At 69.6% G+C, this 56,647-nt stretch carries 51 protein-coding genes and 3 pseudogenes (1 of these 54 cut by a window edge); 24 read left to right on the top strand and 30 right to left on the bottom strand.

Features of this window, described 5'->3' with window-relative positions:
* Together oxyR and rnk are read left to right on the top strand one after the other, a co-directional pair.
* Positions 1-622, top strand: partial view of a DNA-binding transcriptional regulator OxyR gene (gene oxyR, locus FXO19_RS15125; protein ID WP_149195950.1) — the 3' portion only. Its footprint begins 332 nt before the window's first position; the window shows 622 of its 954 coding nt (coding positions 333-954); the start codon falls outside the window, past its left edge; the stop codon is at positions 620-622.
* A 102-nt stretch (positions 623-724) separates the two neighbouring features.
* Positions 725-1,168 (top strand): nucleoside diphosphate kinase regulator, encoded by a 444-nt coding sequence (gene rnk / locus FXO19_RS15120; RefSeq protein ID WP_149195949.1) that lies wholly within the window; start codon positions 725-727, stop codon positions 1,166-1,168.
* A gap of 82 nt (positions 1,169-1,250) precedes the next feature.
* Here rnk and FXO19_RS15115 read toward each other — a convergent pair whose 3' ends face one another.
* Both FXO19_RS15115 and FXO19_RS15110 read right to left on the bottom strand, forming a co-directional pair.
* The gene (locus tag FXO19_RS15115) at positions 1,251-2,171 is read right to left on the bottom strand and encodes a DMT family transporter (RefSeq protein ID WP_149195948.1); all 921 of its coding nucleotides are present in this window, start codon (positions 2,169-2,171) and stop codon (positions 1,251-1,253) included.
* Positions 2,172-3,170: 999 nt separating this feature from the next.
* Entirely contained in the window at positions 3,171-5,345 is a 2,175-nt protein-coding gene (locus FXO19_RS15110) for a GGDEF domain-containing protein (protein WP_187775808.1), read from the bottom strand.
* Positions 5,346-5,595: 250 nt separating this feature from the next.
* Here FXO19_RS15110 and FXO19_RS15105 point away from each other — a divergent pair, with 250 nt between their 5' ends.
* From FXO19_RS15105 to FXO19_RS19640, 5 genes are all read left to right on the top strand, one after another.
* Entirely contained in the window at positions 5,596-7,374 is a 1,779-nt protein-coding gene (locus FXO19_RS15105; RefSeq protein WP_149195946.1) for a glutamine--tRNA ligase/YqeY domain fusion protein, read from the top strand.
* Positions 7,375-7,394: 20 nt separating this feature from the next.
* Positions 7,395-7,769 (top strand): hypothetical protein, encoded by a 375-nt coding sequence (locus FXO19_RS15100; protein ID WP_149196026.1) that lies wholly within the window; start codon positions 7,395-7,397, stop codon positions 7,767-7,769.
* The gene (locus FXO19_RS15095) at positions 7,769-8,362 is read left to right on the top strand and encodes a nucleoside deaminase (protein WP_149195945.1); all 594 of its coding nucleotides are present in this window, start codon (positions 7,769-7,771) and stop codon (positions 8,360-8,362) included. Before FXO19_RS15100 ends, FXO19_RS15095 begins: the two co-directional genes overlap by 1 nt.
* Before the next feature lie 85 nt (positions 8,363-8,447).
* On the top strand, positions 8,448-9,506 hold the full coding sequence (rlmM, locus tag FXO19_RS15090) for a 23S rRNA (cytidine(2498)-2'-O)-methyltransferase RlmM (protein WP_149195944.1): 1,059 nt from the start codon (positions 8,448-8,450) through the stop codon (positions 9,504-9,506).
* A gap of 112 nt (positions 9,507-9,618) precedes the next feature.
* Positions 9,619-10,143 (top strand): EF-hand domain-containing protein, encoded by a 525-nt coding sequence (locus tag FXO19_RS19640; RefSeq protein ID WP_255516454.1) that lies wholly within the window; start codon positions 9,619-9,621, stop codon positions 10,141-10,143.
* Between the two features lie 433 nt (positions 10,144-10,576).
* Here FXO19_RS19640 and FXO19_RS15080 read toward each other — a convergent pair whose 3' ends face one another.
* Both FXO19_RS15080 and ubiH read right to left on the bottom strand, forming a co-directional pair.
* Positions 10,577-11,755 carry a UbiH/UbiF family hydroxylase gene (locus FXO19_RS15080; RefSeq protein WP_149195943.1) on the bottom strand — a complete coding sequence of 393 codons (1,179 nt, stop codon included), beginning with the start codon at positions 11,753-11,755 and terminating at the stop codon, positions 10,577-10,579.
* A complete protein-coding gene (gene ubiH / locus FXO19_RS15075) occupies positions 11,752-12,960 on the bottom strand; it encodes a 2-octaprenyl-6-methoxyphenyl hydroxylase (RefSeq protein ID WP_149195942.1) in 1,209 nt (402 codons plus the stop codon). The genes FXO19_RS15080 and ubiH overlap by 4 nt, the downstream gene beginning before the upstream one ends.
* Before the next feature lie 126 nt (positions 12,961-13,086).
* Here ubiH and FXO19_RS15070 point away from each other — a divergent pair, with 126 nt between their 5' ends.
* The 10 genes and pseudogenes from FXO19_RS15070 to FXO19_RS15025 form a co-directional block, all read left to right on the top strand.
* Positions 13,087-13,674, top strand: coding sequence for a hypothetical protein (locus FXO19_RS15070; RefSeq protein WP_149195941.1), 588 nt, complete (start codon positions 13,087-13,089; stop codon positions 13,672-13,674).
* A gap of 25 nt (positions 13,675-13,699) precedes the next feature.
* Positions 13,700-14,254 (top strand): cob(I)yrinic acid a,c-diamide adenosyltransferase, encoded by a 555-nt coding sequence (locus FXO19_RS15065; RefSeq protein ID WP_149195940.1) that lies wholly within the window; start codon positions 13,700-13,702, stop codon positions 14,252-14,254.
* A gap of 2 nt (positions 14,255-14,256) precedes the next feature.
* A complete protein-coding gene (locus tag FXO19_RS15060; protein WP_149196024.1) occupies positions 14,257-15,189 on the top strand; it encodes a histone deacetylase family protein in 933 nt (310 codons plus the stop codon).
* Positions 15,190-15,557: 368 nt separating this feature from the next.
* Positions 15,558-17,954, top strand: coding sequence for an LPS assembly protein LptD (lptD, locus tag FXO19_RS15055; protein WP_149195939.1), 2,397 nt, complete (start codon positions 15,558-15,560; stop codon positions 17,952-17,954).
* On the top strand, positions 17,951-19,264 hold the full coding sequence (locus tag FXO19_RS15050) for a peptidylprolyl isomerase (RefSeq protein ID WP_149195938.1): 1,314 nt from the start codon (positions 17,951-17,953) through the stop codon (positions 19,262-19,264). The genes lptD and FXO19_RS15050 overlap by 4 nt, the downstream gene beginning before the upstream one ends.
* 242 nt (positions 19,265-19,506) lie before the next feature.
* On the top strand, positions 19,507-20,526 hold the full coding sequence (gene pdxA / locus FXO19_RS15045; RefSeq protein WP_149195937.1) for a 4-hydroxythreonine-4-phosphate dehydrogenase PdxA: 1,020 nt from the start codon (positions 19,507-19,509) through the stop codon (positions 20,524-20,526).
* Positions 20,523-20,861, top strand: a complete 339-nt coding sequence (locus FXO19_RS15040) for a tRNA-binding protein (RefSeq protein ID WP_149195936.1) — start codon at positions 20,523-20,525, stop codon at positions 20,859-20,861. The genes pdxA and FXO19_RS15040 overlap by 4 nt, the downstream gene beginning before the upstream one ends.
* Entirely contained in the window at positions 20,858-21,664 is an 807-nt protein-coding gene (rsmA, locus tag FXO19_RS15035) for a 16S rRNA (adenine(1518)-N(6)/adenine(1519)-N(6))-dimethyltransferase RsmA (RefSeq protein WP_255516453.1), read from the top strand. The genes FXO19_RS15040 and rsmA overlap by 4 nt, the downstream gene beginning before the upstream one ends.
* A gap of 35 nt (positions 21,665-21,699) precedes the next feature.
* Positions 21,700-22,083 (top strand): Co2+/Mg2+ efflux protein ApaG, encoded by a 384-nt coding sequence (apaG, locus tag FXO19_RS15030; protein WP_149195934.1) that lies wholly within the window; start codon positions 21,700-21,702, stop codon positions 22,081-22,083.
* A 25-nt stretch (positions 22,084-22,108) separates the two neighbouring features.
* Positions 22,109-22,924, top strand: a pseudogene (locus FXO19_RS15025) (symmetrical bis(5'-nucleosyl)-tetraphosphatase); the annotation flags it as partial.
* A gap of 37 nt (positions 22,925-22,961) precedes the next feature.
* Here the strand turns inward: FXO19_RS15025 and FXO19_RS15020 are convergent.
* The 5 genes from FXO19_RS15020 to FXO19_RS15000 all read right to left on the bottom strand — a co-directional run bounded on the left by FXO19_RS15020 (position 22,962) and on the right by FXO19_RS15000 (position 26,526).
* Positions 22,962-23,480 carry a dihydrofolate reductase gene (locus tag FXO19_RS15020; protein WP_187775807.1) on the bottom strand — a complete coding sequence of 173 codons (519 nt, stop codon included), beginning with the start codon at positions 23,478-23,480 and terminating at the stop codon, positions 22,962-22,964.
* A 94-nt stretch (positions 23,481-23,574) separates the two neighbouring features.
* Positions 23,575-24,369 (bottom strand): thymidylate synthase, encoded by a 795-nt coding sequence (locus FXO19_RS15015; RefSeq protein WP_149195932.1) that lies wholly within the window; start codon positions 24,367-24,369, stop codon positions 23,575-23,577.
* Positions 24,369-25,292 carry a prolipoprotein diacylglyceryl transferase gene (gene lgt / locus FXO19_RS15010; RefSeq protein WP_149195931.1) on the bottom strand — a complete coding sequence of 308 codons (924 nt, stop codon included), beginning with the start codon at positions 25,290-25,292 and terminating at the stop codon, positions 24,369-24,371. The genes FXO19_RS15015 and lgt overlap by 1 nt, the downstream gene beginning before the upstream one ends.
* A gap of 31 nt (positions 25,293-25,323) precedes the next feature.
* Entirely contained in the window at positions 25,324-26,103 is a 780-nt protein-coding gene (locus FXO19_RS15005; RefSeq protein ID WP_425481486.1) for a TerC family protein, read from the bottom strand.
* A 42-nt stretch (positions 26,104-26,145) separates the two neighbouring features.
* Positions 26,146-26,526, bottom strand: coding sequence for a diacylglycerol kinase (locus tag FXO19_RS15000; RefSeq protein ID WP_149195930.1), 381 nt, complete (start codon positions 26,524-26,526; stop codon positions 26,146-26,148).
* 265 nt (positions 26,527-26,791) lie between these two features.
* Between FXO19_RS15000 and FXO19_RS14995 the strand changes: the two genes are divergently transcribed.
* Positions 26,792-27,523: an SGNH/GDSL hydrolase family protein gene (locus FXO19_RS14995; RefSeq protein ID WP_149195929.1), complete on the top strand. Its 732-nt coding sequence runs from the start codon at positions 26,792-26,794 to the stop codon at positions 27,521-27,523.
* A gap of 141 nt (positions 27,524-27,664) precedes the next feature.
* Complete coding sequence (locus FXO19_RS14990; protein WP_149195928.1) at positions 27,665-28,054, top strand: hypothetical protein; 390 nt, start codon at positions 27,665-27,667, stop codon at positions 28,052-28,054.
* Positions 28,055-28,228: 174 nt separating this feature from the next.
* Here the strand turns inward: FXO19_RS14990 and FXO19_RS14985 are convergent, their stop codons facing one another.
* The 13 genes from FXO19_RS14985 to nudE all read right to left on the bottom strand — a co-directional run bounded on the left by FXO19_RS14985 (position 28,229) and on the right by nudE (position 40,180).
* Positions 28,229-28,882 carry a C40 family peptidase gene (locus tag FXO19_RS14985; RefSeq protein ID WP_149195927.1) on the bottom strand — a complete coding sequence of 218 codons (654 nt, stop codon included), beginning with the start codon at positions 28,880-28,882 and terminating at the stop codon, positions 28,229-28,231.
* A 159-nt stretch (positions 28,883-29,041) separates the two neighbouring features.
* The gene (locus FXO19_RS14980) at positions 29,042-29,419 is read right to left on the bottom strand and encodes a VOC family protein (RefSeq protein WP_149195926.1); all 378 of its coding nucleotides are present in this window, start codon (positions 29,417-29,419) and stop codon (positions 29,042-29,044) included.
* A gap of 52 nt (positions 29,420-29,471) precedes the next feature.
* Positions 29,472-30,119 carry an RNA polymerase sigma factor gene (locus tag FXO19_RS14975; RefSeq protein WP_187775806.1) on the bottom strand — a complete coding sequence of 216 codons (648 nt, stop codon included), beginning with the start codon at positions 30,117-30,119 and terminating at the stop codon, positions 29,472-29,474.
* Positions 30,120-30,167: 48 nt separating this feature from the next.
* Positions 30,168-31,178 carry an isoaspartyl peptidase/L-asparaginase family protein gene (locus FXO19_RS14970; protein WP_149195924.1) on the bottom strand — a complete coding sequence of 337 codons (1,011 nt, stop codon included), beginning with the start codon at positions 31,176-31,178 and terminating at the stop codon, positions 30,168-30,170.
* A gap of 111 nt (positions 31,179-31,289) precedes the next feature.
* The gene (locus tag FXO19_RS14965; protein ID WP_149195923.1) at positions 31,290-32,525 is read right to left on the bottom strand and encodes an ABC transporter permease; all 1,236 of its coding nucleotides are present in this window, start codon (positions 32,523-32,525) and stop codon (positions 31,290-31,292) included.
* Positions 32,526-32,684: 159 nt separating this feature from the next.
* On the bottom strand, positions 32,685-33,377 hold the full coding sequence (locus FXO19_RS14960) for an ABC transporter ATP-binding protein (RefSeq protein WP_149195922.1): 693 nt from the start codon (positions 33,375-33,377) through the stop codon (positions 32,685-32,687).
* The gene (locus tag FXO19_RS14955; RefSeq protein ID WP_149195921.1) at positions 33,374-34,894 is read right to left on the bottom strand and encodes an efflux RND transporter periplasmic adaptor subunit; all 1,521 of its coding nucleotides are present in this window, start codon (positions 34,892-34,894) and stop codon (positions 33,374-33,376) included. The genes FXO19_RS14960 and FXO19_RS14955 overlap by 4 nt, the downstream gene beginning before the upstream one ends.
* A 119-nt stretch (positions 34,895-35,013) precedes the next feature.
* Positions 35,014-36,285: a sensor histidine kinase gene (locus tag FXO19_RS14950; protein ID WP_149195920.1), complete on the bottom strand. Its 1,272-nt coding sequence runs from the start codon at positions 36,283-36,285 to the stop codon at positions 35,014-35,016.
* A gap of 28 nt (positions 36,286-36,313) precedes the next feature.
* Positions 36,314-37,027, bottom strand: coding sequence for a response regulator transcription factor (locus tag FXO19_RS14945; protein ID WP_149195919.1), 714 nt, complete (start codon positions 37,025-37,027; stop codon positions 36,314-36,316).
* A 273-nt stretch (positions 37,028-37,300) separates the two neighbouring features.
* Positions 37,301-37,603 (bottom strand): Mpo1-like protein, encoded by a 303-nt coding sequence (locus tag FXO19_RS14940; protein WP_149195918.1) that lies wholly within the window; start codon positions 37,601-37,603, stop codon positions 37,301-37,303.
* Between the two features lie 197 nt (positions 37,604-37,800).
* Entirely contained in the window at positions 37,801-38,643 is an 843-nt protein-coding gene (gene mazG, locus FXO19_RS14935) for a nucleoside triphosphate pyrophosphohydrolase (protein WP_149195917.1), read from the bottom strand.
* A 201-nt stretch (positions 38,644-38,844) separates the two neighbouring features.
* The gene (cysQ, locus tag FXO19_RS14930; protein WP_149195916.1) at positions 38,845-39,639 is read right to left on the bottom strand and encodes a 3'(2'),5'-bisphosphate nucleotidase CysQ; all 795 of its coding nucleotides are present in this window, start codon (positions 39,637-39,639) and stop codon (positions 38,845-38,847) included.
* Positions 39,626-40,180: an ADP compounds hydrolase NudE gene (gene nudE, locus FXO19_RS14925; protein ID WP_149195915.1), complete on the bottom strand. Its 555-nt coding sequence runs from the start codon at positions 40,178-40,180 to the stop codon at positions 39,626-39,628. The genes cysQ and nudE overlap by 14 nt, the downstream gene beginning before the upstream one ends.
* A 38-nt stretch (positions 40,181-40,218) precedes the next feature.
* Here nudE and bioA point away from each other — a divergent pair, with 38 nt between their 5' ends.
* Together bioA and FXO19_RS14915 are read left to right on the top strand one after the other, a co-directional pair.
* Positions 40,219-41,616: an adenosylmethionine--8-amino-7-oxononanoate transaminase gene (bioA, locus tag FXO19_RS14920; protein WP_149195914.1), complete on the top strand. Its 1,398-nt coding sequence runs from the start codon at positions 40,219-40,221 to the stop codon at positions 41,614-41,616.
* A gap of 376 nt (positions 41,617-41,992) precedes the next feature.
* On the top strand, positions 41,993-42,730 hold the full coding sequence (locus FXO19_RS14915; protein WP_149195913.1) for a 16S rRNA (uracil(1498)-N(3))-methyltransferase: 738 nt from the start codon (positions 41,993-41,995) through the stop codon (positions 42,728-42,730).
* A 239-nt stretch (positions 42,731-42,969) separates the two neighbouring features.
* Here FXO19_RS14915 and FXO19_RS14910 read toward each other — a convergent pair whose 3' ends face one another.
* The 3 genes and pseudogenes from FXO19_RS14910 to FXO19_RS19865 all read right to left on the bottom strand — a co-directional run.
* A complete protein-coding gene (locus FXO19_RS14910; RefSeq protein WP_149195912.1) occupies positions 42,970-43,440 on the bottom strand; it encodes a chemotaxis protein CheW in 471 nt (156 codons plus the stop codon).
* Positions 43,437-44,987: a chemotaxis protein CheB gene (locus FXO19_RS14905; RefSeq protein WP_149195911.1), complete on the bottom strand. Its 1,551-nt coding sequence runs from the start codon at positions 44,985-44,987 to the stop codon at positions 43,437-43,439. Before FXO19_RS14905 ends, FXO19_RS14910 begins: the two co-directional genes overlap by 4 nt.
* Positions 44,980-47,274 (bottom strand): annotated as a pseudogene (locus FXO19_RS19865) (response regulator); the annotation flags it as partial. The gene FXO19_RS14905 and the pseudogene FXO19_RS19865, both read right to left, overlap by 8 nt.
* 56 nt (positions 47,275-47,330) lie before the next feature.
* Between FXO19_RS19865 and FXO19_RS19860 the strand changes: the two are divergent.
* On the top strand, positions 47,331-48,047 hold the full coding sequence (locus FXO19_RS19860; protein ID WP_425481487.1) for a pentapeptide repeat-containing protein: 717 nt from the start codon (positions 47,331-47,333) through the stop codon (positions 48,045-48,047).
* A 742-nt stretch (positions 48,048-48,789) separates the two neighbouring features.
* On the opposite strand, the pseudogene FXO19_RS19855 reads toward FXO19_RS19860, so the two are convergent.
* From FXO19_RS19855 to pilG, 5 genes and pseudogenes are all read right to left on the bottom strand, one after another.
* Positions 48,790-50,967: pseudogene (locus tag FXO19_RS19855) on the bottom strand (Hpt domain-containing protein); the annotation flags it as partial.
* Between the two features lie 91 nt (positions 50,968-51,058).
* Positions 51,059-53,080, bottom strand: a complete 2,022-nt coding sequence (locus FXO19_RS14895; protein WP_149195909.1) for a methyl-accepting chemotaxis protein — start codon at positions 53,078-53,080, stop codon at positions 51,059-51,061.
* A gap of 31 nt (positions 53,081-53,111) precedes the next feature.
* The gene (locus FXO19_RS14890; RefSeq protein WP_149195908.1) at positions 53,112-53,669 is read right to left on the bottom strand and encodes a chemotaxis protein CheW; all 558 of its coding nucleotides are present in this window, start codon (positions 53,667-53,669) and stop codon (positions 53,112-53,114) included.
* Complete coding sequence (locus FXO19_RS14885) at positions 53,666-54,037, bottom strand: response regulator (RefSeq protein WP_149195907.1); 372 nt, start codon at positions 54,035-54,037, stop codon at positions 53,666-53,668. Before FXO19_RS14885 ends, FXO19_RS14890 begins: the two co-directional genes overlap by 4 nt.
* A 21-nt stretch (positions 54,038-54,058) precedes the next feature.
* On the bottom strand, positions 54,059-54,457 hold the full coding sequence (pilG, locus tag FXO19_RS14880; protein ID WP_425481485.1) for a twitching motility response regulator PilG: 399 nt from the start codon (positions 54,455-54,457) through the stop codon (positions 54,059-54,061).
* 188 nt (positions 54,458-54,645) lie between these two features.
* Between pilG and gshB the strand changes: the two genes are divergently transcribed.
* Both gshB and FXO19_RS14870 read left to right on the top strand, forming a co-directional pair.
* A complete protein-coding gene (gene gshB / locus FXO19_RS14875) occupies positions 54,646-55,602 on the top strand; it encodes a glutathione synthase (protein WP_149195905.1) in 957 nt (318 codons plus the stop codon).
* A gap of 108 nt (positions 55,603-55,710) precedes the next feature.
* Complete coding sequence (locus FXO19_RS14870; protein WP_149195904.1) at positions 55,711-56,589, top strand: energy transducer TonB; 879 nt, start codon at positions 55,711-55,713, stop codon at positions 56,587-56,589.
* The last annotated feature ends 58 nt before the right edge of the window (positions 56,590-56,647 follow it).

Raw genomic sequence — 56,647 nt, 5'->3', positions numbered from 1 at the left:
GCGCCTGCGCGAGCGCTTCCCGCAGCTGGAGCTGCTGCTGGTGGAGGAAAAGAGCGACGTGCTGCTGACGCGCCTGCGCGAAGGCCGGCTCGACGCCGGATTGCTGGCGCTGCCGGTGCATGACGAGCAACTGCATGCCGAGTTCCTGTTCGAGGAGCCGTTCCTGCTGGCGGTGCCCGGGCGCCACCCGCTGGCGCAACGCGATTCGTTGGCGTTGCGCGAGCTGTCGGCGCAGCGCCTGCTGCTGCTCGAGGACGGCCACTGCCTGCGCGAGCAGGCGCTCGAGGTCTGCCACCTGGGCGGCGCCGGCGAGCGCAGCGAGTTCCGCGCCACCAGCCTGGAGACGCTGCGGCAGATGGTCGCCGCCGATGTCGGCGTGACCCTGCTGCCGATGCTGGCGGTGAAACCGCCAGTCGCGCGATCGGACAACATCCATCTGCTCGACTTCCACGATTCGCGCCCGAGCCGCCGCATCGCCATGGTCTGGCGGCGCAGCTCGGCGATGGAGAGCTTTCTGTTGCGACTGGCAGAGGTGTTCCGGCAACTGCCGCCGGACCTGTTCGAGTTCGAACCGCGGCCGCGCGGCCCGCAGCCGGCCGAGCCGGGGCCCGCGACCACTTGAACCACGCCGCGACCGGGGCTACGGTGACGGCACTACGGCGGGCGGCGCGCGATGCGTCGCCCGCTTGCGTTTCGCCAACCGTTCACCTCACAGGAACAGACCATGATCGACGACCGGCACAGCGGACTTCCGCCTTCCATCACCCCGCCTTCCATCATCGTGTCCGAACCCGACGCCGAGCGCCTGGAATCGCTGCTCGAGTCGGACGAGTGGCGCGCCCAGCCGGCGGCACGCGCGCTGCAGGACGAACTCCTGCGCGCCGAGGTGCGCCCGCCGGGAAACATGCCCGCCGAAGTGGTCGGCATGCACTCGTCGGTGGAATGCGAGGACGAGCGCAGCGGCGACAGGCATCGTCTGACGCTGGTCTACCCGAAGGAGGCCGATGTCGCCTCCGGACGCATATCGGTGCTGGCACCGGTCGGCAGCGCTCTGCTCGGCCTCTCCGTCGGCCAGCACATCGACTGGCGCACACCGGACGGCCGCCAGTTGCGCCTGCGGGTACTGGCCGTCCAGCCCCCCGCAACCGGTGCCGACACGAAGCGGTGAACCTGCCCGCGCTCGCGATCGCAGGCGCGCGCTGGCACACGGATCGTCGCCCGGCGCGACCGCCGGGCTGCGCGGCGCCGTGTCAGCCCGACTGCAACGGCAACCGCGAGCGGCCCCTGAGCCCGGCCAGGAAAATCCCGGCCAGGGTGAATCCCAACCCGAGCCACTCACGCGAGCTGGTGAGCCGGTCGAGCAGCGCGACATCGAGCAGGAACGCGATCACCGGCTGCAGCAGCAACAGCAGTCCGACCACCGCCACCCGCAGGTGCGGCATCGCCCGGGAGATCAGCATCCAGCTCAGGCAGTGCCCGAGCCCGGCCAGCAGCAACAGCCAGCCGAGCGAGCGCGCGTTCGGAATCACGAATGACACGCCCTCGGCGGCCCCGGCCAGTCCCAACAGCAGCGCGCTGCCGAGCGATGCCAGCGCCAGCACCTGCGCGATCGGCGCGATGCCGCCGGTGGTCCGGTGCGCCTCGTGCTGGGTGCGCTTGAGGCCGAGGTTGTAGCCGGCGTAGCACAGCCCGGTGGCGAGTCCCAGCCAGACGCCCCAGCGGTACTCCGGCGGCAGGCTGTCCCATTCCCCACCCAGCAGCAGCCACAGGCCGAAGAACGCCAGCACGATCCCGGCGAGGAAACGCGGCCCGATCCGCTCGCGGTACAGCACCACGCCGGCCAGTGTCATGAAGAACACCTGCGCATTGGCCAGCAGCGTTGCCAGGCCGGGACCGACCAACAGGATGCTGCGGTGCCACAGCCACAGATCGCCGGCGAATGCCGCCGCCGGCACCAGCGTCCACAGCCACACGCGCCCCGGCAATGGCCGCCAGTCGCGTCGCGCGGCCACCAGCAACAGCAGCAGCAGGCCGCCGAACAGCATGCGGTAGAAGGCGGACACCGTCGGCGGCGTCTCCGCGAAACGCACCATCAGCGCATTGGTGCCGATCAGCGCGGCGCCGGTCAGCATCCACAACAAGGCGCCGCGCTCGCCTCTTGCCTGCTGCATGTCGTGCCCGCCACCGGTAGGACCGCGAACTTTAGCAGGCCGCACCAGGCAGGCCGTTCCGCTGCTGTAAGACAATTGTCATCGCCGGGCCATGGACGGGAGGCCGCCTATCACAGTGCGGACAAGATGTATCGTTCCTACTCGGCTAGCTGACTGCACATGAGGGACCGCTCCTTGCCGGAGAGATCCCTCCAGCCTGCCAGCTCACCTCTGCGTCCCCAGGCGACGCGGGTATTGCACTCACTTGGTTGGCCCGTGCACCCTAACGATTCGTTCAAGTCGATGCCGTTCGCGGAGCGGCTTAATTCAGGCGATGGATGATGGAAGTTTCCCTCCGTGACTGTTTAGCCGTGACGGCGGCTCACACGTGGCCCGGCCCGTCGATGTTGCAAACCTGCCACATCAAACAAGGAGAGTGCGCTATGAGCTTGGTTCGGAAGATTCTTATTTCTACTGCTGTGGCAATGGCTATTACGGGCATTTTTACCGCGGCAGCAATGGCCCAAGGAAACTGTTCCGCTTGCTGGTCTCGATATGTGGATTGTCAGGCAACGGGCGGTTCTGACTGCTATATGAAATATGAGATGTGTCTTTATGCCAATGGCTGCCCAGTACCCTGATGAGCCCAGCAAAAAAAGGAAGGGGCAATACGCCCCTTCCGTTTTGATCACCTGTATCTGTTAAATCAATCATCACCCAACATTCATTCAATCCAATGCCGCTTCGCGATGCGACTTGTGATCGAGCGTTCGGGCGGCGACCTCTGTAGCTTTCGCATTCCGCCGCTCGTCCCTTCGCCACATATCGACGATACGGTGTAAATGAAGAGCAGGAGTCCGTCAGGCTCTCACCGCTGCGTCAAGATGGATCGCCAGCCTGCAGTTGCCGTGAAGGACTTCACGCTGCACCGGCATCACGAACAACGCTCGTGCACGCCTTTCCGCCCCGGAACTCACGACCCGAAGCGCTCAACCCGGCGCCCACCACTCCCTCCACCAATCAACTGAACACCGCCGGCGCCACGTGCACGCAGTTGCGCCCGCTGCGCTTGGCGGCATAAAGCGCCTTGTCGGCACGGTCGATGGTTGCCGCCGGCGTGCGTTCACGGTCGCGGCGCGTCGCGACACCGACGCTGACCGTCAGCCGCAGCGCCTGCCCCTCCCACTCCACCGCGAGCCGCTCGACCGCCGCACGCAGCGCTTCGCCCACCTGCCGCGCCGCCGCGCCGCCGCGACCCGGCAGGATCGCGATGAACTCCTCGCCGCCGTAGCGACCGAACAGGTCGCCCTCGCCCAAGGCCCCGCGCAGGGCCACGGCGGCCGCGCGCAGGCAGTGGTCGCCACAGGCATGGCCGAAGCGGTCGTTGACCGACTTGAACCGGTCGAGGTCGACGAACAGCACCGATAGCGGCTGCCCATCGCGTTCGGCCTCGATGAACGAGCGCGCCAGCCACTGGTCGATCGAACGCCGGTTGAGGCTGCCCGTCAGGGCGTCGAGCTCGGCCGAGCGGCGCAGGTTGACCGCCGCGATCGCCTGTTCGATCTGCATCTGGGCCAGTCGCGCGAATTCCGTCGCCAGCGCCATTTCGTCGCTGGTGAAGCCGTCGGCGCCACGGCGTCGCAGCAGCACCGCACCCCAGCCGGGAGCGCGGACCTGCAGCGGGATCATCGCCTCGATCGCCACCTTTCCCGGGGCCGTCACCGGTTGCTGCAGCGCGATGCCGTTGGCGGCCTGGCGCCTGAGCGTGAGCAGGCGGTGATCGAGCTCGAGCCACAATTCGTCCTTGCGGGCATGCGGGTGCGTCACCAGCAGTTCGCGCCCGTAGAAGCCTTGCGCCACCGCCACCATCGACTCCACCGGCAACAGCGGCAGCAGATGATCGAACAGCAGCCGAAACGCGGTCCACTCGATATCGCCCGGCGCCAGCTGCCGCAACTTGGCCTGCAGCGAATTGACCAGATCGGTGCGCGCAGCCTCCCGCTGCATCCGCCGCTCGGTGTCCGCACGAGCCAGCCGATCGTAGTCGCGCTGGTCGCGGTATTCGCTGATCCTGCCAACCAGGCCCACCGCGAACATGATCATCAGCACGACCAGTGCGCACTGGAAGCCGTAGCGCGTCGCCGCCAGCGCGGGCACGACCCCGAAGTCGGCGAGATGCTGCAACAGCGCCAGCAGCAGCGTCGCCAGCACCACGATCCCGAGCGGCACGGCCATCGCCAACCGCCGCCGGCCGGCGCCGACCAGCAGCGCCAGGTTACCCAGGCCGACGGCGGCCCAGCCCAGCGCCACCAGCGGCTGCAACACCGGATCGAACAGGCGCAGATCGAGCAGGGACAGCCCGGCGGCCGCCACCAGGACCAGCACAGCGATATTCATGGACCGCGCCGTGGCGGTGCCGGACTCGTGGCCGCCGACATAGTGCTGCACCAGCTTGATCCACGACGCCAGGAACAGGAACGACAGCGTCCACAGCCCCTGTGCCTGCCAGCCGGCGAGCAGGCGCAATCCGGGCATGCCGTAGAGATGGCCGTTGATCCCCGCCAGCATCAGCAGCGCCAGGATCGTGCAGGTCGACAGCGACAGGAAGGTCCGGTCGCGAGCGGCGGCATACAGCGCCAGCGACAGCAGCGACAACGTGAACAGTGCGGCATAGACGGCCGCGGCGATGGCTGCGGCGCGCCGCTCGACCCGCATGGCGGCATCCCTGCGCAGCACTCGCGGTTGCAACACGGTCGCGATGGCGCCTTCGATGTACAGGTCCAGCTCCACGCTGCCCTGCCAGTCCCGGGGCACCGGAACCAGGTAACCGCCCGGCAATGCCCCTTCTTCGCCGTCGCCCGCGGAGAAGAACCCGGACTGTGGACTGCGCCAGCCGCGGCCCTGCAGCCACAGCGTCGAGACCGGCGCCCGCGGAATCCAGACCGTCCAGCTCTGGTCTTCCGGCCGTAGCGGCGGCAGTTCGAAGCGAAGGCGCGCGGCGCTTTGCTGCAGGCGCCCGCCCGGATGTCGCAGGGCTCCGTCGGCGTCGACACCGGCTGCGCCCGCCGCGACGGTCGTCAGCGGGACCGAGACCGCGCGGTGGTCACCGGCATCGCTGCCGCCGATGATCGCGGCCGCGAGCAGGCACAACAGCACGGCGAGCCCGGCCGCGAAGACGGCGTCGTGGCGGCGCACCTGGCGGGCAGGCCGGCTCAGCACACCGCCCCCCAGGCCCAAGAGGCGGGTGGCGCGAATCGTTCGATAGCCTGCATGCCTCCCCCTTCCCTCGATCGGTTGCAAATTGCATGCCATAAAAACGATAACACCGTCACAATTTGTCCGGACGCACCGCCAAGCAGCGGCTGGGCTCGCCGCCCCGGCTCCCGCCGCCGGCTCACGGCCCGGCGGCAGGCCCTACACTGTCGTTTTTGGCCCTCCGCAGCACATGAGCACCCCTTCCACGTCCACGCCTCCGCCCCTTTCCGCCCCCGGCCACGGCGACGCGCCGCCGGCGGGCGCCAAGCAGGACTTCATCCGCCAGATCGTTCGCGACGACCTCGCCGCCGGGAAGCACCGCGCGGTCCGCACCCGTTTTCCGCCCGAGCCCAATGGTTATCTGCATATCGGCCATGCCAAGGCGATCTGTCTGGACTTCGGCCTTGCCGAGGAGTTCGGCGGCACCTGCAACCTGCGCTTCGACGACACCAATCCGGCCAAGGAGGATCCGGCGTTCGTACGCGCGATCCAGGACGACGTGCGCTGGCTCGGCTTCGAATGGGCCAGCCTGCGCCATGCCTCGGACTACTTCGAGGTGTACTACCTCGCCGCCGAGAAGCTGATCCGCCAGGGCGACGCGTTCGTGTGCGATCTCAACGCCGAGCAGGTGCGCGAGTACCGCGGTTCGCTCACCGAGCCCGGTCGCGCCTCGCCGTTCCGCGATCGCACGGTGGAAGAGAACCTCGACCTGTTCCGGCGCATGCGCGCCGGCGAATTCGCCGATGGCGCCCGTACCCTGCGCGCGAAGATCGACATGGCCAGCGGCAACATCAACCTGCGCGACCCGGCGTTGTACCGGATCAAGCGTGCGACGCACCAGAACACCGGCGACGCCTGGCCGATCTACCCGATGTACGACTTCGCCCATGCGCTCGGCGATGCGGTCGAGGGCATCACCCATTCGCTGTGCACGCTCGAGTTCGAGGACCATCGGCCGCTGTACGACTGGTGCGTGGACCGGGTCGACCTCGCCCGCTCGCCCGACCTGCTGGCGCCGCTGCTGGCCAGGGGACTGGCAAACGAGGCCGGCAAGCCGCGCCAGATCGAGTTCTCGCGCCTGAACATCAACTACACCGTGATGAGCAAGCGCAAGCTGGCGGCGCTGGTGGCCGATGGCCTGGTCGACGGCTGGGACGATCCGCGCATGTACACCCTGCAGGGCCTGCGCCGGCGCGGCTACACCCCGGGGGCGCTGCGCTTGTTCGTCGACCGGCTCGGCATCAGCAAGCAGAACTCGGTGATCGATTTCTCGGTGCTGGAAGGCGCCTTGCGCGACCACCTGGACGCGCACGCACCGCGGCGGATGGCGGCGATCAACCCGCTGAAGCTGGTGTTGACCAACCTGCCGGATGGCCACGCCGAAACCCTGCGCTTCGCCAACCACCCGAAAGACGAATCGCTCGGAACCCGTGAGGTGCCTTTCTCGAACGTGCTCTGGATCGAGCGCGACGATTTCGCGGAGGTCCCGCCGAAGGGCTGGAAGCGGCTGGTACCGGGTGGCGAGGTGCGGCTGCGCGGCGCCGGCATCGTGCGCTGCGACGAGGTGGTGAAGGATGCCGGGGGTGAGATCGTCGAGCTGCGCGGCACGCTCGATCCGGAGTCGCGCCCGGGCATGGAAGGCGCCAACCGAAAGATCAAGGGCACGGTCCACTGGGTCAGCGCCGCGCACGCGGTCGCGGCCGAGATCCGGCTCTACGACCGCCTGTTCTCGGTACCCGACCCCGATGACGAGCGCGACGGCCTGGGCTATCGCGATCACCTGAATCCGGAGTCGCGCCGCAGCGTCCGCGGTTACCTGGAGCCGGCCGCAGCGCACGCGGAGGCCGAACAGGGATTCCAGTTCGAGCGGCTCGGTTATTTCGTCGCCGACCGGCACGACCACGCCGCGGACGCACCGGTGTTCAACCGCAGTGTGACGCTGCGCGACACCTGGGCCACACGAACCTGACAACGGAGGGCAGCATGCGCATGCAACCGATCCCCATCCTGTGCACCTGGCTGCTGGCGCTGGCGCTCGCCGCCTGCGCAGCGCCACCGGCGACCGGCCAGACCGCATCCGTCCCCGTGCCGGAAACGGCGGGTAGCGCCGGCGGCGATCCGCTGCAGCTCGACCGCAGTTGCCGCACCGACAGCGACTGTGCGGTCAAGAACGTCGGCAACTGCTGCGGCTACTTCCCCGCCTGCGTCAACCGCGAGGCGCAGCCGGATCCCGAGGCGGTGCGCGCGCGCTGCACCGAGACCGGCATGGCCTCGACCTGCGGCTTCCGCGAGATCTCCGCCTGCAGCTGCGTGCAGGACCGCTGCGAGGCGGTGCGGCAGTCCTTGCAGGCACCGCTCGAGTGATGCTGCATGCGCAGCTGCAGCTGCAGCTGCAGCTGCAGCTCAGCCTGCCGGCGTGGGTACATGAGATGGTGGATCCGGACGCCCCGGCGCCCGGCGACGCCGACAAGGTGGCATTGGCCGTCGAGTTGTCGCGGCGCAATGTGGAGGCCGGCAGCGGTGGACCGTTCGGCGCCGCGGTGTTCGGCCCGGACGACCGCATCGTCGCGGTCGGCGTCAATCGGGTGCTGCCGCAGCACTGCTCGGTGGCGCACGCCGAGACCATGGCCTGCATGCTGGCGCAGCAGCGGCTGCAGCGCGCGCGCCTGAACCGCGACGACCGCGACCGGCCGGTCGGGCCCTACACCCTGGCGACCTCCGCGCAGCCGTGCTGCCAGTGCTACGGCGCCACCGTCTGGGCCGGCGTCGACCGGCTGCTGATCGGCGCCCGCGCCGAGGACGTGATGGCGCTGACCGAGTTCGACGAGGGCCCGCTGCCGGCCGACTGGGTCGGGGAACTGGAGCGCCGCGGCATCGCCGTCGTGCGCGACCTGCATCGGGACGCCGCCTGCGAAGTGCTGCGGGTCTACAGCGACATCAACGGAGAGCGGTACTGATGAAGGGAACGCACAAAGAAAAACGGGGAACGAACAAGAGCGGGCACACTCCTCGTTTCTCGTTCCTCTTCACTCATTTCTCGCCATGACAGGCCTGCTGTGCTATTGCCGCGCCGGCTTCGAACCGGAACTGGCGGCCGAACTCACCGAGCGCGCGGCGCTGGCGGGCATCGCCGGCTACGCCCGCGCCGGCCGCGACGACGGCTACGTGCTGCTCCATGGCGATGTGTTCCACGCCGACGACGCCGACGCGCTGTCGCAGGCGCTGCCATGGCGGCAGTTGGTGTTCGCGCGGCAAAAGACGGTGCTGATCGCCGAACTGGAGGGGCTCGATCCACGCGACCGCATCACCCCCCTGCTGGCCGCGCTGGAAGGCCGCGGCCGCTACGGCGAGTTGTGGATGGAGCACCCGGACTCGGATGCCGGCAAGCCGCTGTCCGGGCTGGCGCGCAGCTTCGGCAACGCGCTGCGCCCGGTCCTGCGGCAGCGCGGCTTTCTCACCATGCAGCCCGATCCGCGGCTGTCGCGGCTGCACGTGTGCTTCGTCGCCGGCGATCGTGCCCTGCTCGGCCGCAGCCGGGTCGAGGACAGCGCCCCCTGGCCGCTCGGCATCCCGCGGCTGAAACTGCTCTCAGGCGCGCCCTCGCGGTCGGCGCTGAAGCTGGAGGAAGCACTGCTGGCGCTGCTGAGCGAACGCGAACGCGATGCCTGGCTCAAGCCGGGCATGCAGGCGGCCGACCTGGGGGCGGCGCCCGGCGGCTGGACCTGGGTGCTGACCCGGCACCACATGCGCGTGGCCGCGATCGACAACGGCCCGCTGCAGCCGCAGCTGCTCGACACCGGCCTGGTCGAGCACCTGCAGGCCGACGGCTTTCGCTGGTCGCCCGAGCGCACGCTCGACTGGATGGTTTGCGACATGGTCGAGCAGCCGCGCCGCGTCGCCGAACGCATGGCCACCTGGTTCCGCGAGGAGTGGTGCCGTCATGCAGTGTTCAACCTGAAACTGCCGATGAAGAAGCGCTGGCAGGAAGCGCGCGACTGCCTGGATCTGTTCGCGGATCAGGCGGGGCGGCCGCTGACGATTCGTGCACGGCAGCTGTACCACGACCGTGAGGAGATCACCGTATTCGCGGCAGCGGCCTGAACGCGGCAGAATTTCAAATCCCGTTCATGGCGAGCGGGATACGGTTCCGGTCGAACGCCGATGAAACGTTCTTCATCCGGCTTTCACACCGTAGCATCGGAGGAGAACTCCCATGTCGTATCGGAACCAAGCCCTCACGATCGCCCTGCTCGCCATCGCCCCGCTGGCGGCGCCTGCGCAGGATGCGATGACGCCCCCGACCACCGCCGACCCTGCCACCCAGACGACGCCGGAACCTCCGGTCGACCCGGTCACAGACACCACCCCGCAGACGCCGGTCGATCCCGCACAGCCGCAGCCGGTCCCGGTCGATCCGAACGCGCAGCCGGCACCGACGCCGGCCACGCCCACCACACCCACCACGCCGACCAGTCCGACCGCGCCACCGGCGTCGACCGACACCGGGACCGCGGTGATCATGCAGAACGGCCAGGAAGTGCGGGTCAACTCGCAACTGCCGAACTCGGTGGTCGGCCAGTACCGGATCGATTTCGCCGCCCTCGACAGCAACAGCGACGGCCATCTCAGCCGCAGCGAAGCGCGCGCCAACGCAAGCCTCAGCGCCGAGTTCGACGCCACCGACAGCAACCGCGACGGTCGCCTGAGCCAGGAGGAACTGTCTGGCTGGACCCGCTAGGGCGCATCGACATCCACCCTCTTCGCCTACCTCTGTAGGAGGGGCTTCAGCCTGAGGTTTCCCCTGTTTTCCTGCAATCGATTCAACGGCTTGGCTGCTTCCCCCTTTTGAAAAAGGGGGGTTGGGGGATTTGCTCGGTGCCCGACCCAGCAACAGCAACAGCAAATCCCCCTCAATCCCCCTTTTTCAAAGGGGGAAGATAGGCTGCGAGAAATGTGGGGAAACCTCATGCTGAAGCCCCGACCTGGCGAAGATCGCGGCGAGGAAACAGGAAGTGCGCGGTACCGGTCGGAAGCTGTGTGTGTGTCTTTTTCGCGCTCCGCTGGTTTTCTCGGGGTCGGGGCTGAAGCCCCTCCTACAAGAACAACGGGTGTGGAACGGGTAGGCGGCGATACAGCCCAGGATCCGTGGACAACCTCGGCGCAGCTCCTTGTCAGCCGCCGGCGGCGCGGCGCCACAGCGCGGCGACCAGCGGCGGCATCCGCCCGGCCGCGCCGAGCAGCGGCCCGCGCAGCAGTGTCGGCAGCAGCGCGTCGTTCGAGAACACCCGGTTGATGCCGTCGAAGCTCCATGCGGCGACCGAATTCTCACTGTGGCGCCGACGTGCCCAACGTTGCAGCTGCTGCGGCGCGGTCCAGTCGCTGTCGCGACGCTGCGCCCGGGCCACCGTATCGCGCAACGCCGTCACGTCGCGCAGGCCGAGGTTCACGCCTTGGCCCGCCAGCGGGTGCACCACGTGCGCCGCATCGCCCAGCACCAGCACGCGACCCTCGACCTCGCGCTCGCTCAGCTGACGCCGCAGCGGGAACGCCACCCGCTTCGACAGCGGCCGCACCGCGCCCAGGCGCGCATCGAAGGCGTTGGTGACGGCCGCGCCGAAGGCGTCATCGTCGAGCGCAAGCAGGGACGTTGCCTCGGCGGCGGGCAGCGTCCAGACGATTGAACTGCTGCCGTCCGCGCACGGCAGGAACGCCAGCGGTCCGCCGGGCAGGAAGCGCTGCCATGCAGTGTCCTCGTGCGTGTGTTCGGTGGCGACATAGGCGACCAGCCCGCGCTGGCCGTAGTCGTGCGTGGTGACGCCGATCCCGGCGAGTTGGCGCAGCGTGGATTCGGCGCCGTCGGCGGCGATCGCCAGCCGGGCGGCGATACGGCCTCCGTCGTCCAGGCGCAGGATCACGCCGTCATCGTCCTGCTCCAGCGCCTGCACCCGCGTCGGACAGCGCACGTGCACGTCCGCCTGCGGCAACGCCGCCCACAGCCGGTCGACCAACAGACCGTGCTCGACGATCCAGCCGAGCACCTCGCGCCCCAGGGCATCGGCATCGAACACCAGCTCGTCGCCACCGCCGGCATCGCGCACGCGCATGCGGCGGTACGGCTGCGCGCGGCTCTCGCGGACACCACGCCAGACATCGAGCGCGTCCAGCAACGCCGCATTGTCGGGCGCGAATGCGTACACCCGCAGGTCGGGGCGATCCGCGGACCACGCCGGCGGCGCGGCCGCCTCGACCAGTTCGACCGTCAGCTCCAGCCGCGCCAGCGCCAGCGCACAGGCGGCGCCGACCACGCCGCCGCCGACCACGACCACATCGCTGCGCCGGCGCCGGCTCATGCGCAGGCGTTCCGGCACAACGCGGGCACGTCGCCGCGATAACCCATCGCACCGCCGGCCAGCAGCGACTGCAGCGACGGCAACCGGTCCGCCGCCAGCAGGCCGAGGCTGCGCAGCGGCCGCAGCAACGGCGCGTCATTGGCGGTGATCCGTGCCAGTCCGTCGGAAAAGGCCAACGTGCGTTCGCGGTCCTCGTGTCGACGCGCAACGTATGCCTGCAGCAGGGCTTCCGCACCAGGATCTTCTGGCTGCTGTGCGATCAACTCGGCCAGGACCAGCGCATCGCGCAGCCCGAGGTTGAAGCCCTGCGCGCCGACCGGATGCAACGTCTGCGCGGCGTTGCCGACCAGCACCGCACGCGCGGCGGTGGTGCCGCGTGCCACCACCTGCTGCACGGGATACGCACTGCGCGCGCCGGCGGCGAGCAGGCGGCCGACGCGCCAGCCGAAGGCGCGCTGGATCCGGTCGAGGAAGCCGGCCTCGTCCAGCGCGAGGGCGGTTTCCGCTTCGGCGCGCGCAACGCCATGGACGACGCCGTAATGGCGATCGCCCCGCGGCAGCAGCGCGGTCGGCCCATGCGCGGTGAAGCGCTCGTAGGCGGTACCGTCGGGGGCGCGCGTGGCGCGTACCCGCGCCACCAACAGTGTCTGTGCGTAGTCGTGCACATCCGCATCGATGCCGAGCGCACCGCGCACCGCGCTGTGGGTGCCGTCGGCGGCGACCAACAGGCGGGCGTGGACGATGCGCTCGCCGCCGCCGTCGGCCAGCCGCACGGCGCGTACTTCGCCGGCCGCCTCGCAGCCGAGGAAGCGCGCCGGACGATAACGGCTCAGCCGCGGCAGCTCGTCCAGCCGCTCCGCCAGCGCCGCGCCGAAATCGCGCGCCACCACCACCCGGCCGAACATGTCCCGTCCGTAATCGCGCGCATCGAGCAGCACGCGGCCGAAGTCGCCGGCGCGGCTGACGTGGATGCGCCGGATCTCCCCGGCCGGTGCGAGAAGTTTCCGCAGCACGCCGAGCGCAGTGAGCGCATTGACCGTGGCGTCGGCGAAGCTGAGATTGCGCTCGTCGAAGACCGCGGGCAGCGCGCCCGGCGGCGTCGCCTCGACCAGGCCGACGTCCACGCCGGTCCGCTCCAGCGCGATCGCCAGGCTGGCGCCGACCAGGCCGCCGCCGATGATCAGGACGTCATGTTGTGCAGACATGCGAACATGATAAGCGGTGCGCGGCGCGGCACCGCCCAGTGCCTCCGTTGTCGCCCGTTTCACCGGGCCGGCACGCTGCACCCGCGCTTCCGCTAAAATGCCGGCCTGCTCTCCCGGAAGCCACCGATGACCGCCCACTCCCGCCGCGCCCTGATCCTGGTCCTGCTCGCTGTCCTGCTGGCGGCCACCCGCGTGCATCATTTCGCCGCGGTGCCGGATGCGTCCTGGACCGTGTTCTTCCTCGGCGGCTTTTATCTGCGCGACTGGACCCGCTGGGCTTTTCCGGCGCTGATGGCGCTGGCCGTGCTGGTCGACTTCCTGGTGATCACGGCGCAAGGCCTGAGTTTCTGGCAGCACTACTGCATCTCGCCGGCGTACTGGTGCCTGATCCCCGCCCATCTCGTCCTCTGGGGCGGTGGCGCCTGGCTGCAGCGGCGGTATCGCGGTGTCGAGCTGCGCTCGCTCGCGCTTGCGGCCGCCAGCCTGATGGTCTCGGTCGCCGCCTGCCATCTGATTGCACAGGGCAGCTTCTACTGGATCAGCGCCAGCGTGGCCGATGCCTCCCTGGCCGGCTGGTGGAAGAACTACAGCGACTGGCTGCCCGCCTATCTCGGCGTCTCCGGCCTGTACGTGGGCCTGGCGGCGGCTTTCCATGCCGCGGTGGCGCAGACCGCGCGTCTTGGCGCGGCCTCGACGGACACCACGCGACGCTGACGGCACGTCATTCCCGGATCCATCGATGGGCCATCGTCTTTCCAAGATCTACACCCGCACCGGCGACGACGGCACGACCGGCCTGGGCGACGGCAGCCGCGTCCCGAAGGACTCGGCGCGGGTGGCGGCCTACGGCACCGTCGACGAAGCCAACTCGGCCATCGGGCTGGTGCTGGCGTGCCCACTGCCCGACGAGGTGAACACGCTGCTGACCACGGTCCAGCACCAGCTGTTCGATCTCGGCGGGGAGCTGTGCATCCCCGGCCATGCCGCGATCGAGGATGCCGACGTCGACCGGCTGGAGCAGCAGCTCGACCATCACAACGCGGCACTGCCCGCACTCAAGGATTTCATCCTTCCCGGCGGCGGCGAGGCGGCCGCGCGCTGCCATCTGGCCCGGACCATCGTGCGTCGTGCCGAGCGCGAGGCGGTGACGCTTTCGCGCCTCGACGCGGTGCGGCCGCAGGCGATCCGCTATCTCAACCGCCTGTCGGACCTGCTGTTCGTGCTGGCACGGGTGCTGGCACGCGCCGACGGCCATGGCGAGGTGCTATGGCACCACGAACGCCGCAGGCGGTGAAGCTGCGCCTCTACACCCATGCCGCCTGCCTGGCCCATGACACCGGACCGGGCCACCCGGAACGCCCGCAGCGCCTGGGCGCGGTGATCGAGGCGCTGCGCGACGGCCTGCCCGACCTCGATTGGCATGAGGCCCCGCGCGCCACCCGCGGCCAGCTGCTGCGGGTGCACGCGGCGGGGCTGCTGGCCGCGGTGCTGGAGTCCGGCGCGGATGCGCCCATCCCGCTCGACCCCGACACGGTGCTTTCGCCGGCTTCACCGGAAGCCGCCCTGCGCGCCGCCGGCGCCGGCATCGCGGCAGTGGATGCGGTGATGAACGGCCAGGCCGCGACAGTCTTCTGCGCGGTGCGCCCACCCGGCCACCACGCCACCGGCGGCGAGGCGATGGGTTTCTGCCTGTTCAACAATATCGCTGTCGCCGCGGCGCATGCGCTCGACAGGCACGGCCTGGCGCGGGTGACGATCATCGACTTCGACGTCCACCACGGCAACGGCACCCAGGCGATCTTCGAGCAAGAATCGCGCGTCATGTATCTCAGCTCGCACCAGTCCCCGCTCTATCCGGGCACCGGCGCCCGGCAGGAACGCGGCATCGGCAACATCGTCAACGCACCGCTGCCGCCGGGCGCCGGCAGCCGCACGTTTCGCGACGCCTGGCGCGAGCGGTTGCTGCCGGAGCTGGATGCGTTCGCGCCGCAGCTGCTGTTCGTGTCGGCCGGATTCGACGCGCACTGGCGCGATCCGCTGGCGCAGATGCAGCTCGACGCGGCGGACTTCGGCTGGCTCACCGGTGAGCTGAACGTGCTCGCCGCGCGCCATGCGGGCGGCCGCATCGTCTCGATGCTGGAGGGCGGCTACGACCTGCAGGCGCTGCGCGAAGGCAGCCTGGCGCACGTTCGCGCACTGGGCTGCGCCGCCGGTGACAGGACCGATTAGGCCCGGCCTTCTTCCGGCTCGGGACCAGCCACGACCGCTCTCCCGCCTCGGCATTCGTCGACAGGGAACTGGATGCCTCCATATCGGCGCGGGCCCGTGGAAGGTCCGCCGCCATCATGCGATCGTGCCGCGACTCCCGTCGCTCCCACAGTACCGGCCTACCCAACTGTGGGAGCGGCGGAAGTCGCGACTGGCAACGGCCGACCACATACTGCTGGCGCGAGCGTTTCGCTCCATTCAGCATCTGTTCGGCCGCTCGGGTCGCGGCTGATGCGCATGCTCCGGAAGGATTCCGAGGTTGGCGCTCGCATTGCCGCTTCGCAAGGGATGCGGCATGCTGGCGACCGTTTGACCGACCGGACTCTTGCGTGCGCCCAGCCCTCCGCCTGCTGCCCTTGCCGCTGTGCATCGCGCTCTCGCTGAACGCCCTGGCCGACGAACGCCCCGAAGACTGGCGCCTGTGCCCCCTGGAGGACGCGGTGCCGGAGTTTCCGGACGCGCCGCCGCCGGTGGGCACGCCGGAAGACCGCGAAAACCAGCCCACCGAGATCGGCGGCGATGCGCTGACCGGCATCTATGGCGAGCAGAGCCACCTGCAGGGCAACGCCACCCTGAAGCGTGGCGATCAGTTTCTCGCCACCGACAATCTCACCTACGACGCCGAGACCGGCAGATACGTCGCCGACGGCAGCGTGCGCTACCAGGATTCGGGCATGCGCATCGTCGCCGACCGCCTGACCGGCGACCAGGACGCCGATTCGCACAGCATCGAGAACGTGCGCTACCAGCTGATCGAACGCCGCGGCAACGGCGGCGCCGATCGCGCCGAGATGACTGGCGACCAGGGCGCACTGTACGGCTCGACCTACTCTACCTGCCCGCCCGGGCAGCGCTGGTGGGAACTGCACGCCGGGCGCATCGACGTCGACATGGAGGAAGGCTTCGGCACCGCCCGCGGCGCCACCCTGCGCCTGGGCAAGATACCGGTGCTGTACATGCCCTGGTTCAAGTTCCCGATCGACGACCGCCGCAAGACCGGCCTGCTGTATCCGGCGCTCGGCTACTCCGGCCGCAACGGGTTCGACTACCGGCAGCCGATCTACCTCAATCTGGCGCCGCACTACGACATGACCCTGCAGCCGCGGATCATGACCCGGCGCGGCGTGCTGCTCGGCACCGAGTTCCGCTACCTGAACGCGACCGGCCGCGGGACATTCGATCTCGAGTACCTGCCCTCCGACAACCTGACCCAGGATGAACGGCAGGAGGAGATCGATCAGCAGATCCCGGAAGAGAACCGCCGCAAGGACGACCGCGGCATGTTCCGCTACGTCGGCCGCCAGAACATCAGCCGCACCTGGCAGGCACGCGCCAACCTCAACTGGATCAGCGACCCGCGCTACATCGAGGACCAGAGCAGCAGTCTGACCAGCGGTTCGTCGAGCACGATCAACAGCAGTGCGGGCATCTACGGCCGCGGCCGCTACTGGGATGGCGGGCTGGAAGCCGACTATCGCTTGCTCTCGGACTACACACTCAACAAGACCAGGCTCCCCTATTACCGCCTGCCGAGCCTGTTCCTCAGCTGGGAGCAGCCGTTCCGGCCATGGCTGGTCGCCGGCGTCGATACCGACCTGACTCGTTTCGACCATGCCTCCAGCGCGAGGCAGGCAAACGGCAACCCCGTCAGGCCCGGCGGCAGCCGCTTCGATCTCAAGCCGTACGTCTCCTTCCCGCTCGAGGGCGCCGCCTGGTATGTCCGCCCGACCCTGGCCTGGCGTTATACCGGCTACCGGCTCGACGATGCCCTGGCAGAAAACATCAACGCCAGCGATCCGGATACCTCGCCCTCACGCAGCCTACCGATCACCAGCGTCGACGCCGGCCTGTTCTTCGACCGCGACACGCTGTTTCGCGGCGACCAGTACCTGCACACTTTGGAGCCGCGGCTGTTCTATCTCAACGCGCCCTATCGCGACCAGTCCAACCTGCCGGTGTTCGATACCCGCGACCTGACCTTCAGCTGGGGCCAGCTGTTCCGCGACAACCGCTTCTCCGGCGCCGACCGTCAGACCGACGCCAACCAGTTGACGGTGGCGCTGACCACGCGCCTGATCCGCGAGTCAGACGGCCTGGAGAAGCTGTCGGCCAGCGTCGGGCAGATCCGCTACTTCGACGATTCGCGGGTGGTGCTCAACAGCAACCGCGAACCGATCGAAGCCGGCGAATCGTCCTGGGTGGCGGAAAGCAGCTACGCCATCAACGACCGCTGGAATCTCAGCGCCGCGTATCAATGGGATCCGAAAGTCCGCCGCGACGACCTGGTCAGCCTGCGCACGCGCTACCTGATCGGCGACGACGGCATCGCCAACTTCAGCTACCGCTACCGCCGCGCGCAGCTCGAGCAGGTCGACTTCTCGTTCCTGTACCCGATCAATCCTACCTGGAGCCTGGTCGGCCGCTATTACTACTCGCTGCGCGACAGCAAGGTGCTCGAGGGCATCGCCGGCGTGCAGTGGGACAGCTGCTGCCTGGCCGTGCGCCTGGTCGGCCGCCACTACGTGCGCAACCGCATCGGCGAGACCAACAACGCCATTCAGCTGGAAGTCGAACTCAAGGGGCTAGGGTCCGCCGGACCGGACACGGAAGGCCGTTTGCGCCGTGCTATTCTCGGCTATTACCGAGACGACCTCTATCTCGTCCCGCCATCCGATCTCGGCAATGGCGATGCGGACGACGACAACCCGATCGATCCCCTGCCATGAAGAATCTCCTCCTTTCCCTCCTGGTCGCCGCCGCATTGCTCGGCGCCACCGCACACGCGCAGCAAGTCCAGCCACTGGAACGCATCGCCGCAGTGGTCGACGAGGACGTGATCCTGCAAAGCGAGCTCGACCGCGCGGTGGCCAACATCCTGGCCCAGTACGGCGACCGCAGCGACCAGTTGCCACCGCGCGACGTGCTCGAGCGTCAGGTGCTCGAACGCCTGGTCCTGGTGAAGCTGCAGACCGAGCGCGCGGCCGCCACCGGCGTTCGCGTCGGCGATGCCGAAGTGGACGCCGCGGTGTCCAACATCGCCCAGCAGAACAACTTCACGCCGGACCAGCTGCGCGAACAGCTGGCGCGCGATGGCATGTCCTACACCGATTTCCGCAATTCACTGCGCGATGAACTGCTGATCCAGCGCCTGCGCCAGCGCTTCGCGCAGAGCACCATTTCCGTCAGCGACGCGGAAGTCGACGCCGCCCTGCAGTCGCAGGCCGCCGGTGGCTCCCAGTACCAGCTCGCGCACATCCTGGTGGCGCTGCCCGACGGCGCCACCCCGGACCAGATCGCGACCGCTGAACAGAAGATCGAGGGCATCAAGGGCCTGCTCGACCGCGAGGAGATGGCGTTCTCCGCGGCCGCGGTGCGCTATTCCGACAGCCCGAACGCGCTGGAAGGCGGCGATCTCGGCTGGCGCAGCCTGGACGAGATCCCGGCCGCGTTCGCGGGCGCCATCCGCACCCTGCAGCCGGGAGAGGTCATCGGACCGATCCGCGGCCCCAGTGGCTTCCAGCTGCTGCAGCTGGTCGCCACGCGCGACGCCGGCCAGGCCGATGCCTCCAGCGTCACCCAGTACCAGGGCCGGCACATCCTGATCCGCACCGACGACGACACCAGCGACGAGGAGGCCCGTGCCAGGGCCGAAACGCTGCGCGCACGCGCCGCTGGCGGTGGCGATTTCGCCGCGCTGGCCAGCGAGAACTCCGAGGATGCCGCTTCGCGCGAACGCGGCGGCGATCTCGGCTGGTTCACCGCCGACCAGTTCGGCCCGGAGTTCGGCGGCCGGGTCGCGGCACTCGAGGACGGCGGCATTTCCGAGCCGTTCAAGACCCAGGCCGGTTGGCACGTGGTACAGCGCATCGGCTCGCGCCAGGCCAGCGTCGACGACGAGAACCGTCGCACGCAGATCCGCGAGAGCATCGGCCAGCGCAAGCTCGAGGACGAGTGGAACCGCTTCCTGCGGCAGATGCGCGGCGAGGCCTTCATCGACATCCGCAGCGCCGCGGCCGCGGCCGCGGAAGACGGCTGAACCACGGCCGCAAGGCGGCCACGCCGGGCAGTCACCGGCGCATCGGGGACGGAGCGAACGCCCGATGCACGCGGACATCCTGTCCGATAGCGACGCCGCAACCGGACGTCTGCTCCGGCACTTCGGTACCGCCCGGCGTGACCGCCGGATGCCGATATCGTCGGCTCCGGGAGCCACGACGCCACGATTCGCCACGGCCACAGGCCGACCGCCACCGAGGCGCGACATGACCCATCCCGTATATGGCCACGGACGCTAGACCCCGACTCGCACTGGTGCCCGGAGAACCGGCCGGCGTGGGACCGGAACTGGCGATCGCGGCGCTGCGCCACGCAAGCGACGCGGAACTCGTGGTGTTCGGCGACGGCGCCGCGCTCGCCAGGGCGGCACAGACGCTCGGGACCAGCGTGCGCTTCCACGCCGCGGATGCGGACCGGGATCGCCTGGGCGCCGACGGCGTGCGCCTGGTCGAGGTGCCGAACGCGGTCGCGCCGACGTTCGGCACGCCTGACCCGCGCAACGCCCGCAGCGTGGTGATCGCCCTGCGGATGGCAGCCGAAGCCTGCATCGCCGGCGAGTACGAGGGCATCGTCACCGGCCCGGTGCACAAGGCCACGATCAACGCCGGCGGCATCGCCTACACCGGCACCACCGAGCTGCTGGCCGCGCACGCCGGGCGCGAGGTGGTGATGATGCTCGCCAACGACATCGTCCGCGTCGCCCTGGCCACCACCCACCTGCCGCTGCGCGCGGTCGCCGACGCGCTGACGGCGGATCGGCTCGAACGGACGCTGCGGATCCTGCACGCCGGGCTGCGCGGCGATTTCGGCATCGACAATCCAACGATCGCGGTGCTCGGCCTCAATCCGCACGCCGGCGAGGACGGCCATCTCGGCCATGAAGAGATCGAAACGATCGCGCCGGTGCTGGCCAAGCTGCGCGCCGACGGCATGCGCCTGACCGGCCCGCTGCCGGCCGACACCGCCTTCCTGCCGCGCAAGCTGGCCGCGGTCGACGCGGTGCTGGCGATGTACCACGACCAGGGCCTGCCGGTGCTCAAGTACAGCGGCTTCGAACAGGCGGTGAACCTGACCCTGGGCCTGCCCTACCCGCGGGTGGCGGTCGACCATGGCACCGCGCTCGACCTGGCCGGCAAGGGCACCGCCGATCCATCCAGCCTCATCGCCGCGGTCGACACCTGCGTGCGCATCGCGCGCATCCGCCGAACGCACCTCCACCGAAAGGGGGAATCGGACGCATGAACACGATCAGCTGGGACGACTTCATGAAGGTTGAGCTGCGCGTCGGCCGGGTGCTGTCGGCCGAGCCGTTCCCGCAAGCGCGCAAGCCGGCCTACGTGCTGCGGGTCGACTTCGGCCCGGAAATCGGCGTGCGCAAGTCCAGCGCGCAAGTCACCGCTCTGTATCGCCCCGAGGAGTTGGTCGGGCGGCTGGTGGTGGGCGTGGTGAACTTCCCCGCCAAGCAGATCGGGCCGCTGATGTCCGAATGCCTGGTCACCGGCTTCCACGACGCCGACGGCCACGTCGCGTTGTGCGTGCCGGACCGGGAAGTGCCCCTCGGAACGCGGCTGCTGTGAGCACGCGCGAGAATGCCACGACGTTCGGCCGCGCCAAGAAGGCGCTCGGGCAGCACTTCCTGCACGAGCGCGGCTACATCGACCGCATCGTGCAGGCGGTCGATCCTCGACCGGGCGAGCGCCTGGTCGAGATCGGTCCCGGGCAGGGCGCGCTGACGCTGCCGCTGCTGCGCCGGCACGGCGCACTGACGGTGATCGAGTTCGACCGCGACCTGATCGCGCCGCTCGCCGCCGCCGCCGAAGGCGTGGGCGAACTGGCGATCGTCCACCGCGACGTGCTCGCGGTCGACCTCACCGCGCTCGCGGCCGACGGCGGCCCGCTGCGGCTGGTCGGCAACCTGCCCTACAACATCTCCTCGCCGATCCTGTTCCACGCGCTGGACCACGCCACGGCGATTCGCGACATGCACTTCATGCTGCAGAAGGAGGTGGTCGATCGCATGGGCGCGGCCCCCGGCAGCAAGGTCTACGGCCGCCTCAGCGTGATGCTGCAGGCGCGCTGCGAGGTGATCCCGCTGTTCGACGTCCCGCCCGGCGCGTTCCGGCCGCCGCCGAAGGTGGATTCGGCGGTGGTGCGGCTGCTGCCGCGCCCGCCGCAGGCGCTCGGCATCGACGACCCGGCCCGGTTCGCCGCCGTCGTCCGCGCCGCCTTCGGCCAGCGCCGCAAGACCTTGCGCAACGCCCTGTCGGGCGTCTGCGACGCCGCCGCCATCGCCGCTGCCGGGGTCGACCCCACGTCCCGCGCCGAGCAGCTGGCGGTGGCCGATTTCGTCCGCCTGGCGAACATTTCCGGCCCGCAGTAGTCGAACCCTTCACCCGCGGCCATTACACTGGCGAGATGGACGAGACTGCCGACTACACCCTGGAAATCCAGATCGCGACGCGCTTCCTCGACGACGAGTCCGAACCCGAGCGCGATCGCTACGTATTCGCCTACACCATCCGCATCCGCAATCTCGGCCGCCTGCCGGCCCAGCTGCTGCGGCGCCACTGGATCATCACCGACGGCAACGGCAAGGTCGACGAGGTGCGCGGCGACGGCGTGGTCGGGCAGCAGCCGCGGATCGAGCCCGGCGAGCAGTTCGAGTACACCTCCGGCGCGGTGCTCGAGACCGCGGTCGGCAGCATGCAGGGCAACTACGACATGATCGGCGACGACGGCACCTTCTTCGATGCACCGATCCCGCCATTCACCCTGTCCGTGCCGCGTACGCTGCATTGAGGCCGACGCGCATGGCGGGCAGCGAATGAGCGTCTGGGCGATCGGCGACCTGCAGGGTTGCTACGCACCGACCCAGCGCCTGCTGGAACGGATCCGCTTCGACCCGGCCGCCGATACGTTGTGGTTCTGCGGCGACCTGGTCAACCGTGGCGGCGAGTCGCTGGAGACGCTGCGGCTGGTGCACACGTTGCGCGCGCACAGCCACGTGGTGCTGGGCAACCACGATCTTTCCCTGCTGGCGATCGCCGAACGCGACGAGGCGCAGCAGCGCCGGGTCAACACCGACCTGCAGCGGGTGCTGTTCGCCGACGACCGCGACACGCTGCTGGACTGGCTGCGCGGCTGTCCGCTGCTGCATGCGGACCGCGACCTCGGCTGGATGATGGTGCACGCCGGCCTGGCGCCGAAGTGGACCACGCAGATGGCCGAGGGCCACGCGCGCGAGGTCGAGCGCAGGTTGCGCGGCGACGGCTACCGCAAGCTGCTCAAGAACATGTATGGCGACCGGCCGGACTGGAACCCGGGGCTGAAGGGCATCGAGCGCGAACGCGCGATCGTCAACATCTTCACGCGCATGCGCTACTGCACGCCGCGGGGGCGGATCGCGATCGAGGAGAAGGGCGCGCCGGGCACCCAGGCCGCCGGCCTGTATCCCTGGTATGAAGTCCCGGGCCGGGCCGAGCGCGACCTAAAGATCGCCTGCGGCCACTGGTCGACCCTGGGGCTGTTCATCGGCCACGGCGTGCACGCGCTCGACACCGGCGCGGTGTGGGGCGGCAAGCTGACCGCACTGCAGCTCGACAGCGAAGAGCTGCGTGTCGTGCAGGTGCCGGGGCAAGAGACGAAGTAACCCGCAAGCGGGAAGAAGCGTTGATTGCCTACCCCGGCCCCGCCTGCCCGTCGCGTCTGACGTAGTCCACGAAGGTGAACGCATGCGCGTGGCGGGCGTCGGCCGGCCTGGACTCACGCGCCTCGACGCGCCACTGCGCGGCATCGAAGGCCGGAAAGAACGCATCCGCGTCCTCCACCCGCGTATCGACGTGGGTCAGGGACATGCGCGTCGCCAGCGGCAGCGCCAATGCATAGATCTCGCCGCCGCCGATCACGCATAACGTACCCGCGGGGTCCGCCTGCGCGCGGACCACGGCTTCGGCCAGCGAGCCGATCGCCTCCATGCCGGCAAACGGCGCGCGCGCACGGCGTGTCATTACCAGATTGCGCCGGCCCGGCAGCGCGCGGCCGAGCGATTCCGCCGTCCGCCGCCCCATCAGCACCGGCTTGCCCAGCGTCAGCGCCTTGAAGCGCTTCAGGTCGTCCGGCAGACGCCAGGGCAAGGCGTTGCCGCGGCCGATGGCACGGTCACGGTCGAGTGCGGCGATCAGGGCGATCTCGGTCATGGTCGTGACATCGGCATCATGGGCGGCAGGCACGGCGAACGCGCATCTTTTGCGAGCCTAGTCCGTGGCCACAAGCTGGGCCAGGCGACACCGCTCAGACCGCCACCGGCGCCTTGATCGCCGGATGCGGGTCGTAGCCCTCGACGGCGACGTCGTCGTAGGTGAAGGCGAACAGGTCGTCGACCTCCGGATTCAGCCGCAGCGTCGGCAGCGGCCGCGGCATGCGCGTCAACTGCTCGCGCGCCTGCTCGAAATGGTTCGAATACAGGTGCGCATCGCCGAGCGTGTGCACGAAATCGCCGACGCCCAGGCCGGCCACCTGAGCCACCATGTGGGTGAGCAGCGCGTAGCTGGCGATGTTGAACGGCACGCCGAGGAAGATGTCGCCGCTGCGCTGGTACAGCTGGCAGCTGAGCTTGCCGTCGACCACGTAGAACTGGAACAGCACGTGGCACGGCATCAGCGCCATCCGCGGCAGGTCGGCCACGTTCCAGGCGCTGACCAGCAGCCGGCGCGAATCGGGATTGCGGCGGATCTCGTCGACCACCCAGCGAATCTGGTCGATCTCGCCGCCGTCGGCGCCAGCCCAGCGCCGCCACTGCTTGCCGTAGACCGGCCCCAGCTCGCCTTCGGCGTCGGCCCACTCGTCCCAGATCGAGACCTTGTTGTCCTTGAGGTAGGCGATGTTGGTCTCGCCCTTCAGGAACCACAGCAGCTCGTGCACGATCGAGCGCAGGTGCAGCTTCTTGGTGGTGACCAGGGGGAAGCCTTCGGCGAGATCGAAGCGCATCTGCCAGCCGAACACGCTGCGGGTACCGGTGCCGGTGCGGTCGGACTTGTCGGCGCCGTGTTCGAGCACGTGCCGCAGCAGTTCCAGGTACTGGCGCATCAGGAGGTCTCCGGTGTTGCGGCTTTCCCGGGTGCCTGCGGCTGCAACACCGGCGCGCCGCGCGACTTCCACAGCCAGAACGCGCCCACCAGGATCAGCGGCAGGCTCAGCACCTGGCCCATGGTCAGCCAGCCGAAGGCCAGATAGCCCAGGTGCGCATCCGGCTCGCGCACGAACTCGACCAGGAAACGGAACACGCCATAGCCCAGAGCGAACAGCCCCGAGATCGCATAGCGCGCACGCGGCCGCCGCGACGCCCACCACAGGATGCAGAACAGCACCAGGCCCTCGAGGAACGCCTGGTACAGCTGCGAGGGATGCCGCGCGAACGTGTCCAAAGCCCCGGACTCGTGCAGCCTGCGCAGGGCGTCAGGGCCCAGCTCCCGATATTGCGGAGGCAGACTGCCGGGAAACACCACGCCCCAGTCGCCGCCGGTCGGCTTGCCCCAGAGTTCGCCACCGATGTAGTTGCCCAGACGGCCGAAACCGAGACCCGGCGGCACGATCGGCGCGGCGAAATCCATCAGGTCGAAGAAGTGCAGGCGGTGCTTGCGCGCCCATAGCCAGCACGCGATCAACACGCCCAGCAGGCCGCCGTGGAAGCTCATGCCGCCGTCGGTCACCCGCAACAGCAGCAGCGGATCGGCCAGGAAATCGCCGAATGCGTAGAACAGCACGTAGCCGATGCGGCCGCCCAGGATCACGCCGAGCATGCCGTAGAACATCAGGTCACCGAACGCGTTCTCGTCGACGCCCGGCAGCCGGCCCGCGCGGATCCGGCTGCGGCCGAGCAACCAGGCAACGACGAACGCGACCACGTACATGATCCCGTACCAGTGCACCTGCGGATGGAAGGCGCGGCCGAACAACTCGACAGCGGGCAGCGAAATCGCAACCGGATCGATCTGGTGCAGATGCGTCATCGGGTATCGACTCCTCGGAACGGCTGGGGGGTCATCGCGGCATCGGCCGCCGCGGCTCATCCACCGGCGGCGGCGTGATGCCCGCCCGGCGCATGGTATTGCGCTTGGCCCACAGGTTGAGGATCTCGACCAGCGCCGAGAAGCCCATCGCGCCATAGATGTAGCCGCGCGGGATGTGCGCCTCGAATCCCTCGGCGATCAGGTAGGCGCCAATCAGCACGATGAAGGCCAGCGCCAACATCTTCACCGTCGGGTTGGCGTCGATGAACCGGCCCAGCGGCTGCGCCGCCAGCAGCATCACCGCGACCGCGATCAGGATCGCGGCCACCATCACCGGCACGTATTCGGCGGCCATGCCGACCGCGGCGATCACCGAGTCGAGCGAGAACACGATGTCGATCACCGCGATCTGCGCGATCACCGCGCCGAACGACACCGCCGCCTTGCCGGCGACATGGCCGGCCTCGTCCTCGCCGCCCCCGACCTGCTCGCGGATCTCCAGCACGCCCTTCACCACCAGGAACAAACCGCCGAGGATCAGCACCAGGTCGCGCACGGAAATACCGTGGCCGAACAGTGCGAACAGGTCGTCGGTCAACCGCGCCAGCCAGGCCAGCGTCAGCAACAGGCCGATGCGGGTGATGCAGGCCACCGCGATCCCGAACTTGCGGGCGAACTCGCGCTGCGCCATCGGCAGCTTGCCGACCGCAATCGAGATGAACACCAGGTTGTCAATGCCGAGCACAATCTCGATCGTGCTCAGCGTCAGCAGCAGGATCCAGACCTGCGGGTCAGTCAACAGCGCCATCATGCGTTACGTTTCCTCGTGTTCTTTGCGGTGGCACGCGCAGCGTTACAGCCAGCGCGGCATCAGGATCAGCGCCCAGGTCGCGCCTGCGTTGAGCAGCCCGACGAACACCGCCGCCGAGCCCATGTCCTTGGCACGCCCGGCCAGCTCGTGGTGCTCGGGGCCATAGCGTTCGATGACCGCCTCGATCGCCGAGTTCAACAACTCGATGGCCAGGACCAGCAGGCAGCTGCCGAGCAACAGCGCGCGCTCGACGCCGTTGCCGCCCAGCCACAGCGCCAGTGGCGCGAGCACCGCCAGCAGGTAGACCTCGAGCCGGAACGACGACTCGTGCAGCCACGCCGCGCGCAGGCCCTGCAACGACCACAGCGTGGCCTTGAGGATCCGCTCCGGCCGGCGCGGCAGGTGCCCGAATTCGTCGGCCACGGGACGGCCGTCAAACTGCGCGCCGGGCGAAACGGCCGGCGTAAGCGGGAAGGACGAGGGTCTGGCGGGCGACGGCGCGGCGGCCGAAAGGGGACTGCTCGGGAATCGGCTGCATGGGACTCGGGCGGTTCTGGCCAGGCCGGAATGGAGACATTCTGCCATAACGCTCGCCACTGCCGATGACAGTTGCCCGGCAACGGACCCGGGTTTGCAAAGCCCGCGGCCGGCTGCTTCACTGGCGCTTCGAGCCGCTTCCGGAGCCGACATGCCACCGCGCCCAACGCCGTTCCTGTCCGCCATCCTGGCAGCACTGCTGCTCACCACCGGATGCGCCGCCAGCGGAACGCCGGCCACCGTGGCCGCCGCCGGGGCGACGGACAGCGGCGTGCCGGCGCTCGATCCGGTGTCCGCGCCGGAATGGGCCGGAGACATGGCGCGCTTCGCCGCCGAGGACGCGGCCAGCCCGCCGCCGGCGCACCCGGTGGTCTTCACCGGCAGTTCCTCGGTGCGGTTATGGACGACCCTGGCCGAGGACTTTCCGGACCAACCCGTACTCAACCGTGGCTTCGGCGGCTCGCACGTTCGCGACGCGGTGCACTACGCCGACGAAGTGGCGATCCGCTACCGCCCTGGCCGGATCCTGATCTACGCCGGCGACAACGACACCATGGACGGGCGCAGCCCGCAGCAGGTGCTGGCGGATTTCCAGGCCTTCGTCGCCCGCGTCCACCACGACCTGCCCGGCACGCCGATCGCCTTCATCGCCATCAAGCCCAGCCCGTCGCGGGCCCACCTGCTGCAGGTGCAGCGCGCGTCCAACGCACTGGTGCGGGACTGGGCGGCGCGGACACCGGATGTCGACTACATCGACGTGTTCACACCGATGCTCGGCGCCGACGGCCAACCGCGCCCGGAACTGTTCACCGAGGACGCGCTGCACATGAACGCACAAGGCTACGCGCTGTGGCGCGACATCATCGCGCCGTACCTGCGCTGACATGCCGCCGGTACCGGCCGCCATCCGGCGCGCCGTCCTGCGGCCTCACGCGTTCCTGAGCCGGGAGCTGCGAGCATCGCGCCCATGCCCAGGATCGTTGCCAATCTCGGACTCGTCCTTGCCCTTGCCCTGGGAGTTGCCATGAACGACGCATTCGCACGACCGGCCCTGCAATCGCTGCAGCCGGACGACGACGACTACGCGCCCCTGCTCGCACTCGCCGGCAGCCCGCTGGTCGCCGAATTCGGTCCGCACGCACGGATCGAGGTGGAGCGGCTGGACCGGCTCGGCAACTGGGTGTTCCTGCTGGGCCGGATGCGTGCCGCCGAAGGCGGTCCGCTGCCGCTGGACGGCACGCGCTACGCCGAACGTGCCGTGCAGGGCGGGATGTCGGACACCTATGCCGCCCTGCTCAAGCGTCGGCCCGAGGGCGACTGGGAGGTGGTCGACCACACCATCGGCCCAGGCGACGTGGCCTGGCTCGCCTGGCCGCCGAAGCATGGCGCGCCCGCGGCGCTGTTCGGCTTCTGAGGCAGGCTTGTCCTTCGTAGGAGCGCGCGATGCCGCGAGTGCCGGCAGGATCCGGTGGATGCCGCGATGCCCGACCGACAGGCGCGCCGGTCACCGGAGTTCGCGGGCGGCGCAGTGCCCGCGGCATCGCGCGCATGGCGCGCTCCTACGGAGGATCAGCAGCCTCGGGCCGGGTCAGCGCGGCGGAGTGATGATCTCGTAGCGTCCCGAGGCGCCGCCCCAGCTCACCCGCTGCGATCCATCCGCATTGACGTTGTTGGAACCGATGAATTTCGGCTGGCCATTCTCGAATCCGGCGAACAGCACCACGTGCGACTGGCCGTCGCGCTGCATCAGCACCACGTCGCCGGGCCGGGCATTCTGCAGCGACACCGTTTGCCAGCCGGCGCCCTTGAGGTTGCCCGCGAGCACGTCGACCGAGGCGCTGGCCTGGCCGGCGTTGATCAGCCCGGCCTTCTGCAGGCATGCCGAGACGAAGTTGGCGCAGTTGACGTTGTTCGGCACCCATGACTGCATCGGCAGCTCGTCGCTGTGCTTCAGCTCGCCGGCGTTGCGGCCGAGGAACTGCTCGGCGATCGCCGCGGCGTTGTTGCCGCTGACGGTTCTTGGCCCGGCGACCGTCTCCGGTCCGGACACCGGGCCGGTACCGTCGGCGTTGGCGTCGTTGGTATCGTCGGACAGCCGCAATGTGTCGCCGGCGTAGATCAGGTCGGGATCGCGGATCTGCGAATTCAGCGACATCAGCGTGCTCACGCTGCTGCCGTAGCGGGCGGCGATCTGCGATAGCGTGTCGCCCCAGACGATGTTGTGGCTGCCGATGGCGGTCATGTGCGCGCTCCTGCCGTGGACCGGTGCCCTTTCCGGAGATTCGAGGGCATGCCACCGAGTGTCGAGGCGGCCGTGACGCGGCACAACATGGGGCCGCCCCGGATGGGGCCGACCCTAGGGCCATCCACGGCGATGGATGCGGCGCAGCGCAGCGCGGCCTCAACCCGAACGCGGCGCGCCTGCCGGCTGGTAGAGGCTGAGCACGTTGCCATCCGGATCGAGGAAATCCAGCGACAGCCCACCGTCCGGCGCCTCGCTGACCGGCACCACGATCTCCACGCCCTTCGCGGCCAGCGCCTGCGCGCAGTCGTCGATGCCACCGGCAAGGCTGAACACCGCGATCGGTGTCTCGCCTACCCGGGCTTCCCGCTGGATGAACACGAGCGAGACCGGCCCTGCCTGGGCGACGGCGAACGGTCCGTCGTGTCCGTCCATGAGGGCCACCTCCAGCCCCAACGTATCGCGATAGAACGCGATGCTGCGCTCCAGTCTGGAAACGAAGAACACCACGGTTTCGAGCTTGGCTTGGCCGAGCATGACCCTCTCCTGTGTGGGTTGTAGGACCTGTTGGCGCTTTCCGAACAGGCCTTCATTCGTTGCCGCCGGGGCCGGAAGTGTGAGCATGCCGGCGGACCAGGAGCAGATGCCCGTCCTCGTCGTGGGTGCCGAGCGCGGCACGCCCACCGAGCGCGGCCTTCAGTGCGCGTCGCACCAGCCCAAACTGCAGGTCGGCGCTGCGCGCCGGATCGCGCACGTCGGCCAGCGCCCGCGCCTGCGCCCGCAGGTCGGGCGAGGCGAGATCGAGCGATTTGCGGATCGAGGTCAGGCGCTGGCGGAAGGCGGCGGGCGAGAGTTCGAGAACCCACCGAATTTCCTCCGGCGACAACCCGTGCAGAGCGAGCACAGCCACCTGGCGCGCCGCGGGTGGAAGTTGCCGCAACACCTGCGGCGCGGTGCAGGGGGCGGCGACCGATTCCACCGCCGACGCATCATGCCCGGCAGATGCGCCTGCCTCGGCAAGCCGATCCCGGCGTCGCGCACGCACCGCGCCGCGGATCGCCAGCGCCGCCTGGCGGCGCAATACCCCCGCCAGCCATGGCGGATCGGCGCGTCCGGCGCGCCACGCCGCCAGCAGCACTTCCTGCAGCAGATCCTCGGCATCGGCCGCATTGCGCGTCAGCTTCCGGGCCTGGTCGCGCAGCGTGCGATACGTCTCGCGATCGATCGCGGGCATCATTGCGGCGCTCCGGCCGGCCATCGACGCATGTCCGCGCGGCGCTCGCCGTCAGTCGCGCTCGCGGAACACCGCGGTGCCGCGCGAGCCGTCCGGCTTCACCCAGCCGCGGTACATGCCGGACGTGTTGAACGGCATGACGATGTTGCCGTCGGCGTCCAGCGCGATGACGCCGCCGTCGCCGCCGTGCTCGGGAATCACCCGCATCACCACCGCGTCGGCCGCTTCCTGCAGCGACTGTCCGCCATAGGCCACGCGCGCGCAGATGTCGTGCGCCACCGCGTTGCGGATGAAGAACTCGCCCCAGCCGGTACCGGACACGCCGCAGCGGGCGTCGGCCCAGGTACCGGCACCGATGATCGGCGAATCGCCCACCCGGCCCCACTTCTTGTTGGTCATGCCGCCGGTGGAGGTGGCGGCGGCGATGTGCCCGTGCGCGTCCAGCGCGACCGCGCCGACGGTACCGAAATAACGCCCGCGCAGGTCGGCAGGAACGTCTGCCTCGGCCTCGGCACGCTCGCGCTGCTGCGCACGCTCCAGTTGCTCGCGCCGGAGCTCGGTGTCGAACCAGTCGTTCGCCACCCGCTCCAGGTCGTCGTGGTCGTCGGCGAATCGCTCGGCGCCGTCGCTGATCAGCATCACGTGCGGTGACTGCTCCATCACCCGGCGGGCGAGGCGGATCGGGCTGCGCACGGTGCGTACCGCCGCCACCGCGCCGGCGCGACGGGTGTGGCCTTCCATGATCGATGCGTCGAGCTCATGGCGGCCCTCGGCGTTGAACACCGCACCCTTGGCGGCATTGAAGCGCGGAGACTCCTCCAGCACCCGCACCGCCGCCTCGACCGCGTCCAGCGCGCTGCCGCCGTCCGCCAGCAGCGCATGGCCGGCATCCAGCGCGCGATCGAGGTCGGCGCGGATCGCGGCCTCGACGTCCGCGCTCAGCGTGTCGCGTTCGATCACGCCGGCACCGCCGTGGATCACCAGGGCGACGCGGGAAGCCGGTTCGTCTTGCGCGTATGCCGTCATTGCGGTCGCCAGCAACAGAAGGATCAGGAAACGCATGTCTTTGCCTCGATTAAAACCAGAGGATAAGGCAGAAATGAGTGGAGAGGAGCGAGAAACGAGCAAAGGCAACCCCTCTCGTTTCTCACTCCTTTCCACTCACTCCTCGCCCTATTGCTGTCTCAATGCCTCGATCGGGTCCAGCTGCGAGGCCTTGCGCGCCGGGTAGTAGCCGAAGAACAGGCCGGTGGCGATCGAGAAGCCGGCGGCGAGCGCGATCACCTGGCCATTGAGCTGCACCGGCAGCGCGCCCAGCCGGCCGACCAGCAACGCGCCGGCCACGCCCAGCACGATGCCAATCGCGCCGCCGATCAGCGAGATCAGCATCGCCTCGGCCAGGAACTGCCGGCGCACGTCGGAGGGTCCGGCGCCGACGGCCATGCGCAGGCCGATCTCGCGGATGCGCTCGGTCACCGAGACCAGCATGATGTTCATGATGCCGATGCCGCCGACGATCAGCGAGATCGTCGCCACCGCGCCCAGCAGCAGCGACATCAGCCGCGTGGTCGCGGTGCGGGTGGCGACGATCTCGGAGATGTTGCGCACGGTGAAGTCGTCCTCGTCGCCGGGATCGATGCGGTGCCGCTGGCGCAGCAGCGCCTCGATTTCGCCCTGCACGTAGGGCAGGTCGTCGGCGTCGCGCACCGTCAGCGCGATCTGCATGACCGCGTTCGGCGGCAGGCCCATCGCGCCGAGCAGCCGGCGGCGGCCGGTTTCCATCGGCACCATCACCACGTCGTCCTGGTCCTGGCCGAACCCGCCCTGGCCCTTCGGCTCGAGCGTGCCGACCACGGTGAACAGCACCCGCCCCAGGCGCACGGTCTCGCCGATGCCGCTGTCCTCGCCGAACAGCTCGCGGCGCACGGTCTCGCCGAGGATCACCACCTTGCCGGCGCCGGTGTAGTCCTGCGGCTGGAAGCCCTCGCCCTCGGCCAGGCGCCAGCCGTTGATCTCGAAGTAGTCGGGCTGCACGCCCTGCCAGGTCGCGGCCCAGTTGTTCTCCGCGAACACCACCTGCGCATTGCCGCGCAGCGACCCCGAGACGTACTGCACTTCCGGGATCTCGTTGCGGATCGCCTCCACGTCGCCCTCGCTGAGGGTAAAGAAGCTGCTGGCGCTCATGCGCGCGCCGCCGGGTCCGCGCCGCGAGCCCGGAGAGATGTCGAGCCGCTGCGAGCCCAGCCCGGAGACCAGGTTGTCGATCTCCGACTGCGTCCCCTGCCCGACCGACACCATCACGATCACCGCCGCGATGCCGATGATCACGCCGAGCGAAGTCAGCGCGCTGCGCATCCAGTTGCCGCGCAGGGCGAAGATTGCGGTACGCAGGACGTCGGCGAAGTTCATGGGTGTCGTGATTCGTGATTGGTGATTCGTGATTCGCAAACAAGCAAGACGCACTGTCGGCGCCATGCCGGGCACCCGGCGGGCGTAGCGGATCCTCGGTGTCCTGACTGCCTCTGCTTCACGCTCCTGCTCTCCCAATCACGAATCACCAATCCCGAATCACCGCTCTTCATGCATCTCACCGTCACGCATCGCAAAGATGCGGTCCGCATGCGCGGCCACCTCGGCGTCATGCGTGATCAGCACCACGGTGTGATCGTCGTCGCGCAGGCGCTTGAACAGGGCCATGATCTCCTCGCCGGTGCGACTGTCGAGCGCGCCGGTGGGCTCATCGGCGAGCAGGATCGGCGGGCGGTTGATCAGCGCGCGTGCGATCGCCACCCGCTGCTGCTGGCCGCCGGACAGCTCGCTGGGCCGGTGCGACGTGCGATCGCCCAGGCCGACCGCGATCAGCGTCTCGTGCGCGAGTTCGCGCCGCTCGTCCGGCGGTACCTGTGCGTAGCCCAGCGGCATCGCCACGTTCTCCAGCGCCGACATCCGCGGCAGCAGGTTGAAACCCTGGAACACGAAGCCGATCTTGTCGCGGCGCAGCACCGCCAGCTCCTCGGCATCGAGGGTGGCGACATCGATGCCGTCGCACAGGTACTGGCCGCTGCTGGGCGTATCCAGGCACCCGACCAGGTTCATCAGCGTCGACTTGCCGGAGCCCGACGGCCCCATGATGGCGACGAAATCGCCGCGCCCGATCCGCAGGTCGACATGCCTCAGCGCCACCACCTCGGCCTGGGTGCCCGGCGAGTAGACCTTGCCGAGCGCCCGGGTCTCGATGATCGGGACCTCCGCTTCGGTCACCGCGCACGCTCGCCGGTAATGATGAGATCGCCCTCGGCGATATCGCCCGCGACCTCGGTGCTGCTGCCGTCGCTGGCGCCGACCCGCACCATGACCATCTGCGGCCGGTCGTCGACCAGTTTGTACAGCGGTGCGCGGCGCGCCCCCAGCAGGGCCGCCAGCTCCCGATCCCACTGCGCACGCTGCGCCTCGTCGAGGGTGTCCCGGAACGCGGCGAAATCCTGCTGGTAGCGCTGCAGCAGGCGCTGGCGCATCTGCGCCGCGTCACCGCCGCCGCCCGGGCCGCCGGTGACGATGCGCATGCTGCCGCCTCCGCCGCCGAACATGCCTGGGCCGCCGCCGCTGCGAGGCGCGGCCTGGCGTGCGTTCATGCGTTCACGGATCGCGGCCAGCGCCGGCTCGAATTCGGCGCGCTGCGGTGGCGTGAGCTCGAGCGCATCGGCCAGCCGCGCCAGATCGTCGGCGACGCCGCCGCTGCGCGCCGGCGCGCCCTGCGGGGGCGGCGCCTGCGCATCGGTGGGCTTGTAGCGAAGCGCGGCGTTCGACACTTTGAGCACGTCGTCGCGCCGGCTGACCAGGATCTCGGCGTTGACCGTCAAGCCCGGCAGCAGGGTGCCGTCGCTGTTGTCCACGCTCACCACCACCGGATAGGTGATGACGTTGTTGGTATCGGTCGCCGACAATCGGACCTGCTGCACCACGCCGCGGAACTGGCGCTCGGGGAAGGCGTCGACCGTGAACGACACGTCCTGACCCTTCTGCACCTGGCCGATGTCGGCCTCGTCGACGCTCAGCTCGATCTGCATCTTGCTCAGGTCCTCGGCGATGGTAAACAGCTCTGGTGCCTGCAGGCTGGCGGCCACGGTCTGGCCGGGCTCGATGGTGCGGGTGAGGACCACGCCGTCGACCGGCGAGCGGATCACGGTGCGGTCGAGATTGACCTGGGTGGCCTGGGTGGAAGCGGTCTGCTGCCGGATCTGCGCCTGTGCCGAGGTGACCTGGGCGCGCGCCTGGTCGAGGGCGGCGCGCGCCTGGTCGACGTCGCTGCGCGCGACCAGCTGCCGCCCGCCGAGATCGGCCTTGCGCCGGTGGTCGAGCTCGGCATTGCGCAGCGTGGCCTGCGCCTGCGCCAGTGCGGCGCGCGCGGCGGCGATCTGCGCATTGCCCTGGTCGATCTGCGCCTGGTAGGTGCTGGGATCGATGCGCGCGATCACCTGGTCTTTCTCGACGGTGTCGTTGAAGTCCACCAGCACGTCCGTGACCTGGCCGGAGACCTGGCTGCCGACAATGACCGTCGAGGTCGCGCTGAGCGTGCCGGTGGCCGAGATCGCCACCCGGATGTCGCCGCGCTCGATCTCGGTGGTGCGCCAGGTGCCCTCGTCGGCGCCCGTGCGCCCCTGCTGCCACACCCACAGGCCAGCGGCCACGGCGAGTGCCACGGCGACCAGAACCAGATTGCGGAGAAGCTTCGACCGGGTGGTGCGCGGGCGCGCGGGCTTGCGGCGGGTTGGACTCATCGGGTGTCGGTCATCGGAGGTCATGGCAGGAACGCGCCGCACCGGTCGGCGTTGACACGGTGGGCCAACGCCGCTTGAACGGCTCGGCAGCGCCGCCGGGAAGTAGGCCCGGCAGCCCCTCAGGCAAAGCGAACGACCGCGGTGGTGCCCTGCCCCGGCAGGCTGTCCAGCGACACCGGCCAGCCGAAGCGTTCGCCCAGCCGGCGTACGATCGACAGTCCCATGCCCTTGCCGCCGGCCGCGAACTGGTCGGCACGGTAAAACGGATCGTAGACCCGCTGCAGGATGTCCGGCGACATGCCGATGCCGGTGTCGCGCACGGTGATGCGGTCTTCGGCGATCGCCACCTCGATACTCCCGCTCTCGGTGAACACGCAGGCATTGCTGAGTAGGTTGCCGAGCATCACCCCCAGCACCCGCGGCGGCGCGTGCAGGCGCGGCGCGGCATCGCCGGTCACGCACAGCTCCACCGGCTTGCCCGCCAGCAGCGGCCTGGCCCGGTCGACCTCGTCCAGCACCACCTCGCGGACGTCGAACTCCTCGCCCTGCGGCGCGATCTGCGCCTCCCGGGCCAGGATCAGGAAGGCATCGATCACCGCTTCCATGTCGCGTCCGGCACGCTGGATGCGCTGCAGCGAGCGGTGCGAATGCGCCGGCATTCCGGGATCGGCCAGCAGCATGTCGGTGGCGACCCGGACCACTGTCAACGGCGTGCGCAGTTCGTGGCTGGCGTCGCGGGTGAAGTCACGCTCGCGCTGCACGAATGCCCTGACCCGTTCGGACAGGTCGCGCAGCGCGCCGCTGAGCTGGCGTACTTCACTGCCGACGTCGCCGGGGACCCGTTCCGGCGCCAACCTGCCGGCGTCGACCGCATCCGGCTCCCAGTGCGAGACCTCGTTCGCCAGCCAGCTCACCGGCGCCACCAGCCGCCGCGACGTGCGGTAGGTCATCCAGGTCACCAGGTACAGCGCCAGCATGGCGGTCAGCATCAGCGCCAGCGCGCCGCTCCAGAGCACGCGCTTGGCGTGGGCGAAGGACATGCTCACGTACAGGCGGCCCGCCGGCCGCTCCTCCACCAGGACTTGGCGGTCGAAACCCGGCAGCTGATGGACGCCCGGCCGCAGCGGGCGCAGCACCGACGGCAGATCCGGCGGGAGGGTGCCCGGCGCGGCGAAATAGATCTCGGTGACGTCGGTACGCGGCGCAAGATGCGCGCCACCGGCCGCATGCGCCGCCCAGTACTCGTCCGCCTCGGCCCGCAGCCTCGCGTCGATCAGCACCCGCACCGCAACGGCGCAGGCGAGGGTGACGCCGATCACGATCGCCAGGCTTGCCAACGCCGCCTGCATCAGGAACGCGAAGCGCAATTTACGGGGCAGACCCTGCGGCATGATGCGTGACCCGACAGCGACGGCGTTGTCAGTTCGGCGACTGCTCGATATCGGCGATCCGGTAACCCGCACTCTGCACCGTATGCAGCAATGGCCGATCGAACGGCTTGTCGATCGTTTTGCGCAGGTTGTAGAGGTGGCTGCGCAGGGTGTCGGAATCCGGCAGGCTGTTGCCCCAGATCTCGCGCTCGATCTCCTGGCGGCTGACCACCCGCGGCGACTCGCGCATCAGGATCGTCAGCAGCTTGAGACCGATCGGCGAGAGCTGTAGTTCCTGGCCGGCACGGGTGGCGCGCAGGCTGGCCGGGTCCAGCACCAAATCGGCGACCTTCAGCACCTCGGACCCGACCTGCCGGCGCTCGCGGCGAATCAGCGCCCGCAGCCGCGCCTCCAGCTCCTGGATGGCGAACGGCTTGGTCAGGTAATCGTCGGCGCCCGAACCCAAGCCGGTCAGTTTCTCGTCGAGGGTGTCGCGTGCGGTCAGCATCAGCACCGGGGTGGACTTGCGGGCCTCTTCGCGCAGGCGCTTGCAGACCTCGATCCCGTCCAGCCGCGGCAGCATCAGGTCCAGCACGATCACGTCGTAGCTGTTCTCCGACGCCAGACGGTAGCCGTCGAGGCCGTCGGCCGCGTAATCGACCTCGAATCCGCGGCCCTCGAGATATTCGCCGACCATTTCCGAAATATTGCGATTGTCCTCGACGATCAGGATCAGACCGCCAGGTTCCTGGTTTCCGCGCATACCGACTCCGAATGGAAAAGGGGATTCTTCAGGTTTGTGAAGAATGCCGCCCCGCCGGTGCAGAGGTTGTGAAGAAGTTGTTGCGTGGCCGATGTCACCCCTGACTAACGCATTCGGGGACAGGCTTTAGACATCCCGACCAACAGCGTTTCGGGGCGGGCTCTCGCTACGCCCCCGGCCCATGGCGCAGCGCCTGGGCGTTCGGGCGGAAGCCGCAGGCCCTCACCCCGCAAGCAGGAGAAGGGACCTGCCAACACTTGCACCGGAATTGCTCTAGAACCTGATCTTTCCCGTCAGGATGTCCTTGAACATCACCCAGTCCCCGACAAACGAATAAAGCGGATGCCGAAAGGTCGCCGGCCGGTTCTTTTCGAAGAAGAAGTGCCCCACCCAGGCGAACCCGTAGCCGCAGACCAGCGCCGCCAGCAGCCACCAACCGTTGCGCTGCCAGATCGCCACCGCCACCAGCACCAGCACGCCGCAGCTGCCGATGAAATGCAGCCGCCGCGAGATCTGGTTGCCGTGCTCGCTCAGGTAGAACGGATAGAACTCGCGGAAACTGTTGAAACGGCTCATTCGCGTTCCCTCCCGGGCTGCGCCGCGCGCGGGGAATCCATGATGGACGCCATGCCGACCGGGCACAACGGCGCGCCGACCGCCGGGCAAGGCAAGCCGGCGGAAGCGGCACGGCTCCCTCGCGGCGGCGTGTTGCCCGGTGCTGAACGCGCTTGCCTTGCCACATGTCGCATCGCCGGGCCACGCCGGCGTGCATCTCATTCGTCGGCGGCCTCGCGGTCGGCCGTCTCGGCGCGCTTGGCCCGCTGCCAGTACGCCTCCTGCTGTACCAGCGACAGCACCGGCAGCGACGTGCCGTCGCCCGCAGCCAGCGCCTCCATGCTGCGGAAGCGGCGCTCGAACTTCAGATTGGCGCGGCGCATCGCGGTGCCGACGTCGACCCGCGCATGCCGCGCCAGGTTCGCGGCGACGAACAGCAGATCGCCGATCTCCTGCTCCAGCCGCGCCTGCGCGGCGGCATCGTCCGGGTCGGCGGCAACCGCAGCGAATTCGGCGCGCACCTCCTCGATCTCCTCGTGCAGCTTGTCGATCACCGGCGCCGGAGCGGGCCAGTCGAAGCCGACCTTGGCGGCACGGTTCTGCAGCTTCAGCGCACGCTGCCACTCGGGCAGGCCGCGGGCGATGCCGGCCAGCGCCGAAGCGTCGGTCTCGCCGCCGGCCGCCCGTTCGCGGCGCTTGTGCGCCTCCCATTCGCGCGTCTGCGCCTCGGCGTCCTCCACCGAGGCACCGGCGAAGACGTGCGGATGCCGGCGCACCATCTTGTCGCAGATGGCGTCGACCACGTCGTCGAAGGCGAACGCGCCCATCTCCTCGGCCATGCGCGCGTGGAACACCACCTGCAGCAGCAGGTCGCCGAGTTCGTCCTTCAGCGCGGGCAGGTCCTCGCGGTCGATCGCATCGGCGACCTCGTAGGCCTCCTCGACCGTGTACGGCGCGATCGTGGCGAAGGTCTGCTCGACGTCCCAGGGGCAGCCGCCGTCGGGATCGCGCAGCCGCGCCATGATCTCGAGCAATTGCCGAATGTCGCCGTTTTCCTGCATGCCATCCTTCTCCAAAACATCCTGCCCTTTGTAGGAGCGGCTTCAGCCGCGACCGCCCCAGGCAGCCCGGTCGGTGGCGGCTACTGATAGGCGCGCCGCCGCGCGCTGCCAAGAGACACAAGGGCAGAGGGCATCTGCCGTCAACCTACGCCGGGTCGGGGCTGAAGCGCCTGCTACCGCCCGACCAAGACGCGGTTGCGCTCACAGCCAATCCCTCCACGGCAATTCGGGATCACCCAGGGCGATGAAATCACCGTTGAGCAGGGTATCGCGCTGGTTGTAGCGGAACGGGCGCCCGCGCGGATCGACCACCAGGCCACCCGCGCCCTCCAGGATCGCCTGGCCGGCGGCGGTGTCCCATTCACTGGTCGGGCCGAAGCGCGGATACACGTCCATGCGTCCCTCGGCCAGCCAGCAGAACTTCAGCGAGGATCCCAGGGCGACCGGCTCGGTGTCGCCGATGCGCGCCATCAGTGCCTCGGTGCGGCCGTCGCGATGCGAGCGGCTGGCGGCGACGCGCAGCGGTGCGTGCGCCGGACGGCGCGCGTGCAACGCGCGCTCGCTGGCGCCCTCGCACAGCCAGGCGCCGTGGCCGGGCGCGCCGTGCCATAGCGCACTGGTGACCGGCTGCTGGATCACCCCGAACGTGGCGACGCCGTCCTCGACCAGGGCGATGTTGACGGTGAATTCGCCGTTGCGCTTGACGAACTCACGGGTGCCGTCGAGCGGATCGACCACCCACAGCCGCGGCCACTGCCGCCGCAGCGCAACCGGCACAGTGTCCGCCGACTCCTCTGACAGCACCGGGATATCCGGCGTCAGCGCCGCCAGCCCCTCGACGATGCAGCGATGCGCGGCCAGGTCCGCGGCGGTCAGCGGCGAGGCGTCGTCCTTGTGCTCGACCGAGAATTCGCCGGCGTAGACGTGCAGGATCGCGTCCGCGGCCTCGCGTGCGATGGCGATCACGCCTTCGCGGATGCGGTCAGCGACCGGCATGGCGCTGCAGGTATTCGCGGGCGAGGAACAGCGCGGCGATCGAGCGGCCTTCCGAGAAATCCTCGCGCAGGATCAGCTCGTGCAGCGCGTCGAGCCTCCACGGCACCACTTCGAGCTCCTCCGGCTCGTCGCCGGGCAGGCGCTCGGGATACAGGTCGCGCGCCAACACCAGCCAGGTGAGATGGCTCATGTAGGTGGGCGCCAGCGTCAACGAGCGCAGCACCTCCAGCCGATGTGCGCCGTAGCCGGCTTCCTCCTTGAGCTCGCGGTCGGCGGCCTGCAGCGGCGTCTCGCCGGCGTCGATCCGACCCTTCACCAGCCCGAGCTCGTAGCGGTGCACGCCGGCGGCGTACTCGCGCACCAGCAGCACGGTGTCGTCGTCGATCAGCGGCACCACCGCCACCGCGCCATGGCCGCGTCCGTGCAGGCGTTCGAAACGGCGGCGCTCACCGTTGCCGAACTCCAGGTCGAGCCGCTCCATGCGGTAGGGGCCGGCGTCATGCTCGGTGATGGAGTGGATGATCGGCAGGCGGCGCGTCATGGTCGAAGTCCGGCTGCCGGCCGGGCGATAATGCCGGGATGACTGAGAAGCTTCACGATCCCGCCATTCTAGCCGACGCCGCCGACTGGCGCGCCCGCGACCTCGCCGTGCTGTGGCATCCGTGCACGCAGATGCGCGAGCATCCCGATACCCTGCCGCTGCTGCCGGTCGCAAGCGGCGACGGCGCCTGGCTGGTCGCGCCCGACGGCCGCCGCATGCTGGACGCGGTGTCGAGCTGGTGGACCAACCTGTTCGGCCATGCCGAGCCACGCATCGCCGAGGCGATCGCACGGCAGGCGCGCACGCTCGAGCACGTGATCCTGGCCGGCTGCTCGCACCTGCCGGCAGTGGAGCTGGCCGAACGGTTGCTGGCACTGGCACCGCGCCAGGCCGGCCGCCACCCGCTGGCGAAGGTGTTCTACGCCGACAACGGCTCGGCCGGTGTCGAGGTCGCCTTGAAGATGGCATTCCAGTGGTTCGTGAACCGCGGCGACGAGCCACGGCGGACGAAGTTCGTCGCGCTGGAGAACGGCTATCACGGCGAAACCATCGGCGCGCTGTCGGTCGGTGACATCCCGCTGTACCGACGGGTCTATGCACCGCTGCTGATGGAAACGCTGTTCGCGCCCTCGCCGGACGCGTATCTCGCCCGCGAAGGCCAGAGCGCCGCCGGCCATGCCGAAGACGCCGGCGACGCGCTGGCGCGCCTGTTCGACGAGCATCCGGGCGAGATCTGCGCGCTGGTGCTGGAGCCGCGCGTGCAGTGCGCCGGCGGCATGCGCATGTACGACCCGGTGTACCTGAAGCGCGCACGCGAGCTGTGCGACGTGCACGGCGCGTTCCTGATTGCCGACGAGATCGCGGTCGGCTTCGGGCGCACCGGCACGCTGTTCGCCTGCGAGCAGGCAGGCGTGATGCCGGACCTGCTGTGCCTGTCAAAGGGCCTGACCGGCGGCTTCCTGCCGCTGGCGGCGGTGCTGGCCACGCAGACGATCTACGAGGGCTTCCTCGACGAGTCGCGCGAGCGTGCATTCCTGCATTCGCACAGCTACACGGGGAATCCGCTGGCCTGCGCCGCGGCACTGGCGACGCTGGATATCTTCGAGGCCGACGCCGTGCTCGCGCGCAACCGGGTCACGGCGGAGAAGATGGCTGCGCTCGCCGCGCCGCTGGCGGCGCACCCGCACGTCGCCGACGTGCGCCAGGCGGGCATGATCGTCGCCTTCGAACTGACGGAAAACGGCGACCGGCGCACGCCGTTCGATCCCGCCCGCCGCATCGGGCTGCGTGCCTACCGGGCCGCGGTGGAACGCGGGGTGTTGCTGCGTCCACTCGGCGACATCCTCTACTGGATGCCGCCGTACTGCATCGACGATGACCAGCTGCAGCTGCTGGCCGAGACCACCCGCGCGGCGATCGACGAGGCGACGGCGTGAGCCGCCGGCTCGCCTGCGCGCGATCGCATCGGGTGCATGCCCGGGCCGTCGCCCGGGGCGTCGCCGCGCGACCCGGCAACAGCAAATCCCCCCCAGCCCCCCTTTTTCAAAGGGGGGAGGCAACAGCGCATTTGCGAACTGTCCTGCCAGCGGTCCGCGTGCAGCCGAACATGCCGCCGCGGAAGATCGGAGCGGGCATGTCGGAGCCGACCAAGCTGTGCAACGGAATCCTGCAAAACCCCACTTGTGGCGGCGGCGAGCTCCCCCCTTTGAAAAAGGGGGGCTGGGGGGGATTTGCCTGGCGCCCGGCGCACTCCTCCGCTCCGATACGCGCCATGGACTGCCGCCCTCCATCGCCGGCCCGGAAGACGGCGCCATGCGCCTGACCCGCGCCTACCTCGACACACCGCTGGTCCCCGGCGCACGCGTCGCATTGCCGGATGCGGCCGTCGCGCACCTGCTGCGCGTGCTACGCTTGCGCGAAGGCGATGCCTGCGTGCTGTTCAACGGCGACGGCCGCGACTACGACTGCCGCATCGTCGCGGCCGGCAAACGCGGCGGCGAGGCCGAGGTGCTGGCGATGCGCACGGTCGACAACGAGTCGCCGTTGCGCATCGTGCTGCTGCAGGGCATCGCCCGCGGCGAGAAGATGGACTGGATCCTGCAGAAGGCGACCGAACTGGGCGTGGCCGGCTTCGTTCCCGCCGGCAGCGAACGCAGCGAGGTGAAGCTGGACGCCGCGCGGGCGGAAAAGCGGCTTGCGCACTGGACCAGCGTGGTAGTCGCCGCCTGCGAGCAGAGCGGCCGGGCACGGGTTCCCGGTGTCGCCGCGGTCCAGCCCCTCGCCGCGGCGCTGCCCGGGCTGCCGGCAAGCGGGCCGCGGCTGCTGCTCGATCCGTTCGCCACGGCCACGATCACTTCGCTCGATCCGCCGGAAGCGCCGGTGGTGATCGCCGTGGGGCCGGAGGGCGGCTGGTCGGCTCGCGATCGCGAGACCCTGCACGCCGCCGGCTTCGCCGGGATCCGCCTCGGCCCGCGCGTGCTGCGCACCGAGACCGCGGGCATCGCCGCGATCGCGGCGCTGCAATCCCGCTTCGGCGACATGGGCAGATAATTGCCGACGGGCAGCGTACGCGGAATTCTCCGTAGGAGCGCGCCATGCGCGCGATACCGCGGGCATGGCGTCGCCTGCAAATTCCGGTGACCGGCGCATCTGCCAGTCCAGGATCTCGGCATCCACCGGATCTTGCCGACACCCGCGGTATCGCGCGCATGGCGCGCTCCTACGGAGGAATGCGGCAGGCCTTCGAGAAATGGAAGGTCCTGCTGGCTACCTGGTTGGTGCCGCGGAAATCAGGCGGCCCGTTGCAGCGCGCTTTCGACCGCGGCAGCGACGGCGTCGAGATCCGGGATCAGTGCCGGGTCGTCGTTGAGCAACACACGGGTGAGCACGCCCTCGGGCAACGTGCCCTCATCGGCATCGGCGACCAACGCGTCTCGGGCGACCGTGACCAGGCGCGGGAAGCCATGGGTCAGCAGCGCGAAAAAGGGCATGCGGTCGCTGCCGTGCAGCGCCTTCATCACCACCACCTTGCTGCCGAGCCCGCCCTGCTCGGCGGCGATGCCGGCCATGCGCGAGAACGCCACCAGCGGCAGCTGCCAGCCGCGCCAGCGGATGCGACCAAGCAGCCAGTCGGGGGCGTCGGCGACCGGTTCCGGATCGGCATAGGACAGGACTTCGGAGATGGTGGCATTGGGCAGCAGCAAACGTGCCCCCTGGACCTGGATCAGCACGCCGCGGATGTCCTGGCGATCGTCGCTCACGCTTCTGGCTCCTCGAGATCTGCACCGGCCGGACGGTCGGAGGACGGCCAGCGCTCGCTGAGACGCGCGGCCAATTGTCGCGGCATGCCGGATTCGCCACCGCGCGCGATCACGACGTCGGCCGCGGCCCCGTCGTAGCAACCCTCGGGCGACTGGCCGGCGACCAGGGCGCCGCCCCAGGCGCGCCCCATGGCGGCATCGACCAGCGATGGATCGCTGCCGCTGAGGAACAGTACCGCACTGTCGCCCGGCGGCAGCGCTTCCGGCAGGCCGGCACCGGCACCCTCGGCACGCGTGAAACGCAATTGCCCGCGATCGCGCACGATGGTGATGTCAGGCGGCAGGAAATACACATGGCCCGCCTCGGCGCCGGCGCCGTCCTCGGCCAGCACCGCCGGCAATTGCGCGGCGCGCTCCATCTGGCGTACCAGGCGGTCGTAGCGGCCGCCGTCCAGGCGCAGGCGCACCAGCAGCGGGCGCGGAAAGCCCGACGGGATCGCCGCCAGCAACTGACGCACCGCGTCCGGCCCACCCAGTCCCCCTTCGATCAGCACTGCGCCTTGTTCCGGGCCATGGCCGTAGCTGTCGGCATCGGCCAGTTCGAGGCCGGCGATCCGTACTTCCAAGTCGGCCAGGTCCTGGCTGAAGCGGCGGCCGGCGGAAGCCGAATCCGGCCCCGTCACGGCGTCGTCGATCAGCGTCAGCTCCGAATCATCGACCGAGTCGGCAGCGACGGCGTGGTCATCGTCATCCGCGTTCGCCTCCGTCGCGGCTGTCGCTTCGCCTGCATCGTCCGCTGGATCCCGAGCGCTGCCGACGTCGTCGCCGGCTTCGAAACTGATGTCCTCCAGCGACAGCCCCTCGACGTCAAGTCCATCGAGGGTCACCTCCTGCAGCGTCATCCCGCCGAGCGCGATGTCTTCGGCGGAGGCAACGGATACGTCGTCGTCGATGTCGATATCGATGGCGAAAGCGGCGACCTCGTCCGCGGCCGTAGACGCAGCGGCATGCGCCGGACCCATGGGATGCGGCGTGGCCTCGGCCGGCTCCACGGCGTCCAGGCCGTCGTTGCGCGGCACCTCTTCGGCCGCCGCCTGCATTTCGCCGGCGATCGACGCCAGCTCGAGCGCCGACGCTTCACGGTAGCCCGGCGACAACGGCCCGGGCGACGGCTGCCACTCGCCGTCCTGCTCGCGCCCGGGCGGCAGCACGTCGTCATGGCGGTTGAGCTTGGCCGCGAGATGCCGCACCCAGCGCGCGGCGTCCCAGCCGGCGCGTTGCGCCGCCAGTTCGGCCTCGTCGAAGATCACCGCGATCCGCGGGTCGCCGAGCAACGACTCATAGGCTTCGAGCGCATCCTCGATCGCCGGTTCCAGCGCCACCAGGATCGCCTGCGGCGAAGCCGCGGCGACCTCGCTGGCATCGGTGGACACCGGATCGGCGACGGCGACCAGGTCCGCGCCGGCCTCGCGCAGCGCCGAGGCCAGGCGCTCGCGGGCATCGCCGGGGCGCGCCAGCAGCGCGACGCGGGTGGCGCCGTCAACCATCGCCGCGTCCGCTTCCGAGCAGGTCCAGCACGTTGCGCATCAGTTCGTTCTCCTGGTACGGCTTGCCGAGATAGCGTTCCACGCCGATCTCGAATGCGCGCTGGCGGTGCTTTTCGCCGGTGCGGGAGGTGATCATCACGATCGGCACGCTGCGCAGGCGCGGATCGGCCTTCATCTGCGTGGCCAGCTCGTAGCCGTCCATGCGCGGCATCTCGATGTCGAGCAGCATCAGGTCGGGCACGCGCTCGTCCAGGCGCTCGAGCGCGTCGATGCCGTCCTTCGCCGTCACCACCTCGAGGTTGTGGCGCTCGAGCACGCGCCCGGTGACCTTGCGCATGGTCACCGAGTCGTCGACCACCATCACCAGCGGCACCTGGCGCCGCTCCGACGCCCCCGTGGCGCCCTCCTCGCGCGGCTGCACCACCTGGCGACGCACCAGCGGCGCGATGTCGAGGATCACGACCACGCTGCCGTCGCCCATGATGGTGGCGCCGAAGATGCCGGGCACCGAGGCGACCTGCGGCCCCACCGGCTTCACCACGATTTCGCGGTTGCCGACGATCTGGTCGACCGCCACCGCGGCGCGCAGGTCGCCGGCGCCGATCAGCAGCAGCGGCATCTGCAGCTGCCCGTCGGCCCGCGCCGGTGCATGGCCGACCAGCTTGCCGAGATCGTGCAACGCGTACTCCTCGCCGCCGTACGAGTAGCCGGCGTGCGGATCTTCCATGCGCGCACGCGAGATCCGGCCGACGCCACGCACCGAGGCGATCGGCACCGCGAAGCTGGTCTCGCCGATGCGCACGAACACCGCCTGGGTGACCGCCAGCGTCTGCGGCAGGCGCAGGGTGAACCGGGTGCCTTCGCTGCTGCGCGAATCGATGTCGAGCGTGCCGCCGAGCTGGCGCACCTCGCTGGCCACCACGTCCATGCCGACGCCGCGGCCGGCCAGCCGGCTGACTTCGTCGGCGGTGGAGAAGCCGGGCTCGAAGATCATCGTATCGAGATCGCTGTTGCCGAGCACCGCATCGGCACGCACCAGGCCGCGCTGCTCGGCGCGGCGCCGGATCGCTTCGCGGTCGAGGCCGCGGCCGTCGTCGCCGACCTCGAGCACCACTTCGGAGCCTTCGCGGCGTACCGCGATCCGCACCGTGCCCTCTTCCGGCTTGTTCGCCCTGCGGCGCTCCTGCGGCCCTTCCAGGCCGTGCACGACGGCGTTGCGCAGCATGTGTTCCAGCGGCGCGGTCATGCGCTCGAGCACGTTGCGGTCGAGCTCGCCCTGGGCGCCGTCGAGCTTCAGCTGCACCTGCTTGCCGGTTTCGGCGGCAGCCTGGCGCACCACCCGCCGCAGGCGCGGCAGCAAGGCGTCGAACGGCACCATGCGCGTGCGCATGAGGCCTTCCTGCAGGTCGGAGCTCACCCGCGACTGCTGCAGCAGCAGGGTTTCGTACTGGCGCGTCAGGTCGTCGAGCGTGCCCTGCAGGCTGGTCATGTCGGTGGCCGATTCGGCCAGCGCGCGCGACAGCTGCTGCAGGGTGGAGAAACGGTCGAGCTCCAGCGGATCGAAGGAGGCGTCGCCGCTGTCGCCCTCGCGCTGGAAGCGGGCGATGATCTGCGCCTCGGTCTCGATGTCGAGGCGGCGCAGCTGGTCGCGCAGGCGGGTGTTGGTCTGCTCCATCTCGGCCATCGCCGCGCGGAAGGCACCGAGCTGCTGCTCGAGGCGGGCGCGGTAGATCGCCACCTCGCCGGCGTAGTTGACCAGGCGGTCGAGCAGATCGGCGCGAATGCGCACCTGCTCCTGCGGGACGCGCACGGTGATGTCGTCGCCGTCGCCCGCCGTGTCGTCGCCGATCGGCGCCGACAGCGGCGCGAGCTCCACGGCCGGCGCCGGCGCCGCGGCTGCAGTGGATTCGGCCTCGGCCCGCGAGGCCGGTGTTTCGCCGCGGGCGCGGGCGTCGAATTCGACGCTCAGTTCCTCCGACAGTGACACCGCACGGCGCTCGCCGATGCGTGTCACCATCACATGCAGACGGTCGAACCCGCGCTCGAGCAGCGGGATGCCGTCGCTGCCGAGCTCGCAGCGCTGCTCGACCACCGACTCCAGCAGCGACTCCATGGCATGGCCGAGTTCGCCGATGGCCATGATCCCGGCCATGCGCGCACCGCCCTTGATGGTATGCAGGTCGCGCTGCAACCCGACCAGCGGCTCGCGCTCGCCGGGGGCCTCGCGCAGCTGCGCGAGCAGGCCGTCGGCGTGATCGAGCAGGTCGCCGCTTTCCTCGACGAAGATGTCGACGAGTTCGGTGTCGAGATCGGCCAGCTCGAGCGGCGCGTCCGGATCCACGGCTGCTGTCGCATCGGCCTGCGCAGTCGCGGCCGGGGCAGGCTCGGGCTCGGGCTCGGGCTCGGGCGTCGCGGGTTCCGCGACGGGCTCCGGGACTTCGGCATCGGCATCGGACCCGGATCCGGCGGCCGCGGCATTTTCGGCCTCCAGGCGGGCAAGCCTGTCCTGTTCTGCGTATTCGGCTTCGAGGCGCGCGTACTCGGCCTCCTCCTCTGCTTCGAGTTCGAGACGTTCGGCTTCGACGCGTTCGGCCTCGAGACGTTCGGCCTCGAGACGCTCGGTTTCGAGACGCTCGGCTTCGAGGCGCTCGGCTTCGAGGCGCTCGGCCTCGAGACGTTCAGCCTCGAGACGCTCGGCTTCGAGACGCTCGACTTCGAGACGCTCGGCCTCGAGACGCTCGGCTTCGAGACGTTCGGCTTCGAGACGTTCGGCTTCGAGACGCTCGGTTTCGAGACGCTCGGCTTCGAGACGCTCGGCTTCGAGACGCTCGGCTTCGAGACGCTCCGCTTCGAGGCGTTCGGCTTCGAGACGCTCCGCTTCGAGGCGTTCGGCCTCAAGGCGCTCGACTTCGACGCGTTCGGCTTCGAGACGTTCGGCTTCGAGGTGTCCTGCTTCGACGCGTTCGGCTTCGCCGCCGCGTTCCGCCGCCACCGTCTCTTCCCCGGACTCGCGCCCGAACTCCGGCACCGCAACCCCGGCAAGATCGCCGTAGGCGCTGAGGTCGAGCGCCGACAGCTCCGCATCCACCGGGCCCATCGCCAGCGATGCACCATCGTCGTCGTCATCGACGACCGGCGGTGCCGGCCGGACTTCCGGCAGACCGTCACGCAAGGTCGCCAGCCGCGCAGCCAGGGCATCGCAGGTCGGTACCTGCGGGCGACTGGACTTCAGGCCCGCGACCGTGGCGCCCACGAGCGTCGACAGCGCGCCGATCGCGGCGATGCCCTCGGCGTCGGCAACGGCCTGTGCCGCCAGCATCCGGCGGATGTAGGACTCGGCTGGCGCCAGCGCCTCGGTGACCACCGGCACCTCGGCCATTGCGAAAGCGCCGTTCATGGTGTGGACCGCGCGCAACAGCGTGTCATCGGCCGCGCTGTCGCCGGCCGCTGCTCGCGCCACCCATGCGTCCACGGTGGCGCGATGGCCGGTGACCTCGGCATCGAGGATCTCGAGCAGCAGTGCATCGACCGAGGCCGGCACCATGTCGGGGGCGTCGGCGATCTCCGGCCCGGGCGCACCGGCTGTCGCGTCCGGCGCCTGCGCTTCGCGATCGGACGCCGGCGCGACGATTTCTTCCGTTTCGGGCGCTGCGGCCGTTGGCGCGACACGGACGGCTGCGGGTCGCGGCGGCGCCTCGTCGCCCGCGGCGATGCGCTCGGCATCGGCCTGCATCTGCGCCAGGTCGACTTCGACCGCGGCCTCGCCGCGCAGCGCCGACTGCAACTGCGGCAGCGTCTGGAACGCCTGGTCGACCATCGCCACGACTGCCGGGGTCGCCGCGCGCGATCCGTCGAGCACGCGGTTGAGCAGGCTCTCGATCTTCCAGCTGAAATCGCCGAGCGCGCGCGCGCCGACCAGGCGGCCGCTGCCCTTGAGGGTGTGGAACACGCGCCGGATCGGACGCAGCCGCTCCATGTCGTTGGGCTGTTCGCGCCACGGCGGCAGCAGCTTGTCGAGGTGGTCGATCTCCTCGGCGAATTCCTCCAGGAACACCTCGCGGATCTCGTCGTCGATGTCCTCGTCGGTCGCCTCGAAGCCACCGTCCATGCGGACCGCGGCCGCAGAGGCCGTCGGGGCGGCTGGATCGGTGCCCTGCTCCTGCCCGGCGCGTGGGCGGTCGATGAACGCGGCCACGCCGGCAGCGATCGCCTCGGGCGCCGCGGCCTGCCCGCTGCCGGCGGCGGCGACATCGGCACCATCGGCGGATTCGGCGACGGGCGCCTGTTCCGGCGGCAGCGGCCAGTAGCCGAGCGTTTCGAGACTGTTGCGCGCGATGTCGAGGATGTCGTCGCGGTTGCCGCGCTGCTCGCGCAGCGCCTCGAGGTAGTACTCGAGACTGGCCAGTGCGTCGGCCAGGGTGTCGAGCTGGCGGCCATTGGGCACGCGCTTGCGCACGAGCAGCTCGGTCTCGGTATAGCGGCGCACGCCGGTCAGGTAATCGGCCGGCAACGGCAGCTGCAACATCTGCAGCGCCCCGGAGACTTCCTGCAGCAGGCGCGGGACCTCCACCAGCTCGCCATGGTCCCAGCTGGTCTCGACGAAAGCGACGAACGCCTGCCGCGCATCGGCGAAGTTGGCGATCGCCTCGCGGGCGAGGATTTCTCCGGCCTTGCGCGATTCGCCGACCAGCGGATCCTCGTCGTCGCTGGCGTCGCCGTCGCCGAGGCGCGCGACCTGGTCGTCCAGCGAGGCATCGACGTAGAGCAGCGAACCGGCGATGTCGAGCAGGGCGTTCTCGTCGGCCTGGCGGTCGCCGCGCACGATCGCCTCCATCGCCTCGCGCTGCTGCTGCACCACGGTGCGGGCGACGCCGAGGCCGAGCATGCCGAGGGTATCGGCGACGCGGCCCAGCGCCTCGACCTGCGGCTGCAGCGCGACGGTGCTGCGCTCGCCGGTACGCAGATGCAGGTCGAGCACGTCCTTGACCCGCAGCAGGTCTTCCTTCACCGCGCCCGCCACCGTGTCCAGCAGCGCGCGGTTGCGGCCGCGCAGGCTGCCACGGGCATGGTCGAGCTCGGCTTCGCTCGGCGCCGGCGCATCCAGATCGAAGGTGTCACGCAGTTCACGCAGCGCCGCGTGCTCGCCGCCGTTGTTGGCAACGTGGTAGAGCAGTTGCCGGGTCGGCTCCAGCGCGGTTTCCGGCGAAGGCACGCCGAAACCGTCGTGCTGCAGCTGTTGGCGCGCCTCGCGCACCACCCCGGCGAAGCCCTGGCGCAACGCCGTGTCCGCCACGATCGCGCCGTCGCGCAGCGCCTGCATCGTCCGCGAGGCGACCCACAGCATGCGTCGCACCGGTTCCTCGCGGGCCTGCGGCAACAACGCCTCCAGCGTCGTCGCGAACGCCGCGGCGTCCGCCGGGCCGCCGTCGTCCGGCCAGGCCGCCATCGCCGCGTTGAGTTCCGCGAGCCGTGCGCCCGTTTGGCCGCGCGCCGGATCCGGCTCGGGCGCCGCCTGCGGCAGGTCCGCCGGCAGCGGACGCTGCAGGTCCGGCGCGAACAGCACGCTCTCGCTCAAACCGGCGGCACCGCGCGCCGCACGCAATTCGTTCAGCAGCGGCAGCAGCACGATCGGGATGTCCTTGTGCCCGCCCTGCAGCCGTTCCAGGTAGTCCGGCAGCAGCAACGCGCCGCGCATCAGCGAGGCACAGGCGCCGTCGCGATCGCGGGTGGCGCCTTCCTGCAGCGTCTGCGCCAGGCGTTCCATCTCCTCGGCGACCATCGCCGGGGCGTACAGCTCGACCATGCGCAGGGTGCCCTGCACCTGGTGCAGGTAGCCGGCGCAAAAACGCATGCGGCTGGCGTCGGTGGGATCGTCGACGAACGCCTCGATCTCGATCCGCGCCTGCTGCAGCGTCTCGTCGAGCTCCGGCTTGATCCAGCCGAGCGTGGTGTAGTCGATCGCGTCGCGCAGCGCCGTCATCGCATCCTCCGGGGAAGATGCGCGTGCACGCCATGGCGGGTACCGGTGGGCTTCATGCTCGTGTTCGTCTCGTCCTGGCGATCGGCCGCGGTCAGGCCGGCAGCTTGAAGTCGGCGACCGAGCGGCGCAGGTCGGCGGCGAGCTGGGCCAGGTTGCCGATCGACTCGGCGGTCTGGCTGGCGCCCTGCGAGGTCTGCGCGGTGATCGACTGGATCGTGTTCATCGCCTGGGTGATGTTGGAGGCCGCGGCCGACTGCTGCTGCGCGGCGCTGGAGATGCCCTGAATCAGGTCGGCCAGGTTGGTCGACACGCTCTCGATCTCGCCCAGCGCGGTGCCCGCGTCCTCGGCCAGGCGTGCGCCGGCGACCACTTCCGAGGTCGTCTGCTCCATCGAGCTGACCGCCTCGTTGGTATCGGACTGAATCGTCTGCACCAGGGTCTCGATGCGCTTGGTCGCGTTGGAGGCGCGCTCGGCGAGCCGCTGCACTTCGTCGGCCACTACCGCGAAGCCGCGGCCGGCCTCGCCCGCGGACGCCGCCTGGATCGCCGCGTTCAGCGCCAGGATGTTGGTCTGCTCGGAGATGTCGTTGATCAGTTCCACGATCGAGCCGATTTCCTGGGACGACTCGCCCAGGCGCTTGATGCGCTTGGAGGTTTCCTGGATCTGGTCGCGGATCGAGTCCATGCCCTGGATCGTCTGCCGCACCACGCCCGCGCCCTTGGTGGCGATCCGCACCGAGCGCTGCGCCACGTCGGCCGATTCGGCGGAGTTCTTCGATACCTGGTCGATGCTGGCCGCGATCTCGCTGATGCGGGTCGAGGCCGAGGTGATCTCGCGCGCCTGGTGTTCAGCCGCCTCCGCCAGGTGCATGGCGGTGGCCTGGGTCTCCTGGGCGCTCGAGGACACCTGCACCGAGGTGTCGTTGATCGTCTGCACCAGGTTGCGCAGCTGCTCGACCGCGAAGTTGATCGAGTCGGCGATCGCGCCGGTCATGTCCTCGGTCACGGTAGCCTTGACGGTCAGGTCGCCTTCGGCCAGCGAGCCCATCTCGTCCAGCAGGCGCATGATCGCCTCCTGGTTGCGGTTGTTGAGCTCCATGGTGGTTTCGTAGCGCTGCTTCTGCGCCCGGTTCAGGCTGAGCACCAGCAGCACGATCGCGGCCAGCGCCAGTGCGCCGGCGGCGATGCTGATCCAGATGTTGCCGAGAATGCTGGTGTCGGCCAGCGAGCCGAACGCGGTGAAGGCCTGGAACAGGGCCTCGCTGTCGGACAGCAGCCGGTCGGAGCCGGCGGTCAGCGCCGCGGCCGCGGCCTGGGCGCCGAACAGGTTCTGCGCGCTGCCGAGGATGGCGTCGAGATCCTGCTTCATCTCGGTCCACAGCCCGGTGGCGTTCTCCAGCGCCGCCAGCGAGCCGCTGTTGCTCAGCGCCTGTACGTTCATGCCCTCGTCGCCGGAGCGCAGCCCCTCGAGCACCTGTTCGAACACGCCGACGTCACGCGCCAGCGCCTCGCCCGCGATCGCCGCACCGGCGCCGCCGGCCTGGATCTCGGTGACGCGGCGGGCCATGGTCGAGGCCAGCACCACCTCGCGCAGCGCAATATAGACCTGCGAGGCCGGCGAGCCGCTGTTGGACATCGCGCGCACCAGTTCGTCGAGCTGCGCCTGCAGCTGCGGCACCCGCTGGGTGAAGCGTTCGGCATTCCCGGCCAGTGCCAACACCGCCTGTTCGCTGGCGATCACCTGCTGCGCATGCTGCTCCAGCGGCGCCCAGGTTTCGCTCACGCTGCGGATCGGCCCGGCGACGCCGGCGGTGGTGCCGAAGTTGCTGTTGAGCCCGGCGATGTCGCCGTCGATCTGCGCCTTGGTCGCCTTGAACGCCGCGTAGGCCTCGGCATCGCCGGCCACCGCCTCGCGGCCCTGGATCGCCAGCCGCTGCGAGTTCACCTGCAGGCTGGAGGCCGCGGTGCTGGCGCCGCCCAGGCGCGCCGCCTTCCAGATCGCGTAGCCGGTGTTGGCGCCGAAGATCAGCAGCGCGACCGCCAGCACGGTCAGCCAGAAATTGGTGCCCAGATTGCGGCCCTTGCCGGCGACGGTGTCCATTACGGTGCTCATGGCGTTACCCCTGTGTCTTTCGATGCGGCGATCAGGCCGCGGCTTGTCTGAATTCGGGCGTGCGGGCTAGCCGGTCGAGGCTGAAGACCGCCCACTCGTCGTCGCCGAGCCGGTAGGCGCGGTCGAGGAAGTATGCGTAGCGCCCCTCCGCCAGCTGTTCGACCGGCATCAGCTGCTCTTCGAGGAAGCTGCGCTGGCCATACAGCTCGTCGATCGTGACCGCGACGTCGCCGCCGGGCTGGCGCACCAGCAGCACGCGCTGGCTTTCGTGCAGCACCGTGCGCGCGCCTTCCAGGAACTGCTTGAGATCGACGATCGGCAGCAGATTGCCGCGGATGTTGGCCACGCCGAGCATCCACGGCTGCGCGCCCGGCACCGGTGTGATCTGCGGCATCGGCAGGATCTCGATCACCTCGTCGAAGCCGGAGGCCAGGCGGCGATCGCCGATGCGGTAGCCGACGCCGCGCCACAGGCCGGGGGCGTCCAACTGCTCCGGCAGGCCGGCCACATGGGCCAGGCTCCGGCGCTCGTAATCGAGCAGGCTGCCGAACGGATCGCCCGTGAGCCGCGGTGCGCCTTCCGCCTTCATGTCGCGGTGCCGAGCAGCTCGTCGATGCTGCCGATCAGCGCTTCCTCGCTCGGCGGCTTGACCAGGTAGCCCTTGGCGCCCTGGCGCATGCCCCAGGCGCGATCGGTATCCATGCCCTTGGTGCTGACGATGACGACCGGGATCGCACTGGTGTCGGCGTCGCGCGACAGCGCGCGCGTGGCCTGGAAGCCGTTCATGCCCGGCAGCACCACGTCCATCAGCACCAGGTCCGGGCGCTCGCGCCGGCAGACCTCGATGCCGTCCTCGGCACTGGCCGACGTCAGCACCTGGTGGCCGTTGCGCTCCAGCAACTGCGTCAGGACCGCGACGTCGGTCGGCGAATCTTCGATCAACAGGATGCGTGCCATTGGATTGCCCTACCCCCCCGGTCAGGCGTTGACGTGCTTGCGGATCGCGTCGAGCAGTTCCTCGCGCGTGAATGGTTTGGTGACGTACTGCTCCGAGCCCACGATGCGGCCGCGCGCCTTGTCGAACAGCCCGTCCTTGGACGACAGCATGATGACAGGTGTCTGCCGGAACATCTGGTTGTTCTTGATCAATGCACAGGTCTGATAGCCGTCGAGCCGCGGCATCATGATGTCGACGAAGATGATCTGCGGATGCTGGTCGGCGATCTTGGCCAGCGCCTCGAACCCGTCGACCGCCGTCGTCACCTCCGCCCCCTCGCGCCTGAGCAGCGTCTCCGCGGTGCGGCGGATGGTTTTCGAATCGTCGATCACCATCACCCGCAAGCCATCGAGGCTGCCGGCGCTTTTTTCGTCTTGCATCATCAATGATCCCCTGGCGCGGTGTTTCCGACGGCCGACACCGCTGCAAACAGTCTTATATCCCAGTCGGCCGGCGCACTGTCAAGCTTCGCACGCGGGGCTCGCCGCTGCGAGCCCCGGTTCACGGTACTGCGTCGCAGTCCGCGCCTGCTGCTAACATCGCTGCGTCTCCCACACCGTCCCCTGCCATGCCGCTCGACGTCATCGTCGTGATGGACCCGATCGGGTCGATCAAGGTCGCCAAGGATTCGACTTTCGCGATGCTGCTGGCGGCGCAGCGCCGCGGCCATCGCCTGCACTACGTCCTGCCCGGCGGGCTGTCGGTGACCAATGGCGTCGCCAATGCGCGCGTTGCGTCACTGAGCGTTCGCGACAACGCCGAGGACTGGTTCGAACTGGGACCGGCATCGCAGCGCGCCCTGGGGCCCGGCGACGTGGTGCTGATGCGCCGCGATCCCCCGGTCGACGCCGAATACCTCTACGACACCCAGATCCTCGGCCTGGCGCAGCGCGCCGGCGCGCGCGTGGTCAACGATCCGCAAGGCCTGCGCGATCTCAACGAGAAGCTCGCCGCGCTGGAATTCCCGCAGTGCTGCCCGCCGACCCTGGTCAGCCGCGAGGCGGCCGCACTCAAGGCCTTCGTGGCCGAGCACGGTGAGGCCGTGCTCAAGCCGCTGGACGGCATGGGCGGACGCTCGATCTTCCGCACCCGCGTCGGCGATCCCAACCTCAACGTGATCCTGGAGACGCTCACCCACGGCGGCACGCGCACGGCGATGGCGCAGCGCTACCTGCCCGAGATCGTCGACGGCGACAAGCGCATCCTGCTGATCGAGGGCGAGCCGGTGCCGTACTGCCTGGCGCGGATCCCGCAGGGCGACGAGTTCCGCGGCAACCTCGCCGTCGGCGGCCGCGGCGAAGGCCGGCCGCTGAGCGATCGCGACCGCTGGATCGCCGCCCAGGTCGGTCCGGAGATGAAGCGCCGGGGAATGGTCTTCGTCGGCCTGGACGTGATCGGCGACTGGCTGACCGAGGTCAACGTCACCAGCCCGACCTGCATCCGCGAACTCGATGCGCAGTTCGGCCTCGACATCGCCGGCGACCTGTTCGCGGCGATCGAGGCGTCGGACGGTGGACGTCACTAGCCACGGATTCGCGCGGATGAACACGGATCAAGCCTTTCCACAAGCGGCCCTGCTCCGTCCGCGTGGATCCGCGCGGAGCCGCGGCAAAACGCCTTTGCTCCGCGGCGCATGAACGCGGTCGTCGCCATTCCGCCGCCGCCGATCGGCGATCGCGAGCGCCTGAGCGCGACCCTGGTGCTGTCGCTGCTGCTGCACGGCATGCTGGTGCTGGGCCTCGGCTTCGCCCTGGACGACGCCGCGCCGGTACTGCCGACGCTGGACGTGATCCTGACCGAAACCACCAGCCCGCTGACGCAGTCGCAGGCCGACTTCCTCGCCCAGGCCAGCAACCAGGGCGGCGGCGAGCACGACCAGAGCCGGCGCCCGCGCGAGTCGCAGCTCGGCCACGCGCCGCAGGACGAGCCCGGCATCGCCCCGGAACCGCTGCGCGCGCAGTCGCCGGACGCGCGGCCACCGCCGCAGGCACGGGTGATCAGCAGCCATCGCGGCGAGCAGCAGGTCGTCACGCCCGATCCGACCCCGCAGGCCGATCCGTCGCTGCTGCCCGAGGGCCGCGACCGGATCGAACGCGACATGGAGATGGCGCGGCTGGCGGCGGAGATCCACCTGCGCTCCGAGCGCTACGCCAAGCGGCCCAAGCGCAAGTTCGTCTCCGCCAGCACCCAGGAATACGCCTATGCCGCCTACCTGCGCACGTGGGTGGACCGGGTGGAGCGGGTGGGCAACCTCAACTACCCCGACGAGGCGCGGCGCCGGCAGCTGGCCGGCGAACTGGTGATCAGCGTGGCGATCCGCCGCGACGGCAGTGTCGAGAACGCGCAGGTGATCCGCTCCAGCGGCATCCGCCTGCTCGACGATGCCGCCCTGCGCATCGCCCGGCTCGCCGAGCCCTACCCGCCGCTGCCCAGGACCGACGAGGAGGTCGACGTCCTCCACGTCACCCGTACCTGGCAGTTCCTGCCGGCGGGCGAGTTGATCGATGGCTGAGATTCGTGATTCGTGATTCGTGATTCGTGATTCGTGATTCGTGATTCGTGATTCGTGA

The organism is Luteimonas suaedae (genome assembly GCF_008312895.1).
In the GTDB taxonomy this organism is placed as follows: domain Bacteria; phylum Pseudomonadota; class Gammaproteobacteria; order Xanthomonadales; family Xanthomonadaceae; genus Luteimonas; species Luteimonas suaedae.
The sequence above is the reverse complement of the archived record's forward strand: the minus strand, read 5'-3'. Positions and strand labels throughout refer to the sequence as shown.

Coding starts and splice junctions, on each gene's coding strand:
- FXO19_RS15040 (WP_149195936.1), top strand. CDS start 20,523: ATGAACACGATCAGCTGGGACGACTTCATGAAGGTTGAGCTGCGCGTC.
- FXO19_RS14905 (WP_149195911.1), bottom strand. CDS start 44,987: ATGGTTGACGGCGCCACCCGCGTCGCGCTGCTGGCGCGCCCCGGCGAT.
- FXO19_RS14950 (WP_149195920.1), bottom strand. CDS start 36,285: ATGCCGCAGGGTCTGCCCCGTAAATTGCGCTTCGCGTTCCTGATGCAG.
- pilG (WP_425481485.1), bottom strand. CDS start 54,457: ATGCAAGACGAAAAAAGCGCCGGCAGCCTCGATGGCTTGCGGGTGATG.
- rnk (WP_149195949.1), top strand. CDS start 725: ATGATCGACGACCGGCACAGCGGACTTCCGCCTTCCATCACCCCGCCT.
- FXO19_RS14990 (WP_149195928.1), top strand. CDS start 27,665: ATGAACGACGCATTCGCACGACCGGCCCTGCAATCGCTGCAGCCGGAC.
- FXO19_RS14945 (WP_149195919.1), bottom strand. CDS start 37,027: ATGCGCGGAAACCAGGAACCTGGCGGTCTGATCCTGATCGTCGAGGAC.
- FXO19_RS15095 (WP_149195945.1), top strand. CDS start 7,769: ATGCTGCATGCGCAGCTGCAGCTGCAGCTGCAGCTGCAGCTCAGCCTG.
- FXO19_RS14940 (WP_149195918.1), bottom strand. CDS start 37,603: ATGAGCCGTTTCAACAGTTTCCGCGAGTTCTATCCGTTCTACCTGAGC.
- FXO19_RS15015 (WP_149195932.1), bottom strand. CDS start 24,369: ATGCGCCAGTACCTGGAACTGCTGCGGCACGTGCTCGAACACGGCGCC.
- ubiH (WP_149195942.1), bottom strand. CDS start 12,960: ATGTCTGCACAACATGACGTCCTGATCATCGGCGGCGGCCTGGTCGGC.
- FXO19_RS15050 (WP_149195938.1), top strand. CDS start 17,951: ATGAAGAATCTCCTCCTTTCCCTCCTGGTCGCCGCCGCATTGCTCGGC.
- FXO19_RS14915 (WP_149195913.1), top strand. CDS start 41,993: ATGCGCCTGACCCGCGCCTACCTCGACACACCGCTGGTCCCCGGCGCA.
- apaG (WP_149195934.1), top strand. CDS start 21,700: ATGGACGAGACTGCCGACTACACCCTGGAAATCCAGATCGCGACGCGC.
- FXO19_RS14885 (WP_149195907.1), bottom strand. CDS start 54,037: ATGGCACGCATCCTGTTGATCGAAGATTCGCCGACCGACGTCGCGGTC.
- gshB (WP_149195905.1), top strand. CDS start 54,646: ATGCCGCTCGACGTCATCGTCGTGATGGACCCGATCGGGTCGATCAAG.
- mazG (WP_149195917.1), bottom strand. CDS start 38,643: ATGCAGGAAAACGGCGACATTCGGCAATTGCTCGAGATCATGGCGCGG.
- FXO19_RS14870 (WP_149195904.1), top strand. CDS start 55,711: ATGAACGCGGTCGTCGCCATTCCGCCGCCGCCGATCGGCGATCGCGAG.
- FXO19_RS15070 (WP_149195941.1), top strand. CDS start 13,087: ATGACCGCCCACTCCCGCCGCGCCCTGATCCTGGTCCTGCTCGCTGTC.
- FXO19_RS14965 (WP_149195923.1), bottom strand. CDS start 32,525: ATGAACTTCGCCGACGTCCTGCGTACCGCAATCTTCGCCCTGCGCGGC.
- FXO19_RS15080 (WP_149195943.1), bottom strand. CDS start 11,755: ATGAGCCGGCGCCGGCGCAGCGATGTGGTCGTGGTCGGCGGCGGCGTG.
- FXO19_RS19640 (WP_255516454.1), top strand. CDS start 9,619: ATGTCGTATCGGAACCAAGCCCTCACGATCGCCCTGCTCGCCATCGCC.
- FXO19_RS14975 (WP_187775806.1), bottom strand. CDS start 30,119: ATGATGCCCGCGATCGATCGCGAGACGTATCGCACGCTGCGCGACCAG.
- FXO19_RS15005 (WP_425481486.1), bottom strand. CDS start 26,103: ATGATGGCGCTGTTGACTGACCCGCAGGTCTGGATCCTGCTGCTGACG.
- rlmM (WP_149195944.1), top strand. CDS start 8,448: ATGACAGGCCTGCTGTGCTATTGCCGCGCCGGCTTCGAACCGGAACTG.
- FXO19_RS15065 (WP_149195940.1), top strand. CDS start 13,700: ATGGGCCATCGTCTTTCCAAGATCTACACCCGCACCGGCGACGACGGC.
- FXO19_RS15105 (WP_149195946.1), top strand. CDS start 5,596: ATGAGCACCCCTTCCACGTCCACGCCTCCGCCCCTTTCCGCCCCCGGC.
- FXO19_RS14985 (WP_149195927.1), bottom strand. CDS start 28,882: ATGACCGCCATCGGCAGCCACAACATCGTCTGGGGCGACACGCTATCG.
- nudE (WP_149195915.1), bottom strand. CDS start 40,180: ATGACGCGCCGCCTGCCGATCATCCACTCCATCACCGAGCATGACGCC.
- bioA (WP_149195914.1), top strand. CDS start 40,219: ATGACTGAGAAGCTTCACGATCCCGCCATTCTAGCCGACGCCGCCGAC.
- pdxA (WP_149195937.1), top strand. CDS start 19,507: ATGGCCACGGACGCTAGACCCCGACTCGCACTGGTGCCCGGAGAACCG.
- cysQ (WP_149195916.1), bottom strand. CDS start 39,639: ATGCCGGTCGCTGACCGCATCCGCGAAGGCGTGATCGCCATCGCACGC.
- FXO19_RS14895 (WP_149195909.1), bottom strand. CDS start 53,080: ATGAGCACCGTAATGGACACCGTCGCCGGCAAGGGCCGCAATCTGGGC.
- FXO19_RS14955 (WP_149195921.1), bottom strand. CDS start 34,894: ATGAGTCCAACCCGCCGCAAGCCCGCGCGCCCGCGCACCACCCGGTCG.
- FXO19_RS14970 (WP_149195924.1), bottom strand. CDS start 31,178: ATGCGTTTCCTGATCCTTCTGTTGCTGGCGACCGCAATGACGGCATAC.
- lgt (WP_149195931.1), bottom strand. CDS start 25,292: ATGACGCATCTGCACCAGATCGATCCGGTTGCGATTTCGCTGCCCGCT.
- FXO19_RS15115 (WP_149195948.1), bottom strand. CDS start 2,171: ATGCAGCAGGCAAGAGGCGAGCGCGGCGCCTTGTTGTGGATGCTGACC.
- FXO19_RS15020 (WP_187775807.1), bottom strand. CDS start 23,480: ATGACCGAGATCGCCCTGATCGCCGCACTCGACCGTGACCGTGCCATC.
- FXO19_RS14995 (WP_149195929.1), top strand. CDS start 26,792: ATGCCACCGCGCCCAACGCCGTTCCTGTCCGCCATCCTGGCAGCACTG.
- FXO19_RS15100 (WP_149196026.1), top strand. CDS start 7,395: ATGCAACCGATCCCCATCCTGTGCACCTGGCTGCTGGCGCTGGCGCTC.
- FXO19_RS14980 (WP_149195926.1), bottom strand. CDS start 29,419: ATGCTCGGCCAAGCCAAGCTCGAAACCGTGGTGTTCTTCGTTTCCAGA.
- FXO19_RS14890 (WP_149195908.1), bottom strand. CDS start 53,669: ATGAAGGCGGAAGGCGCACCGCGGCTCACGGGCGATCCGTTCGGCAGC.